Origin of the sequence: Ottowia beijingensis (assembly GCF_013423955.1) — a bacterium.
In the GTDB taxonomy this organism is placed as follows: domain Bacteria; phylum Pseudomonadota; class Gammaproteobacteria; order Burkholderiales; family Burkholderiaceae_C; genus Ottowia; species Ottowia beijingensis.
Map to the genome: position 1 here is coordinate 1 of NZ_JACCKX010000001.1, position 55279 is coordinate 55279.

Below are 55279 nucleotides of genomic sequence, written 5' to 3' on the forward strand. Positions count from 1 at the left end.
GTTGTACTTCGTTCAGTTACGTATTGCTGCTTACGGTTCACTACTCACGACGATGTTTTTTTGGTACCTTTTTTTCACCGGAAAGGACCCGTAAAGTGATAATGATTATCATCTACATATCACAACGTGCGTGGAGGCCATCAAACCACGTCAAATAATCAATTATGACGCAGGTATCGTATTAATTGATCTGCATCAACTTAACGTAAAAACAACTTCCAGACAATACAAATCAGCGACACTGAATACGGGGCAACCTCATGTCAACGAAGAACAGAACCCGCAGAACAACAACCCGCAACATCCGCTTTCCTAACCAAATGATTGAACAAATTAACATCGCTCTTGAGCAAAAAGGGTCCGGAATTTCTCAGCCTGGGTCATTGAAGCCTGCCGTCGGAGACTAACGTCAGAAAAGAGAGCATATACATCAATTAAAAGTGATGAAGAATGAACATCCCGCGTTCTTCCCTCCGAACAGGACGATATTGTAAATTCACTTAATTACGAGGGCATTGCAGTAATTGAGTTGCAGTTTTACCACTTTCCTGACAGTGACAGACTGCGTGTTGGCTCTGTCACAGACTAAATAGTTTGAATGATTAGCAGTTATGGTGATCAGTCAACCACCAGAAATAATCCTTCATATTATTATCGTGCTTCACCAACGCTGCCTCAATTGCTCTGAATGCTTCCAGAGACACCTTATGTTCTATACATGCAATTACAACATCAGGGTAACTCATAGAAATGGTGCTATTAAGCATATTTTTACACGAATCAGATCCACGGAGGGATCATCAGCAGATTGTTCTTTATTCATTTTGTCGCTCCATGCGCTTGCTCTTCATCTAGCGGTTAAAATATTACTTCAAATCTTTCTGTATGAAGATTTGAGCACGTTAACCTTACATACATCTGTCGGTTGTATTTCCCTCCAGAATGCCAGCAGGACCGCACTTTGTTACGCAACCAATACTATTAAGTGAAAACATTCCTAATATTTGACATAAATCATCAACAAAACACAAGGAGGTCAGACCAGATTGAAACGATAAAAACGATAATGCAAACTACGCGCCCTCGTATCACATGGAAGGTTTTACCAATGGCTCAGGTTGCCATTTTTAAAGAAATATTCGATCAAGTGCGAAAAGATTTAGACTGTGAATTGTTTTATTCTGAACTAAAACGTCACAACGTCTCACATTATATTTACTATCTAGCCACAGATAATATTCACATCGTGTTAGAAAACGATAACACCGTGTTAATAAAAGGACTTAAAAGGTTGTAAATGTTAAATTCTCAAGAAACACGCATCTTATAGAAACGTCCTATGATAGGTTGAAATCAAGAGAAATCACATTTCAGCAATACAGGGAAAATCTTGCTAAAGCAGGAGTTTTCCGATGGGTTACAAATATCCATGAACATAAAAGATATTACTATACCTTTGATAATTCATTACTATTTACTGAGAGCATTCAGAACACTACACAAATCTTTCCACGCTAAATCATAACGTCCGGTTTCTTCCGTGTCAGCACCGGGGCGTTGGCATAATGCAATACGTGTACGCGCTAAACCCTGTGTGCATCGTTTTAATTATTCCCGGACACTCCCGCAGAGAAGTTCCCCGTCAGGGCTGTGGACATAGTTAATCCGGGAATACAATGACGATTCATCGCACCTGACATACATTAATAAATATTAACAATATGAAATTTCAACTCATTGTTTAGGGTTTGTTTAATTTTCTACACATACGATTCTGCGAACTTCAAAAAGCATCGGGAATAACACCATGAAAAAAATGCTACTCGCTACTGCGCTGGCCCTGCTTATTACAGGATGTGCTCAACAGACGTTTACTGTTCAAAACAAACCGGCAGCAGTAGCACCAAAGGAAACCATCACCCATCATTTCTTCGTTTCTGGAATTGGGCAGAAGAAAACTGTCGATGCAGCCAAAATTTGTGGCGGCGCAGAAAATGTTGTTAAAACAGAAACCCAGCAAACATTCGTAAATGGATTGCTCGGTTTTATTACTTTAGGCATTTATACTCCGCTGGAAGCGCGTGTGTATTGCTCACAATAATTGCATGAGTTGCCCATCGATATGGGCAACTCTATCTGCACTGCTCATTAATATACTTCTGGGTTCCTTCCAGTTGTTTTGCATAGTGATCAGCCTCTCTCTGAGGGTGAAATAATCCCGTTCAGCGGTGTCTGCCAGTCGGGGAGGCTGCATTATCCACGCCGGAGGCGGTGGTGGCTTCACGCACTGACTGACAGACTGCTTTGATGTGCAACCGACGACGACCAGCGGCAACATCATCACGCAGAGCATCATTTTCAGCTTTAGCATCAGCTAACTCCTTCGTGTATTTTGCATCGAGCGCAGCAACATCACGCTGACGCATCTGCATGTCAGTAATTGCCGCGTTCGCCAGCTTCAGTTCTCTGGCATTTTTGTCGCGCTGGGCTTTGTAGGTAATGGCGTTATCACGGTAATGATTAACAGCCCATGACAGGCAGACGATGATGCAGATAACCAGAGCGGAGATAATCGCGGTGACTCTGCTCATACATCAATCTCTCTGACCGTTCCGCCCGCTTCTTTGAATTTTGCAATCAGGCTGTCAGCCTTATGCTCGAACTGACCATAACCAGCGCCCGGCAGTGAAGCCCAGATATTGCTGCAACGGTCGATTGCCTGACGGATATCACCACGATCAATCATAGGTAAAGCGCCACGCTCCTTAATCTGCTGCAATGCCACAGCGTCCTGACTTTTCGGAGAGAAGTCTTTCAGGCCAAGCTGCTTGCGGTAGGCATCCCACCAACGGGAAAGAAGCTGGTAGCGTCCGGCGCCTGTTGATTTGAGTTTTGGGTTTAGCGTGACAAGTTTGCGAGGGTGATCGGGTAATCAGTAAATAGCTCTCCGCCTACAATGACGTCATAACCATGATTTCTGGTTTTCTGACGTCCGTTATCAGTTCCCTCCGACCACGCCAGCATATCGAGGAACGCCTTACGTTGATTATTGATTTCTACCATCTTCTACTCCGGCTTTTTAGCAGCGAAGCGTTTGATAAGCGAACCAATCGAGTCAGTACCGATGTAGCCGATAAACACGCTCGTTATATAAGCGAGATTGCTACTTAGTCCGGCGAAGTCGAGAAGGTCACGAATGAACTAGGCGATAATGGCGCACATCGTTGCGTCGATTACTGTTTTGTAAACGCACCGCCATTATATCTGCCGCGAAGGTACGCCATTGCAAACGCAAGGATTGCCCCGATGCCTTGTTCCTTTGCCGCGAGAATGGCGGCCAACAGGTCATGTTTTCTGGCATCTTCATGTCTTACCCCCAATAAGGGGATTTGCTCTATTTAATTAGGAATAAGGTCGATTACTGATAGAACAAATCCAGGCTACTGTGTTTAGTAATCAGATTTGTTCGTGACCGATATGCACGGGCAAAACGGCAGGAGGTTGTTAGCGCAAAAAAAAATTCCAAAAAAATTCCAAAAAAAAAGCGACTAACAAACACAATCTGATGGCAAGGGCGGACGATTCTGCACCCATGAAAGCCCGCCGGGTGGCGGCCTGGGGCTCGTGCTGATGATGGTCAGGCTGCTGCGGCCTGTTCCCGCACACTGACCAGCACATGCTCATGCGCGCGCCGCCACACCTGTTCTGGCCCATGTCGGGATGCTCAGCGGAAATGGCGTCGGCGCTGGCCCCCAGCCGATCGAGCATCGGCTGGTTGCTGGCGTATGCGATGCTGCCGCCTTCCGGTGTTGCCGCCCATGCCTTCAACTGATCGAGGCTCGATTTCCACGATCTAGCTGTGTTCTTCGCGGCAGCCTGCGCCGCGCGGATGTTGGCCCGCTCCAGATACTCGTTCGCATCGACGGCCAGGGCATCGATCGCGTCCAAGAGCCCTGCGCGCATGTTGGCGCCCATGGTCATTACGCCGGGCGATTCCACCAGCAGCACCTGCGCAATCGCGCTGATGCCACGCAGGCGTGAGGCCATGGAGGCGGCTTCGTGACTGTGCAAGTCCAGGTCGTTGTCGAGCCCACAGTCATGGTTCAGCTTCCATTCGCTGTGTAGGTCGAGGACGCCGACTTTGGCTTTGGTTGCTGCGGTTACAGTCTCGGTAGCCATTGATTCACCTCATTCGTGATTGATGGTCAGGGGCCAGTTGGTGCGTCACCACCTACTGGCCCCGCCTTTTGCCCCGCTCGATCCGCCGCGGGGCTTGGCGGTTTCCTCATCCGGCAGCCTGGCCCGGTCGATGCGCTCGCGCACCCATGGCCCGCCGCCCAACTTGTCCAACTTCGTGCGCTGCTTCTCGCTCATGCGCACCGACACAATCACCGTCGGCGACGACGCATCCAGTGGCGCGCGACCGCCGCGCCTGGTTTTCTTGTCTGTGTCGCTCGGTTCCGTCATGCTTATATCGTATGACGATTGATGATCTAGTGTCAAGCTATATCGTCATACGATAGATTCAGAAGGACGCTATTGCGTATCTGTATTCGATCGAATACAATACAGCCTATGAATTCCATCCGTCTGTTGCCCGAGCTCAGCCGTTGCCTCAGCGGATTGAGGGATCACACGGTGCGCATACGCTTGGCGCGCCGGCTGGAGAAGGCGCAGGCTGGCAACCTCGGCGACGTGGCCCCGGTGGGTGATGGCGTGATGGAAATGCGCGAGCACTTCGGCGCTGGCTGGCGCATGTACTACGTCCAGCGCGGCGCCGTGGTGATCGTGATGCTGGGCGGTGGCGACAAGTCCACCCAGCGCAAGGACATTGAAACGGCCAAGGAGCGGGCCGGAACGCTCGAAGGAGAGTGATGATGGTCAAGGTAGCCGACCTACCCGAATTCGACATGGCGCAGCATCTGGACAGTGATGAGGCCATTGCTGATTACCTGACGCTGGTGATCGAGGAAAACGACTCGGCCGCACTGGCGCAGGCGCTCGGAACGATCGCCCGGGCGCGTGGCATGAGCGAGATCGCCAGGGCGTCTGGCCTAGGTCGTGAGGCGCTGTACAAGGCACTGCGGGCCGACAGTCAGCCGCGCTTCGACACCATTTCGCGCGTGTGCCAGGCGCTCGGGGTCAAGCTGGTGGCTCAGCCTGTCGCAGCGCACTGAGGCGGCGCTTTCAGTGGAAACACCCGGGCGGCTGGTTCGCCTGGCCATCCGAGGTTTGTCCAAAGTGTGACCAAAGCGCCAGCGCAGCTATTCGGCAGCCTCCCGCATCCTCGCCCGCATCGTCCGCACCACGCGCGAGAAGCTTTCCCGGTTCATCCGCCGCACCGTGCCATTGCGCATCCGGTACACCAGCTCGCGGCTCTCCATGTCGAAAGGCTGAAGCCCTCGACACCCAGGGGCAGCGCGTTGCGCACGAGGAAGAACCAGGCGCGCTTCGGTGGATCGTCGGTTCAGGTACTGACTCAGCCAGACGGCGACAGGCGAGTAATTGGTGCGGGTGGTCATGGTGGTGTGCTCCTTCAATGCTGGGCTGGTTCCAGCTCCTCAAGTTCCCATTGGCCGATCGTGCTGTCCAGTTGGTAGATGAGCGCGTGGGTTTCGCAGTAGGCGTCGTCAAGATGGCTGTCCAGCCGGTCAATGGCACGCCGCACGAACTGGGTGATCTGCACCGCGCGCGGGTGTGGTGAGCCGTCAGGCGTGCGGCGGTGCGCAACTCGTCCAGGCGCTCCAGGATCGCCTCAGAACCGACTTTGGCGATGCGAAGCTGGGCAGCCCCATCCGTCAGCTTCAAAACCGCCTGACGCGCCAGTACGACGGCCTGGTGAGCGCGCTCGCATCCCAGGGGATCGGTGCAGCTACTCATGGGCGCTTCCTCGCGGCTTTCTGGCCTTCCGGGGTGAGCCGGTACCTCATGTTGCGGGTGTTCCGCGGATCGCTGCGGCTGGCCTCGATGTGGCCGCGCGCGAGCAGCAGCGTCAGCGCCCAGTGGAAACTCGACCGGGTGGGCACGCCCACGGCCAACTGGCGGTAGGCCCACCACTCAGCCGGCGCCGTCGCCATCTTGCGCAGGACGTGATGCGTGGCCGATCCGACCTGCACGCTGCCGGGCGGCTTTGGGTTGAAGGCGGCCCTTCTCGCTTCCTGCGCCGTCGTCGCGCCGCCCGTCTGGGCAAGCTGGCGCAGCATCCAATCCATGCTCATGGGGTGCCTTTCAGAAAGGCATGACGTCGTCGGGCAGGTACCCGGCCGCTGCGGGTGCGCGCTGCGGTGGCGTGTCCTTGTCCTTGGCGACTGCCTGGCGCTTTCTGGTGACGTGGTACGGCGTGAGCACCGCATGCGCCTGCAGGTTCAGGCTGGGGCGCGCGTTGCCGGTGTTGTCCGTCCAGGTGCCTACGGTGAGCGCGCCTGAAACCGCAGTGCTGTCGCCATCGCCAAGCGCCATGAGCGCATCGCAGGCGGTGCGGCTGAACGCGATCACGTTGATGAACTGGCCTTCGCCCTGGCCATCGGCCGCGCGAATCTTGGCGGTGACGTAGGGCTGACCGGTCTTGCCGGTGCGCTGCTGGACCTGGCCGAACAGCTTGCCGGCGACGAGTGCATCGATCATGGGGTGGTTTCCTGGTTGGTGGTGGTCAGGGTTTCGCGGAACACGGCGGCCCAGGCTTTGGGCGAGCCTTCGGCCGTCCATTCGTAGCCGCGCCACATGGCAGCGGTCTGCATGGTCAGGTTGACGGACAGCGGCCACACGGCGCGCCAGGCGTCACGGTCCTGGCGGAACAGCAGCGGGATGCCGCCGTGCCGTTCGGCCTGGGCGGCGGCCTGTGCCCACCAGCCGGCGATCAGGGCGCGGCGCGGGCATGGCGCTTCACCTCCACGCACCAGCCGGGCAGGCCTTCCAGGTCGGAATCCCCATCGTGCTGGCGCACGCGGCGGCGCACGTCGCAGCCGGTCAGTTCGGCCAGCAGGGCGGCAATCTCGCGCTCGCCCACCTTGCCTTTGGTGCGGCTCATGGCGCCCATGGATCGATCTCCTGTGCGGGGTAGGCGCGCTCGAAGTGCTCCAGCAGGGCAGCGTGGTGCTCGGGCGGACTTCGGCGAGCTGGCGGCGCATCTCCTGGCGAGCGGCTGGCGAGTCGCCCCAGTGATCGCAAGCACGCATGGCGGCGGCTTGAAGTCGGCGCAAAACCGACCGGGGCGCACTCATTGCCCACCCCCTCTGCGCCTTCCTCTGCGCGCGCTTCCCCGTACCCCCTGCGAAGTCAGCGCAGTCAGCGCAGACACTTCGCCGGGTGCGTTGACTTCGAAGTCAGCGCAAGTCAGCGCAGTCAGCGCAATGGGCTGCGGCTCGGCAAACTCGCGGCCTTGCGGTGTAGCCCATACCTCTTTCTGGTGCCGGTTTTCGGCGCTGCGCATCACGCGCACCAGTTGCCCGGCCCGCTCGGCACGGCGCAGCAAGTCGAACACGTCGGCGGGCTTGATACCCTCGGATAGCCCGGCTCGTTGCAAAGCAGCTTCGCGGCATGGGTGCGGCTTGTCGTTGCCGTGGTGACGTGCTCGCCACGCTCGGTGAATTCGGCAATCAGCCTCAGCAGGGCTTTGGTGTTCACGCGGTCGCTGATACCCTGCACCACTGGCGAAAGCGTCTGCACGGCCTGCGGTAAGCCCCTGGCCATTCCAGCGCCAGCGGCGCGCGCATCTTGCCGTGGTTGCTCTTCTGGTGCTCCAGCGTCAACGAGCCATCCTCGGCGCGGCTCATGAAAATCCGGCTGCGGGATGAGTTGTGCCACGCCGTGGAACCGCTGTAACCCTCGCCGCCTTCGGCCTTGCGTGCCCGGCTGGTGTTCTTGTCGACGTGCGCCAGCAGCAGCACGGCGGCATCGGCTTCGCGGGCAATCGCGGCCAGCGAGCGCATGAAAGCCCTCACCTGACGGCGCTGGATTTCGTCGCCGCCGTAGGCGTCCGATGCGTTGTCGATGGTGACCAGCCCGGCGCCGGTTCTGCGCACCAGCTCGCGCAGCTCGGCATAGACCGGCGTCACGTCTCCAGGCCCGCGGCCTTCACTGGCGAACAACTCCGGGTTTTCGGTGCCGTCAACGATGTGCAGTGCGCCCAGCTCGGCAGGGGAGATGCCCCAGCACTGGCAGATGTGCGCCAGCCGGTGGCGCACGATGCCGGCCCCATCCTCAAGGCTGGCAAACACCACGGGCACGGCGTCGGTGCCAGCCCCGAAAAGCTCCCGTCCTGTCGACACGGCAGCAGCCAGCATCAGGGCAACCGTCGATTTGCCGGTGCCCCCGTGCGCACCTAGCAGCGTAACCACGTTCCGCGGGCAGTAGCCATCCCACACGAAACGCGGCGGCGGGCTGGGGTTGCTGTGCACGTCGAGCACGCTGACGGGCGTCAGCAGCGGCGCGGGCGGCTCAGGAACTGCGGCAGCTTCCAGCAGCGCGGCCAGCGCTTCCAAGCCGTCACGCTGCGCCAGGTCGCCCACGTCCGAATTGGCGGGCCAGCCCTCGGGCAGCGCGGCCACGGCGGCGCCCAGCTCGCGCGCAATGGTTTCGGCGTCCGGTTCCTTGCCCACGTCGGGCACCAGCACCAGCCGGGCGGATGCATCACGCTGGCGCAACTGCGCGGCCACGCGGGACACGTTGCCCCAGCCGAAACACACCACGGCGCGATGCCCGGTCGCCTGCCAGCAAGCCCATGCAGCCCCGATACCCTCGCACACGTACAGCGGCCCGTCGCCAGTGCCGACGATGTGCGATGCGCCGGTCATCGGCGCCCCGGCCAGGTTCATCTTGGGGCCATCGGGCGGAATCAGCTGCAGGCTTTGCAGCTCGCCGGCCGGGCCATGGGCGGGGACCACCAGCGCGCCGGCCATGCTGTGCCCACCGATGCGCAGCGGGTCACCCTGGGGCAACACGCGCAGCAGATCGAGCGGCACGCCCTGGGCGGCCTTGCGCACGATGTACGCATGCTGTGCTGTAGCTGGCTCGCAGCGCGCCCACACATCGGCAGGGTGCTACCTGGGCGCGGGGCTTTCGTGGGCGCCTGGGGCTTGCTGCGGGGCTTGGCTGGGCTTGGCGCGTGGGCTTGGCGTCATCGCGCCAGCCGTGTTCAGTGGCCATGCGGTACAGCGTGCCGGCGCCTACGCCCTTGCCGGGCTTGAAGCTGCGCCAGGTGTCGCGCGCGGCGCGGCTGTCGTAGCTGGCGGCCTGGGCGCTCCAACTGTCGAAGGCGTCGAAGTCCAGTCCAGCCGCCTGGGCGGCCATGCCGGCGCGCACCCATTCATCGCGCGGCAGGTCGGGCGGGATGTGTCCCAGCGCCTCCCGGGCGCGATTGAGTTCGTGGGCTGCGCTCACCTCGCCGCCTCCGCAATGGAGCGCGCTTTCGTTTCAATGGCGCGCCTCGCGCCCCGCATCGCCTTCTGGCTTTTGGCGCACTTCGGGCAAACCAGATAGACAAGGCTCGGATGGGCGGGGTTGTGCGGCTTGTAGCTGCACACCAGCCAGCCGGGGGCGGGAGCGCGCATCTGGAAACAGCCCCAGCAGCGGGCCGGACGGTCATCGGCATGCAGCGCGGCGCGGACGCGATTGATCTCGGTGATGTCGTTCATCGGGCCCCCGATCTGCCGCAGGAACGCGCGCGCCTGCTCAATACTGTCGAACTCGCGGGCAAAGACCCAGCGGCTGACCAGGATGGTGATGAGGCCGTCGTCATCGGCGCACCAGGTCATCGCGTGGCCGGTCAGGGCGAATTCGGCTTGAAGGGTGGCCAGGGCCTTGCGCGTAGCCGTGTCCACCATGGCAGACTGGCGGGGCTCGATTGAGCATTGCTGCTTGTTCACCACGCCCGGCCTGCCCGCCGGGCGTTTTCATGGGGCGTCCATGTCAGGACGCCTTGGCAAGCTGATCGAGCTTGCGCAGCACGTCGCGCGCCGCGTCCACGGTGTAGATGGAGCGCTTGCCGAGGCGCTTGGGCTTCGGAATCACGCCATCCTTGATGAAGCCGTAGAAGGCCGTACGCCCGAACGGCGTGAAGCCTGTGCGGCCTCGCTTGTCGCCGCGCGGCCGAAGGCTGAACATTTGATCTACGGCGACAAAGCCCTCTGTCGGCATCACAGCGGCGATCGGCTGGATCGGCTGCTGCGTGGGCTGTGGCCCTGCCTCGGGTGCGGTGGTCTTGGTTTCCATTGGGCGCTGTCCTAGTTCGGATGCGTTCAATGGTCACTCACAGCAATTTGGCAAAGCGGTTAAATTGCCAATTCATGGCGCGATGCTTGCGATCGAGACAGCGCTAAGTCGTTGATTTCCAATGACCTATACGAGTCAATACGATGCTGTTCGGACGGTGACAATGTGGAACTCGGAGACCTGGCTTATGTCCGCGCGTAGCGCCGCGTGAGTCCAGCCAAACGCGCTGCCTCCTGAGGTTGCCCCTGAAAACTGGAGTTCTTAACCCTTGTTGAAAATACCGACAAGGAGTTCAGAGATGAGTGACAAGCAGGTGCGTGCGCAGTACACGCGAGAGTTCAAGCAGGAGGCTGTTCGGCAGGTCCGCTCGGGTCAGGCGATTGCGGTGGTGGCCAAGGTACTGGGCATTCCCAAAGCGAGCCTGGGCAACTGGGTGCGGCTGTCAGCCAAGGGAGAATTGGACGGTGCGGGCGGTGGTGACAAGAGAATCCAAGTCTCGCCCGAGCAGATGGAGATAGCCCGGTTGCGTGCAGAGAATGCTCGCCTTCGCATGGAGCGCGACATCGCAAAAAGCCGCGGCGTACTTCGCGCAGGACACGCTGCGAGGTACGCCTGGATTCACCAAATGAGAAAGCTGTACCCGGTGAATGTGTCCTGCGGGGTGCTGGAGGTCAGCGCCAGCGGGTACTTCAACCGGCTGCGCCGGCGTGATTCTGGCCACGGTGGACCTGCCCGGCGTCACAGCGACGAAGCCCTGCTGGCGTACATGCGCGCCATCCACGCCGAGGTGAAGGGGAATACGGTTGGCCACGCATGCACAAGGAACTGCTGGCCCGGGGCATCCGGGTGGGCAAGGACCGGGTGCGCAAGCTCATGCAGCAGCACGGCATCAGGGCCAAGACCAAACGCAAGTTCGTGGTGACTACCGACAGCCGCCACAGCCTGCCGGTGGCGCCCGACTTGGTACAGCGGCGCTTCAACCCCGAGGCGCCCAACCAGCTGTGCAGTGGCGACATCACCTACATCCAAACCGACGAGGGCTGGCTGTACCTGGCTGCGGTCATCGACCTGTTCAACCGTCAGGTGGTGGGTTGGAGCCTGCAGCCGCACATGCAGGCCAGCCTGGTCAAGGACGCGCTGGCCATGGCGTGGTGGCGCCGCAGGCCACCTCCTGGACTGATATTCCACAGCGACCGGGGCAGCCAGTATTGCAGCCATGAGTTCCAGGATGCCTTGAAGGACTGGGGCATGCGTTCATCGATGAGCAGAAAGGGCAACTGCTGGGACAACGCACCGACCGAGAGCTTCTGGGGCCGGCTGAAAACAGCCAGCGTACATGGGTGCAAATTCGCTACCCGTGAGCAGGCCAGGCAGGCGGTGATGGACTGGATGGCCTTCTACAATCACCGCAGGCTGCATTCGTCGCTGGGCTACCTCAGCCCGATGCAGTACGAGCAGCGCTGGTACGAGGCACAGCGTAAAAAGGCCGCGTGAACCGTGGGTTAAGAGCTACACGAAACAGGGGCAAGGTCACAGTAAGACTAACCCATCAAGAATTAAAACAGGCGGGTCATACTGCGCCTGGATTGACTGCAGTCCGGCAAGGTTCAGAGCCTGCGCCAAACGGGAGAATGCATGCCATGAAAAATTCGGTTAACACACTGCGCAGCGTCAATATGAACCTGCTGCCGATATTGGCTGAGTTGCTACGGACAGCTAATGTAACCAGAGCTGCGGGCAGGCTGCACCTCACTCAATCCACGGTCAGTGGATCACTTCGTCAGCTGCGCGAGATATTCGGCGACGAGCTACTGATGCAGCATGGCCGGGAAATGGTTCTTACTGAAAGAGCCAAGCGACTGGTACCAGAGGTAGAGCGCATCATGGAGTTGACTGGCCGTCTGTTCCAAACGGAGCAATTCGATCCTTACACGGCTGCATCGCGCTTTCGCATTGCAACAGCAGACTATGTTTCGGCACTCGTGACGTCGAGGCTAGGGCTGTCCTGCAGACGCTAGCCCCGAACATTACCCTTACCCTCACGCCTACGCCGGGCACATCCGCCAAAGAACTGCAACTCGGATCACTTGACCTGATTATCTGCCCCAATCTTCCATCCATTGGCAAGCCTGCGGCATAAGCCGCAGCGATCAGGATTTTCAGTATGAAATTTCATGCAAGACGACTTGGTGGCAATCCAGTGGCGCGCGCATTCAGGCAGTGCAAAGGCAATGAGTCAGCTCGAGTACCTCGAACGTCCACACGCCGTCTATTGTCGTACAGACGGACACGAGACCATTGAGCAGGAAACTCTGAACCGCCTAGGCTTGCGACAACGTACTCAGTTCCAGGTTCCCTATTTCACGTTGCTCCTCAGTTGGTTGTCAATACAGACATCATCAGCTTGGTGCCCCGATCGCTCGCGCTCCACTACGTGAAAATCTTCGATATTGACATCTTCAAACCGCCCTTCGAGTTGCCGACCATGGATCTGGTCATGATCTGGGCAAGAAGCCGAGAAGCCTTTCCAGACCTGAATTGGTTACGAAACCTGGTGCGCCAGGCTTCATCTGAGGCTGAGTGCGCCTGAATACAGGGCGGTCTCAAATCTGAAGTGCAACACCGCTGGTTGATATTCAATGAATGGTAGCGGAGTTCCTCTCGGCGATAGCCGCCATGAATCGCTGTAAGGCCTGATAGGGAGAATCCCATCCGAGCGTCTGCCGAGGACGGTTGTTCATCAGATCGGCCATGGAATCCAGCGCCTCCTGGTCATGCACGCTCAGGTCTGTGCCCTTGGGCATGAACTGGCGCAGCAGCCCATTGGTATTCTCGCAACTGCCCTTTTGCCAAGGGCTGTGCGGATCACAAAAGTACACGCGCATACCAAGGGCTTCGGCGAGCTCCTTATGCCGGGCCATCTCCTTGCCCTGGTCATAGGTGAGCGTCTGGCGCATCGGGTCTGCAATCTGGCGCAGCTTGTTGGTGAACGCAGCCAGTGCACTCTCAGCCGATGCGTCAGGCATCTTGCACAGCAGCACCAGGCGCGTTGAGCGCTCGACCAGCACACCCACCGCCGACTTGTTGCCAGCGCCCTTGATCAAATCCCCTCCCAATGCCCCGGCATCACGCGATCATTGACCTCGGGTGGGCGAACATGGATAGAGACCATGTCTGGAATCTGACCGCGCCGATGAGAGCTGCTGAACGCGGGCGGCGTGTACTCTTGCCCTGGCGCAGCAGTGCGATGAGCTGGCGGCGCAACTCGCCGCGTGGGTATGCATAGATGGCGGTGTAGATGCTCTCGTGCGAGGCATGCTTGCTTGGCTCTTGGGGATACATGCGCTGGAGTGTGTGTGTAATCTGCTGGGGCGACCACAGCCAGCACAGCATGGTGGTGACAAGCATCCACAACGCCCCGGAGCTGTGCAGTTTGGGGCATGGCCTGACCTGAATGCGACGCTGCTGGCACAGGCGCTGCGCAGGCGCGCTGGCGTAACTGCCATTGCAGGCGTTGCGCCGCAACTCACGGCTGATGGTGCTTGGGCTGCGGCCTTGAAGGCGGGCTATGGCCCTGATGCTCCAGCCCTGCTGGCGCAGCGATGCCAACGTCACCCTATCTTCTGGCTGCAAGTGTTCGTATCTCTTTCTCATCTGCATACATTACCCTCGGTGAGGGTGTTGCACTTCAGATTTGAGACCGCCCAGCCTGACCTGCCCCTCCCTGCCGTACCAGTCTGAGGTTAGCGAGGTCCGTCAACCAGGAGAATGACGGACATGAAGAAGAGCAGGTTTACGGAGGAGCAGATCATCGGGTTCATCCGCCAGGCAGAGGCGGGGATGCCGGTGAAGGAGTTGTGCCGCAAGGGCGGCTTCAGCGACGCCACGTTCTACAAGTGGCGCGCCAAGTACGGTGGCATGGATGTGCCCGACGCCAAGCGGCTGCGTGAGCTCGAATCCGAGAATGCCAAGCTGAAGAAGCTGCTGGCGGAGGCCCACCTGGACATCCACGCGCTCAAGGGCGTCTTCGGGGTAAAGCGCTAGCCCCACAGGCGAAGCGCACGGCAATCGCCGCCATGGTGGAGCAGTTCCACCTGTCTGAGCGCCGTGCCTGCCGCCTCGTGGGGCTCTCCCGTGACAGCTACCGCCATCCGCCCCAGGAAACCGAGATGAACCAGCCTGAGCGCCAAGATCATCGAGATCGCCCATGTGCGCCGGCGCTTCGGCTATCGGCGCATCCACGACCTGCTGCGTCCGGAATTCGCCGGCGTCAACCACAAGCGGGTGCTGCGGCTGTACCAGCAGGCGAACCTGTCGGTGCGCAAGCGCCGCAAGGCCAAGCGTCCGGCCTCGGAGCGCATGCCGTTGCAGCTGGCCCGCGCCGTCAACGAGGTCTGGAGCATGGACTTCGTGAGCGACAGCCTGGCCAGCGGCCGCCGCATCAAGTTCCTTACCGTGGCAGATGACTTCAGCCATGAGTGCGTGCAGATCGGCGCCGACTTTGGGATCTCGGGCGAGTACGTTACACGGCTGCTGGACGAGACCGCGCGGTTCCGCGGCTACCCGCGTGCCGTGCGCACGGACAACGGCCCGGAGCTCACCAGCAGGGCCTTCATGGCCTGGGCTCAAGGTCACGGCATCCGGCACATCCTGATTGAGCCCGGGCGGCCGATGCAGAACGGCTACATCGAGAGCTTCAACGGCAAGTTCCGCGACGAATGCCTGAACGAGCACTGGTTCCAAACGCTGCCTCAAGCCCGAGCTGTCGTTGCAGCCTGGCGCCAGGATTTCAACGAGGTGCGCCCCCACAGCAGCCTTGGTCGCATTCCCCCGCACGCTTTGCGGAGCAGCATCGCCAGCAAGCTGTCGATGCTGCCGAAGACCAGTTACCCAGCAGCCAAATCGATTAACCTTTCAACCCCGGACTTCCTACGTTCGATTGGTACGGAGGAAGGGGGCAGGTCAAGCCAAATGGTTGCCAAAGCGGCGACAAGGGCCCCGGGGCCGCATAAAAGCAGGCCCATCTGCAGGGAAAATGGCGTCCTCTACGCCATCTGAAAACTGCGGCCTTGTAGCACTCGCGAATTCGAGTTGTTCAGGACATCCCTAACTGATGACGCTCGGGGTTCCAAACTACTATCGGGATGACCGATACGTGGCATCCGAATTCTCCGTTTTACTGGCATCGGTAGTACTCCTAGAGTTGGCAGTCTTCTTTCGCACTATGACCAAACTCAGGAGAAACCAAGAATGGAGACCCAGCTCATCATCGACAACCAGGCCTTGCCTGCGTCCGGCAACGCCACCTACGTCAGACTCCATCCAACCACAGGCAGCGCAGTCACCCGCGCAGCAGCGGCCAGCGTAGGCGATGCAGTAGCGGCTGTGGAATCGGCACACCGTGCATTCCAGTCCTGGTCGCAGAGCGGCCCTACGGAGCGCCGAAGAATCCTGTTGAAAGCGGCCGACATTCTGGAATCGAAAACACCGCAATTCATCGAAACCATGGCAAAGGAGATTGGCGCCTCGGAGCTTTGGTCCGGGTTCAATGTGATGCTGGCAGCCAACCTGTTTCGCGAGGCTGCAGCGCTGGCCACACAAATCCAAGGCGAGACTATCCCGACCGACAAGCCTGGCGCGCTCTCGATGACCGTACGTCAACCGGTAGGCGTGATCCTGAGCATCGCGCCATGGAATGGCCCCGTGGTTCTGGCTGCGCGCGCCATCGCGTACCCGATCATTTGCGGAAATTCCGTGGTTTTCCGCGCTTCAGAGACCAGCCCTAGAACCCACCTGTTGATCGCAGAGGCACTGGTGGAAGCTGGGCTGCCGCCAGGTGTACTGAATGTCCTCACGAACGACCCAAGCGACGCAGCCGAGGTGGTTGATGCGTTGATCTCTCATAAGGCAGTGCGTCGCATCAACTTCACAGGATCCACCCGCATTGGTCGCATCATCGCAGAGAAAGCTGGCCGCCATCTGAAACGGTGCCTCCTTGAACTAGGCGGAAAGTCACCCCTTGTCGTTTTGGACGACGCGGACATCGACGAAGCAGTCAAGGCGGCCGTGTTCGGCGCGTTCCTCTACCAAGGACAGATCTGCATGTCTACCGAGCGCATCGTAGTTGACGAGAGAATTGCGGATGAGTTTGTAAAAAATTCGCCGCACGGGCTCGTGAACTTCGGGTTGGTGACCCTGCCACTGGGGAGGCCTGCATCATTGGCCCGATGATCGTAAGGGAATCCGGCGCACGACTCAACCGCATGATTGACGATGCCTTGGCCAAGGGCGCCAAGATCGCTGCTGGCGGCCGAGCCGATGGAGCCGTGATGCCCGCCACGATCATCGACTTCGTCACGCCCGGCATGCAGATTTACGACGAAGAGACCTTTGGCCCCATCACGACTGTCGTCCGAGCGCGAAATACCGAGGATGCGGTGCGCATCGCGAACGACACAGCCTACGGACTATCTTCTGGGGTATTCGGTCGGGACGTCACTCGTGCGTTGGCAGTAGCGATGCGCATTGAATCTGGCAGCTGCCACATCAACGGAGCCACCGTTCAAAACGAGCTCAAGCTCCCTATGGCGGCACTAAAGACAGTGGCTATGGCCGATTCGACGGACGCGCCGTCATTGATGAGCTCACCGAACTGAAGTGGCTCACGATTGAGCCATCGAAACAGCAATACCCCTTCTGAATCGAAACGCACTGAAATTCATGACAAATTTGAAGAAAACACGGTTGACTGCCGACGACATCAGCGGCGCATGGACCATCATGCCAACACCTGCAACTCCAGACGCTTCCGACTGGCGCGTTCAACACACGGTCGATCTGGACGAAACGGCCCGCATCGTCGAGGCACTAATCAGTGCGGGCGTGGACGGCATCATCAGCAATGGCACGTTTGGTGAATGTGCCACCCTGACATGGGACGAAAAACGCGACTTTATCGCTACTGTAGTCGAGACTGCACGTGGCCGCGTGCCGTTCTTCTGCGGCACAACAGCCTTACATACCCGCGAGGTCATCCGCCAGACTCGGGAAGCCATGGACATTGGCGCAAGCGGAACCATGTTGGGCGTTCCGATGTGGTGCAAGATGGAAGTTCCAACTGCAGTACAGTTCTATCGCGACGTCTCAGAGGCAGTACCCGAGGCAGCCATCGCCATTTATGCGAACCCGGAGGCTTTCAAGTTCGATTTTCCGCGGCCGTTCTGGGCGCAGGTGTCGAACATTCCTCAAGTAGTTGCCGCCAAGTACCTTGGAATTGGCATGCTCGATCTCGACCTGAAACTGGCGCCGAGCATCCGCTTCCTTCCGCACGAGGACGATTACTACGCAGCTGCGCGGATCGATCCTGAGCGCATGACCGCCTTCTGGTCTAGTGGCCCATGTGTGGCCCCGCTACGGCGATGCGCCTGCGTGACGTCGTGGCCGAAGCAAAACGAACCGGGAATTGGACCGACGCCAAAGGGATCTCTGATGCCATGCGGCAAGCAGATTTGTCGCTCTTTCCTCGCGGAGATTTTTCGGAGTTCTCCAAGTACAACATTGGCTTGAGAAGGCCCGCATGGACGCTGCAGGCTGGCTCAAGGCCGGCCCATGCCGTCCGCCGTATCACATAGTCCCAGAAGAATACTTGGCTGGCGCTCGGAAATCCGGTGAAGCCTGGGCCGCGCTGCATGCGCGCTACGCAAAGCAGGCCTGAAACGGCGCGGTGAGCGCCATGAACAAGAAAGCTCACGAGCAGATAACCGCACATGGAAATGTGCAGGTTCGTTTCTATTTTGACTTTCTCAGTCCTTATGCTTATTTGGCGCAACATCGCCTGAAGAATCTATCTGCCAGTCATGGCTGGCAGATAGATTTTCGGAGCATAGACCTGAGTCATGCCAAGAGGGCCATTGGCAATGTAGGGCCTGCCAACCGCGACATGCCAGTGAAACTAACTTATCTTGCCAAGGATTTGTCGCGTTGGGCTGACCTTTACGGCATTCCATTGACGTTCCCGCCAAACTACAACAGTAGCAGCCTGAATGTTGGCTTGTACTACGAACCATGTAAGGGTTGCGAGGCCGAATATGTAGGTACAGCCTACGGTCTCGTCTGGGGTCTCGGACTAGCACCGGATGACCCAAAAACCCTCGCGTCAGTAGCCCACCACATGAACTGGGATTCTGATGATTTCATCGAGTTCACCCAAAGCGAACCAGGACTGCAGGCGTACCGTAAGTCCACCGAGGACGCTATCGCGCAACACGTTTTTGGAGTACCCACCATGGCCGTGGGAAATGAGATGTGGTGGGGCAACGATCGCCTGTTCCTACTTGAAGAACACTTAATGAAGGAGACATCAAAATGACACATTTGACAATGACCCGCCGTCATGCATTGACCAGCATTGGGATGCTCGCCGCAGGCACCATACCGACTCTCGCCCACGCCGAACCACCGGTCGGCATGGCCACCATCGTAGTCGGTCTCGCTGCAGGTGGCGCCACTGATGCGGCCGCCCGCAGGTTAGCTGAGGGCATCCGCGGCAACTATGCGAAGACTGTTGTCGTAGAAAACCGCACTGGTGCAGGCGCACGCTTAGCCATCCAACATGTAAAGGCAGCCGCCCCCAACGGCAGCACGCTGCTGCTGACGCCAGCTTCCATGATGGCGATCTACCCCCACACCTATAAGGATCTTGCCTACGACCCAGTAAAGGACTTGGTTTCTGTTGCCCTCGTGTCGACTTCTGAACTCGGCTATGGCGTCGGCTCTGCAGTGCCAGAGTCTGTAAAAACCATGGCGGATTACCAGGCATGGATCAAGACTTCGGAGGCTGCTGCAACATTCGGGCACGGCGCCACCGGATCTGGACCACACTTCCTCGGAGAACTGCTGGGCCGACTGTCGGGCGTGAAAATGACGCAGACAGGCTATCGCGGCTCGCAACCAGCGCTACTGGATCTGCTAGGCGGACACATTCCCGCAGTGGCAGCGCCCCTTGGCGAATTCCTGCCCCACATGAAGAGCGGAAAATCCGAATGCTGGCCGTCACCGGCAAGGCGCGGTCACGCTTTCTGCCGGATGCACCGACGTTCAAGGAACTGGGCATTGCACTCAGCGACATGACTGAGTGGTTTGGCGTCTTTGCACCAGCAGGCACCCCGGACAAGCTGGTGCAACAAGCGAATGCTGCAATCAAGGCCGCTCTGACTAACACCGAGCTCGTAAATGCCTATGGGCAAATGGGCATGGAGGCAATCTGGAGCTCCTCGGCAGACTTGGCTGCGCGCCTGAACTCAGACCTCCAGCGCTGGCGCGGCGTGGTGAAGCAAATTGGATTCACCGCCCAATCATGAGAGGAGACTTCAGCAGAATGCTCAACCGACGTTCGATAATTCATTCAATCGGCGCTATCGTCGCACTTGGTTCCACATCCCGCGCAATGGCGCAAGGGACAAGTGTGCTGAAGGTGATCAACGGGTTCCCGGCGGGTGGCGTTGTCGACACGGTCAGCCGACGTGTTGGTGAAGGCATGGTCAATGCGGGTTACGCAAATTCAGTGGTCGTTGACAACCGGTCAGGCGCTGGAGGGCGCATCGCCTGCACGGCTATCAAGACCGCCGCGCCCGACGGCCACACTCTGCTGCTGACACCCGACACGGTGTTGTCGCTTTACCCGTTCATATACAACAAGCTCGACTACGATCCTTTCAGAGACTTCCTCCCAATCTCCGTTGGGGCATTGACCACAGATGCTCTGGCAGTTGGACCCATGGTGCCGGATCAGGTCAAGACACTGAGAGACTACATGGCCTGGGCGAAGGCCAACCCACAGCAGGCAAGTTTCGGCTCTCCGGGCACGGGCTCCCCTTGCATTTGCTCGGATCATTGCTGAGCAGAGAAGCAGGAGTCCCACTTACCCATGTGGCTTACCGTGGGGCGGCGCCTGGTGTAGCCGATTTGGTCGGAGGGCAGATCAGCGCCATGATCGCCCCAACGGGAAATTTCTTGAGCTTTCAGCGATCGGGTAAGTTGCGGCTTCTAGCCACATCAGGCGTGCGACGCACACCGTTCACACCAGAAACCCCCACCTTCGCCGAACAGAAATTTGGTGACGGCTATCCTGCCGAGGAGCAGTGGTTCGGCTTCTTCGCCCCGGCGTCTACACCTGATGACCTGATAGCGAAGGCAAACAAGAGCATCATCCAGTCCCTAGGAAGCAGGAATGTAGCCGAATCACTTGCCAGCTTCGGCCTTGTCGCAAAGGGTTCCAGCGCTGCCGAGATGAGCGAAAGCCTTCGAAAACAGCACGACGTCTGGGGTCGGTTGGTCAAAAACTCGGATTTACGGCGGAATCGTGACAAGACCTATTCGCAAATTATTTGCGCAGCTCGAGATGCGAAAGAGCGGTATTCCGTTCATCAACACGCGGGACGGCTTCCTGGCATACATCAAGTGCCAGCAGCATTGGGCCAAGGTAATTGCTGAAGCCAAGCTTGAAAAGCTGGACTAACCCTTGCTTTAACGGCACTCGAGCCCGGAATGAGGAGCGTACAACTCGCCTTCCGGGCTTTTTATGGGTCTTGCTGCGCAAGCTACTGATTCCCGAGTGGAGTCGTCCTAACTGTCGCATCCCGGACGATCATATGGTCGCTTGTTAAACAGATGCGGGTGCGACTGATACCACTGTTTCATGGCCTGCATGGGCGTACTGCTCTTGAGCGCTGATTGCGGCAATTGGTGGTTGTACAGCGCCACATAGCGCAACAAGGTTTGCTCCATGTCCTCGCGGCTGTTGAACCTGTGGGTCTTCAGGACGTCTGCAATACGCCCATTGAACCGCTCCACCATACCGTTGGTTCTCGGTGTTCTGGGCTTGGTCAGCCGGTGCTCTATGCCCAGCTCCTGGCACAGTTGATCGAACTCATGGTTGCCGCTGGGTTCGCGTTCCCGGCTGGCAAACAGGCGGTCTGTGAACTCCTTGCCGTTGTCGGTCAGCAGCTTGGTGATCCTGAGTGGACAGGCCTTGTGCAATGCCTTCAGGAAGGCTTGCGCACTGGCGGCCGTCTTGTTGGTCTTGAGCTGCACAAACACCCAGCGCGTAGCCCGATCAATGGCCACGAACAGATAGCGCCTGCTGCTCGTCCTGCATCTGGGGCAGGTACTTCACATCCATGTGCACATAGCCAGCTCGTAGCTCTTGAAGGCCTTGTGTGCTACCGCAGCCTCCTGGGGTTTGAGGGCGTTGAGGTTGCCCGCGCCATGGCGGCGCAGACAGCGGTCCAAGCCAGAGCGTGAGACATGGGGGCAAATGAACTCGCGCGTGACCGCCAGCAGGTCATCCAGGGGCAGCAGCAGGGTACGCCTGAGGTGGAGCACCACGGTCTCTTGCGCAGGCGTGAGCACGGTCTGCAGGTGATGGGCCGTATGCGAGCGGTCTGCAAAAACATCGCGCTTCTTCCATTTGTAAACCGTCTGCTCAGTGATCCCGAAGCGCAGGGCCAGGACGTTGGCTGGCTCGTTGCTGGCTGCGATCTCGGCACGCACCGCGGGCGTGGTGCGGGCGTTCTTGTGCAGGGCAATCAACATGGCTTTACTCCTGGGTAGATTGCAAGGACTCTATCAACTCTTGCAGGACCGCTCTGGCCATGAAGAGAGGATAAGAACTCCACTTTTCAGGGGCAACCTCAGCTGGAGGTCAGCGCGAGCGGGTACTTCAACTGGCTGCGCCGGCGTGAGTCTGGCCACGGTGGACCTGCCCGGCGTCACAGCGACGAAGCCCTGCTGGCGTACATGCGCGCCATCCACGCCGAGGTGAAGGGGAATACGGCTGGCCACGCATGCACAAGGAACTGCTGGCCCGGGGCATCCGAGTGGGCAAAGACCGGGTGCGCAAGCTCATGCAGCAGCACGGCATCAGGGCCAAGACCAAACGCAAGTTCGTGGTGACCACCGATAGCCGCCACAGCCTGCCGGTGGCGCCCGACTTGGTACAGCGGCGCTTCAACCCCGAGGCGCCCAACCAGCTCTGGAGTGGCGACATCACCTACATCCAAACCGACGAGGGCTGGCTGTACCTGGCTGCGGTCATCGACCTGTTCAACCGTCAGGTGGTGGGCTGGAGCCTGCAGCCGCACATGCAGGCCAGCCTGGTCAAGGACGCGCTGGCCATGGCGTGGTGGCGCCGCAGGCCGCCTCCTGGGCTGATATTCCACAGCGACCGGGGCAGCCAGTATTGCAGCCATGAGTTCCAGGATGCCTTGAAGGGCTGGGGCATGCGTTCATCGATGAGCAGAAAGGGTAACTGTTGGGACAACGCACCGACCGAGAGCTTCTGGGGCCGGCTGAAAACAGCCAGCGTACATGGGTGCAAATTCGCTACCCGTGAGCAGGCCAGGCAGGCGGTGATGGACTGGATGGCCTTCTACAATCACCGCAGGCTGCATTCGTCGCTGGGCTACCTCAGCCCGATGCAGTACGAGCAGCGCTGGTACGAGGCACAGCGTAAAAAGGCCGCGTGAACCGTGGGTTAAGAGCTACACGAAACAGGGGCAAGGTCATCCCTCACGTCCTTCTCGCAGCAGTCGTAGAGGATCATCGTTTTGACGAGCAAGTCCTGGTTGCGCTTGCCAGCGATCCAGCCACGGCGCTTCAGCTCCCTGCCAATGTCCCTCAGCTTCTCTTCTCTGGTCCGGGCGTTCGGCCGGCCGCGCTTGGCGTTTTTGCGTTGAGCCTGGCGGTGCACAGCGGGGCTCAGGTACTTGGTCGCATCGAACTGCACGATCCGATCCACCGCTGCGACGAGATCGTGCACGGCCAGAAGGAGGCCCAGCGGAGCCGTGATTTCCTCGTCGCCGTGCGTGAGAAAAAGTATCCCCAGTGGGCGCGCCCCGAGGTCACCCAGCGCACCAGCCCCGTAGAGACTCTTCTTGGAGAGTTGCCGATAAGCGCTCGTCAGGCGCGGCACCGTGGTAACGATTCTGTGCTGCGCGATCAACTTCTCTACCCGCTGCAAGCATCTGTAATGGTGCAGGCGCATGGCGTAGGGGATTCGATCAACCGCGCGCGCGAGAAACGCTTGTTCCTCTGCCCACCGCGCAATCATCTCGCTCGGCTTGATGCCCGCTGCCGCAATCATGCGTGAACCCCTCGCCGAATCGGCGTGACCTTCTCGTTCTTCCCCTGTGCCACGGCCTTCAGGCGCTTCTCCCAGGACTTGAGCGCCCTCACCTTCTCGGACCAATAGCTGTGCCGGTCGTAGTTCCGGTCCTGCACGCCGCCCAGGCCATGGCTGAGCAACTGGCCGCGCACGTCCTTGCTCACGCCCAGGGCGGCCAACTGGGTTTCGCAGGTCCTGCGGATGTCTCGAAGGGAGAACGACGAGCGCGCCTCTTCGGCTTTGACCATGGCCTTCGACATTTCCGTGACCGCCGCCGAAAGCGTGTCGACACTGACCGGGATCGCCTTGCCGTGCCCGTCATCCATGTTGGTGAACAGCGGGCCGCTCGGGTGCAGCGCCAGCGCCTCGGCAACGATTTCCTGCGTATTCCACGCGATGGCGGACACGATTCCATGCTGATGGCGGACAGTGTTCCAGCGTGATGGCGGACAGTGTTCCACGCTGAAGGCGGACAGCATTCCAAACTGATGGCGGACACCTGCGGGGTGTTCTGAGTGACCCGAACGCGGCATACGCTGCCCGGTTTTTTGACCGGAACCAGCGATGCCCACACCCAGGGTCACCATGAGCAAACTACGACACACACTGCAACTGCTGCACCGCGGGGCCTTGAGCACCCGTCAAATCGGTGCCGCCCTCGGCATCTCCAAATCCACTGTCAGCGAGATAGCCAGCTACGCGCGCGTGGCCGGCGTGGACTGGGCACTGGCCCAGAGCCTGAACGACGACGAACTCCAGGCCCGGCTCTACAAGCCACCCGTGGCGCGCGAGTCCCGGCACCTTGAACCCGACCACGCCCACATCCACCGCGAACTGCGCCGACCTGGCGTGACGCTGCAGTTGCTTTGGGAGGAATACCAGCAACAGCACAGCGGGCAGGCGTACAAGTACAGCGCCTTCTGCGAGAAGTACAAGGCCTGGGCCCGGCGCCTGCAGCGCTCCATGCGCCAGACCCACACGGGCGGTGACAAGCTCTTTGTGGACTACGCCGGCCAGACCGTTCCCGTGGTGGATGCCGACACTGGCGAGATACGCCAGGCCCAGGTCTTCGTGGCCGTGCTGGGCGCATCGAACTACACCTACGCCTGCGCCACCGCCAGCCAGAAGGCCACCGACTGGGTGGCCAGCATCATTAGCGCGCTGGAGTTCATCGGCGGCGTGCCCCGCCTGCTGGTGCCTGACCAGCCGCGCGCCCTCATGGCCCGACCCGACCGTTACGAGCCCACCGCGCACCGCCTGCTCGAAGAGCTCTGTGCGCACTACAGCCTGGCCGTGATGCCCGCGCGCCCGGCCAAGCCACGCGACAAACCCAAGGTGGAGGTCGCTGTGCAGGTGGTCGAGCGCTGGATTCTGGCCAGGCTGCGCCACCAGACCTTCTTCAGCCTGGCCGAGCTCAACCGGGCGATTGCCGCCTTGCTGGTGGACTTGAACCAGCGCGCGTTCAAGAAGCTGCCGGGCAACCGCACCAGCGCCTTCGCCGAACTCGACCGGCCAGCCCTGCGCCCCCTGCCGCCGGTGCGCATGCCCATCGCGCGCTTCAAACCCGCCCGCGTCAACATCGATTACCACGTTGAGCTCGATGGCCACTACTACTCGGTGCCCCACGCCCTGGTGGGTGAGCCGGTGGAGTTGCGCATCACGGCCGGCACGCTCGAAGTCCTGCACGGCAGCAAACGCGTGGCCGCCCACGCCCTCAATCCCCGACGGGGTGCACACACCACCACGCCCGAGCACATGCCGGCCTCGCACCGGGCGCACCTGCAGTGGACGCCGGCCAAGCTCATCGCCTGGGGTGAGCGCGTGGGCGCGGCCACCGCCGCCGTGGTGCGCTGGCAGATGGAGCACCGCCAGCATCCCGAGCAGGGTTACCGCTCCTGTCTGGGCCTCATGCGCCTGGGCCGTGAGTACGGGGCTGACCGGCTGGAGGCCGCCTGTGCGCGGGCGCAGTCGATTCGCTCACCGTCCTACAAGAGCATCGCCTCCATCCTGGGCTGCGGCCTGGACCAGCGGCCGCTGGATGCGCCGATGGCCGCACAGGCGAGCCTGCCGCTGCACGAGAACGTGCGCGGGCCGGGCTACTACCACTGAACTCCAACGTGCAAGCAAACCTAACAAGGAAGAACCATGCTCAACGAACAGACCTTGAACCAACTGCGCGCCCTGCGCCTGGACGGCATGGTGGCCGCCCTCAGCGACGCGGCCACCCACATCACGGCCAGCGAGCTGCCCTTTGAACAACGCCTGGCGCTGCTGGTGCAGCGCGAGGTGGACTGGCGTGACAGCAAGCGCCTGGAGCGCCTGTTGAAGGCGGCCCGCCTGAAGGTCTCCAGTGCCTGCCTGGAGGACATCGACTGGCGCGCCAGCCGGGGCCTGAGCCGAGAGGTCATCACCAGCCTGGCCGGCGGGGACTGGCTGCGCCATGGCCACAACGTGCTGCTCACCGGCGCCACCGGGTGCGGCAAGACGTGGCTCGCCTGCGCACTGGGGCAGCAGGCCGCGCGCCTGGGCTTCTCGGTGCTCTACACCCGCGCGCCACGGCTGCTGCAGGAGCTGCACGTGGCCCACGGCGATGGCAGCCTGGGCAAACGGCTGGCGCAACTGGCGCGGCTGGACCTGCTCATCCTGGACGACTTCGGCATCGCGCCGATTGCCGCGCACGAGCGAAACGACCTGCTGGAATTGCTGGACGACCGGGTGGGCACGCGCTCGACGCTCATCACCAGCCAGTTGCCGGTGACGGCCTGGCACGCCTGGCTGGACGAGCCCACGCTGGCCGACGCCATCCTGGACCGCATCGTGCACGGCTCGCACAAGATAGCCCTCAAGGGCGAGTCGATGCGCAAGCTCACCAAGGCCGTCTGAGCCGGCCGCGCCGACCGCCATTCCACGCTGATGGCGGACACTTCGGCTACGATTTGAGCGTCACTCAGGACACCCGCGCAACGTGTCCGCCATCGCCTGGAACGCTGTCCGCGATGGGAATGGAATCACTGTCCGCCATCAGTGGAATGCGCAATTTCCCGAGCGCGGCCGACCAGCGGGAGCACGTGCACCCTCGCCTGCTTGCGCGCGCCCTTGCCATCGAGCAGCACGATTTCCCCGGATCGGCCGTCACGTCCACGTCGGCAGAGGTGACGCGCAGCAGTTGGGTTGGACGCTGGCCACCCAACATCAGGTCCAGCTCCAGCGCCAGGCGCGTCATCGTGCTCAACCCCGACAGCCTGGCCATGTAGGCCTGCAATTCGGCCTCGCTCAGCACCCGTTGCCCGGCCTTGTTGTAGTGGGCCATGGACGGCATGGCCGCCACCGGGTTGCTTTCGATGCGGAACCCGCACAGCGACTGCGGTGCGTCGGGGTCGAAGTCGGCGCGAATGGCCGCCGCGTAGGCGGCATGCAGGTAGCTGCGCGCCTTGCCGGCTGTGCGCCCCTTCTTGGCGTCGACCAGCCGCGCCAGCACCGGGCGCAGTTCGGCCGGCTTGATTTCTGCCGCCTTGCGGTCTGCCAGCTCGGGGAATGGCTCCAGAACGTGCAGGCGCAGGATGCTTTCCGCGTCCTTCCAATCGACCTTCTCCGCGCGCTCAAGGCCGCTGGTGTACCCGGCAAGCAGCGCCCGCAGTGTCCCGCGGGTGGCTTCGGTCCGGGCCTGGCGCTCAGCCTCATCGGCGGCCATGCGTTCCCGCTCGATCGCCCGCTGCTCAGCTTCAAGGTGTGCCCGCAGGTCGGTCACACCGGCCCGGAGCAGCGCGGTCAGCTTGTTCGCCTCGTCGCGCGCAGCCGCCAGCGTCAGGCCCCGCGCCCCGATTGCTGGTACTCGCCCAGCGGCAGGCTTTGCCGCCCCGCAGCGCCCGAGGCGCGGAAGTAGAACAGCTTCTTGCCGTTGGGCTGGATGCGGACGCAAAGCCGCCCCGCCGCGCGCGCCACCGTCAGATAGCCAGTTGTCGACCAGCCGTGTGCCGCCATCGCTGCCCGTCAGTGTCTTGGGCTTCGCGCCCTGAATCGTTCGGTCGGAGAGTGCCACCTTGATCCCGCTCCCTGTAGTCCGTCTGTCGCCCCGGCGCCGATCTCGTTGCCGTATGGTTGCCGTTTGTCGGCGGCTGAATGCGGATCAGCGCGAACAAATGCAAACTCATTCTAGACGCAAACTACTGTCACACATAGGGAATTTCCATCAACGGCAACCGAAGGCGGACTATCGTGAATACAGCGCGGTCGGACTGTTAATCCGCAGGTCCCTGGTTCGAGCCCAGGTCGGGGAGCCATATAAGGCAAGGAAAGCCCGCTATGCAAACGCTAGCGGGCTTTTTCTTTGGGGGCGTCATCTGGCCAGCAAGACTGCGGCGTTCTCAGGGTATCGAAGTTTCAGCCAGCTTGACCGACCAACACCCAATGCGCTCGGGCTCAGGCGGCTTGAGTGTTGCCCGCACTGGGGCATAAAGAAAGGGGCTACAGCTTCAATAGCTGTAGCCCCTTGTGTGGGTTGGTCGGCGTGGCGGGATTCGAACTCGCGACCCCTTGCACCCCATGCAAGTGCGCTACCAGGCTGCGCTACACGCCGACAAGCCTGCCATTATAGCGTGTGCAGATCGTGCCACTGCGAGATGGTGAGCAGATCGCGGATTTCCTTCAGCTCGCGCTCGACTTCGCGGATCTGCTCGGGCATCAGCTGCAGTTCGTCGAACGCGACGCTGTCGCCGAACTCGCTGGGAATCGGCTCTTCAGCGTCGAACTCGTCGACGCCATGCAGCATGACCTCGCCGGCGCGTGCGCGATCACGCTCATGCTGCGCCAGTTCCTGCAGCTTGCTGCGCGCACCGTTGATCGTGAACCCCTGGTCGTACAGCAGTTCGCGAATGCGGCGGATCATGAGCACTTCGTGGTGCTGGTAGTAGCGCCGGTTGCCCCGCCGCTTCATGGGACGCAGCTGCGTGAATTCCTGCTCCCAGTAACGCAGCACGTGTGGCTTGACGCCGCACAGATCGCCCACCTCACCAATGGTGAAGTAGCGTTTGGCGGGGATCGGGGAGATTCTTCTCCATTGAAAATCACGAACTTGCGCAGCGAACTTTCTAGATTAGCGCAAGTTGGAAAGTCCGGCCACACCGCATGTGGCATCAGGCCTGGTCAACCCCTGAACAGGGGTATGCAAAGCTGCGCGTGCGACGACTTCAAGCAAGGTCGGGCGCCGCACCGGTGCTGCATCTGCCTGCAGCTGATCCTTCAGCTTCTGGCTGGCGTGGAAGGTCACGACCCGGCGCGCCGCGATGGGGATCAGTTCCCCGGTGCGCGGGTTGCGACCTGGGCGGGGCGCTTTCACGCGCATCTGGAAGTTGCCGAAGCCCGACAGCTTGACCTCGCCACCGGCCACCAGCTCCGCACTGATGACGTCGAAGAAGGCGTCGACCATGTCCTTGGATTCGCGCTTGTTCAGGCCGATCTGCTCGAACAACATCTCGGCCAATTGCGCCTTGGTGAGTGCCGAGGTTTCGAGGCTGTCCACCGCCAGGGCCAGAAAATCAGTGGGCTGCGCTGTCATGCATGTCTCCCGGGTTGATCGACTGCGCTCAGCCGCGCAGCCGCGCGCCCAGGTCGGCTTGCAGGCGCTCGACCACGGCTTTGACGACGCCGTCGATGCGCTCGTCGGTCAATGTGTCTTGGTCGCTGGCCAGCACCAGGCGCACTGCCAGGCTTTTCTCGGCCGCGGCCATGTGGGCAGCGGCTTCGCCGCCGGGTTTGGGGCGGTAGATGTCGAACAGCGTGGCGCCACGCAGCAGGCCCTCGCTGGGCGCAGCGTGCACCGCCTGCATCAACTGCTGGTGCGTCACGCCTTCCGGCACCACGACGGCGATGTCGCGCTCGGTCGATTGGCGGCGCGATACGGGTTCGGCGTGTGGCAACTGGCGCGCCATCACGGCGTCCAGCGCCAGCTCGAACAGCACCGGCGCCTGCGGCAGCTCCCATTGCTGGCGCCAGCGCGGGTGCAGTTCGCCGACGAAGCCGATGGCTTGGCCGTCCAGCAGAACGCGGGCACTGCGGCCGGGGTGCAGCGGGGTGCTCGGCGCGCTCGAACACCGCCTGACGCGGGCTGAGCAGCGCCTCGACGTCGCCCTTGACGTCGAAGAAGTCGACGGGGCCTGCTTGCCCTGCCAGCCCTGCCGGCTGGCCGGCCCGTAGGCCACGCCGGCCACGCGCATGGGCTGCGCGATGCCGCGCACGGTGCTGTCGCTGGCGGGCACCGCCGCATCGCGCGTGAACACGCGTCCAACCTCGAACACGCGCACGCGGTCGGCGCGGCGGTCGGTGTTGTGCTTCACCACCTGCAGCAAGGAGCCCATGAGCGACGAGCGCATCACGCTCATCTGGCTGGCGATGGGGTTGAGCAGGCGCACCGGATCAGGGTTGCCGGCCAGGTCGCGCTCCCAGGCTTCATCCACGAAGCTGAAGTTGATCGTCTCCAGATAACCCAGGCCGGCCAGCGCACGGCGAACGGCGAACGCGCCGCGCCGCGATTCGGACCGCACGCGCGGCACGATGGGCGCCAGCGGCGCGGCTTCGGGCAGGTTCTGGTAACCCACCAGGCGCGCCACCTCTTCGATCAGGTCTTCCTCGATGCGCAGATCGAAGCGGTAGGCGGGCGGGGTCACGGTGACCGTGCCCTCGCCTTCGCTCACGGGCAGGCCCAGGCGGCGGAACACGTCGGCGCACTGCGCCTGCGTGAGCGGCATGCCGATGACCTTGGCCGCGCGCGCCACGCGCAGCGTGACGGGCGCGGGCTGCGGCATGGCCGGTTGCTGGTCGTCGATGGGGCCGCACACGGTGGCGGGCGTGCCGCAGATGTCGACGATGAGCTGGCTGATGCGCTCGATGTGCGCCACCGTCAGATCAGGATCGACGCCGCGCTCGAAGCGGTGGCCCGCGTCGGTGGAGAAGTTGAAACGGCGCGAACGGCCGGCCACCGCGTCAGGCCACCAGAAGGCGGCTTCGACGTAGACGTGCTTCGTGTCGTCCGACACCGCCGTGGCGTCGCCGCCCATGATGCCGGCCAGCGATTCGACCTCGCGGTCGTCGGCGATCACGCCCACCGTCTCGTCGACGGTGACGGTGTTGCCGTTCAGCAGCTTGAGCTGTTCGCCCGCCCGGCCCCAGCGCACGTCCAGCGCGCCGTGGATCTTGTCGAGGTCGAAGATGTGCGACGGGCGGCCGTACTCGAACATCACGTAGTTCGAGATGTCGACCAGCGCCGTCACGCTGCGCTGGCCGCAGCGGGCCAGGCGGTCGACCATCCAGGCCGGCGTGGCCGCCTGCGTGTTGACGTTCTCGATCACGCGGCCGGAGAAGCGGCCGCACAGGTCGGGCGCGCTGACCTTGACGGGCAGCACCCTGGACGAACCCATCGCCACCGGCGCGATGGCGGGCGTGGTCAGCGGCGTGTTCGTCAGCGCCGACAGCTCGCGCGCCACGCCGTAGACGCTGAGCACGTGGCCCAGGTTGGGCGTGAGCTTGAGGGTGAACACGGCATCGTCCAGCCGCAGCGTGTCGCGGATGTTCTGGCCCACGGGGGTATCGGCGGGCAGCTCCAGCAGGCCGCCATGGTCGTCCGACAGTTGCAGCTCGCGGGCCGAGCACAGCATGCCCTGGCTTTCCACGCCGCGCAGCTTGCCCAGCTTGATGGCGAAAGGTTTGCCATCTTCGCCCGGCGGCAACTCGGCCCCCACCAGCGCGCACGGCACCTTGATGCCGGCGCGGGCGTTGGGCGCGCCGCACACGATGTTCAGCAAGCTGCCCTGCCCCACGTCGACTTGGCACACGCGCAGGCGGTCGGCGTTGGGGTGCTGCTCGGCCTGCTTGATCTCGCCGACCACCACCTGGGTGAACGGCGGCGCCACCGGGCGCACCTCTTCCACCTCGAACCCGCCCATGGTCAGCACGTCGGCGAGTTGTTCGGTGGTCAGGGGCGGGTTGCAGAACTCGCGCAACCAGGATTCAGGAAATTGCATGGCAAAGGGTCAGATTACTTTTTGATAGCTGCTTGCGCTTGTCCACAAACGATTTCAAATAGTTTTTATACTGAAATCCATATGTGGCAAGCGCAAGCAGCTCCTGAATTCATATCAACGGAACTGCGACAGAAAGCGCACGTCGCCTTCGAAGAACAGGCGCAGGTCGTTCACGCCGTAGCGCAGCATGGCCAGGCGGTCGATGCCGGAGCCGAAGGCGAAGCCGATGAAGCGCTCCGGGTCGAGCCCCATGTTGCGAACCACCTGCGGATGCACCTGGCCCGAGCCGGAAACTTCAAGCCACTTGCCGGCCAGCGGCCCGGTCTGGAACCGGATATCGATCTCGGCGCTGGGCTCGGTGAACGGGAAGTAGCTGGGCCTGAAACGCAGCACCAGGTCGTCGGTCTCGAAGAAGGCCTTGCAGAAATTCAGGTAGGTGACCTTCAGGTCCTTGAAGCTCACGTTCTCGCCCAGCCACAGGCCCTCGACCTGGTGGAACATGGGCGAGTGCGTGGCGTCGTTGTCGACGCGGTAGGTGCGGCCGGGCACGATGACGCGCACCTCGGGGATCTCGCCCGCCGCCAGGGCCGCCGCGTGCCGCTTGGCGTGCGCGGTGGCGTAGCGGATCTGCATCGGGCTGGTGTGCGTGCGCAGGCAGTACGGATGGCCCTCGTCGTCGTTCATGTCGACGTAGAAGGTGTCCTGCATCGAGCGCGCCGGGTGGTTGGGCGGGTTGTTCAGCGCGGTGAAGTTGAACCAGTCGTTCTCGATCTCCGGGCCGTCGCCCACGTCGAAGCCCATGCTGCCGAAGATCTGCTCGATGCGCTCCCACGCCAGGCTGACGGGGTGCAGGCCGCCCTGCCCGCGCGCGCGGCCGGGCAGGGTCACGTCCAGCGCCTCGGCCTGCAGCTGGCGCTCCAGCTCGGCATCGGCCAGGGCCTGGCGGCGCGCGTTCAGGGCCGCCTCGATGGCCTGCTTGGCCTGGTTGATGGTGGCGCCGCGGGTCTTCTTCTCGTCGACCGACAGCTGCGCCATGCCCTTCATAAGTTCGGTCACCCGGCCTGCCTTGCCGAGGAACTGCGCCTTGGCGTTCTCCAGATCGGCCGGCGTGGTGGCACGGGCAAAGCTGTCACTGGCGCTTTGAACCAGGTCGCGAAGGTCTTCGGAGGCGGTGGCGGTACTCATCGGTGCAGCGGCGGGAACGTCTTTTGAAAATGAAAAAGGGATTGAAGCCTAATCGGCCTCAACCCCTTGAACCGCCTGCGCAACCAGCTATTGAAAACGTAGTATGCGGGCGGCGCCGGAATCAGGCCAGCTTGGCCTTGGCCTGCTCCACGATGCCGGCAAAAGCGGCCTTGTCGTGCACGGCGATGTCGGCCAGAACCTTGCGGTCCAGCGTGATCCCGGCCTTGTTCATGCCGTTGATGAACTGGCTGTAGGTGATGCCGCATTCACGCGCGGCGGCGTTGATACGGGCGATCCACAGGCGACGGAAGTCGCGCTTCTTGTTGCGGCGGTCACGGTAGGCGTACTGGCTCGCCTTCATCACCGCCTGTTTGGCGACGCGATAGACGTTCTTGCGGCGGCCACGGAAACCCTTGGCCAGGGCCAGCACTTTCTTGTGACGAGCACGGGCGGTTACACCACGTTTGACGCGAGGCATGTGTTTTCTCCTTGTCCGTCAGTTGATCAGAGGCCGGCAAAGGGCAGCATCTGCGCCATGTGACCCATGTTGGTCTCATGCACATTCACCGCACCACGCAGCTGGCGCTTGTTCTTGGTGGTTTTCTTGGTCAGGATGTGACGCTTGAAGGCTTGACCGCGCTTGACGGTGCCACCCGGACGGACGCGAAAACGCTTCTTCGCGCTGCTCTTGGTCTTCATTTTGGGCATTTCAAATGCTCCTTTTGCTTGTGCTCGCGAGGCGTGCGCAAAACTGCTTTGCACCCTTGTTGGCCCCGAGCCACTTCTTGGGCGGCCGCGCCTTGCAGCGCGCCGCCGTTGGCAGGCCTTGCAACCTGCCGGTTCGCCGGGCGAACCCGGCAAATCTCTTCAAACTGTCTTTGAAACCCGCCAGCCGCTCAGGCGGCCGCCGGTTGCTGCTCCGATGCCGCCGGCTTGCCGGCTGCACCCCTGCGGGCTTCTTGCGCGCCGGGGCGATCATCATGATCATCTGGCGGCCTTCCAGCTTGGGAAACTGCTCGACGATGATGCTGTCGGCCAGTTCGTCGCGGATGCGGTTCAGCAGCGCCATGCCCAGTTCCTGGTGCGTGATCTCGCGGCCGCGAAAGCGCAGCGTGACCTTCACCTTGTCGCCATCGCCCAGAAAGCGGCGGATGTTGCGCATCTTGATGTTGTAGTCGCCATCGTCGGTACCGGGGCGGAACTTGACTTCCTTGATCTCGATGACCGTCTGCTTGGCCTTGGCCTCGGCGGCCTTCTTCTGCTCCTGGTACTTGAACTTTCCATAGTCCATCAGGCGGCAGACAGGCGGGGTGGCCGTGGCGACGATCTCGACCAGGTCCACATCCAGTTCACCGGCCATGCGCAACGCCTCCTGCAGGGGCACGATGCCCAGGGGTTCGTTGTCGGGGCCGTTGAGGCGAACCTCGGGAGCCATGATTTCACGGTTCAGACGATGCGCGCGCTCCTCCCGGTGGCGGCGGTCACGAAAATTGGTAGCGATGGCAAGAATCCTTTATCAAAAAATGCTACGAAAAACGCAGCTACTCCCGCACAATCCACGCGGACCAGAGCTGGTTTTCACGTAAAAATCAGGCTTTGGAAGCGATGTCCTGCGCGATGCGTTTGGCAAACGCATCGAGGGACATCACACCGAGGTCTTGGTTGCCCCGGACGCGCACTGCGACGGCGCCAGCTTCCTTCTCCTTGTCGCCGACGACGAGGATATACGGCAGCTTTTGCAACGAATGCTCGCGTATTTTATACGTGATCTTCTCGTTGCGCAGGTCGGTTTCCACCCTAAGCCCTTGATTTCGCAGCGTTTTGGCCACGCTTTGCACGTAATCGACCTGCGCGTCGGTGATGCCCGTGACCACCACCTGCACCGGCGACAGCCACACCGGCAGTGCGCCAGCGTGCTCCTCGATCAGGATGCCGATGAAGCGCTCCAGGCTGCCGACGATGGCGCGGTGCAGCATCACCGGGCGGTGGCGCGCGCCATCTTCACCCACGTATTCGGCGTCCAGGCGCTCGGCCATGGAGAAGTCGACCTGGATGGTGCCGCACTGCCACTGACGGCCAATGGCGTCCTTCAGCGTGTACTCGATCTTGGGGCCGTAGAAGGCGCCCTCGCCCGGCGAGATCTCGTAAGCGCAGTTGGACGCCCGCAGGCTCTCCATCAGCGCGTGCTCGGCCTTGTCCCAGCTCTCGTCCGAGCCAATGCGCTGCTCGGGCCGGGTGGCCACCTTGTAGATGATGTCGCTGAAGCCGAAGTCCTTGTAGACCTTCTGCAGCAGGGCCGTGTAGGCGGTGCACTCGGGCAGGATCTGGTCCTCGGTGCAGAAAATGTGGCCGTCGTCCTGCGTGAAGGCGCGCACGCGCATGATGCCGTGCAGGCCGCCCGTGGGCTCGTTGCGGTGGCAGGCGCCGAACTCGCCATAGCGCAGCGGCAGGTCGCGGTAGCTCTTCACGCCCTGCTTGAAGATCATGATGTGGCCGGGGCAGTTCATCGGCTTGAGCGCGTAGTCGCGCTTCTCGCTCTCGGTGATGAACATGTTCTCACGGTACTTGTCCCAGTGGCCGGTCTTCTCCCACAGGGTCTTGTCGAGCAGTTGCGGACCCTTCACCTCGTGGTAGCCGTTGTCGCGGTACACGCGGCGCATGTACTGCTCCACCTCCTGCCACAGCGTCCAGCCCTTGGGGTGCCAGAACACGGTGCCGGGCGAATGCTCGTCGATGTGGAACAGGTCCAGTTCCTTGCCGAGCTTGCGGTGGTCGCGCTTTTCGGCCTCCTCCAGCATCGTCAGGTACTGCTTGAGCTCTTCCTTGCTGGCCCAGGCGGTGCCGTAGATGCGCTGCAGCATCTCGTTGCGGTGGTCGCCACGCCAGTAGGCGCCGGCCACCTTCATCAGCTTGAAATGCTTGAGCTTGCCGGTGCTGGGCACGTGCGGGCCGCGGCACAGGTCCTCGAAGGCGCCCTCGCGGTACAGCGACACATCTTCGTTGGTCGGGATGCTGGCGATCAGCTCGGCCTTGTAGGCCTCGCCCATGCCCTTGAAGTATTCGACGGCGGCATCGCGCGGCAACACGCGGCGCACCACCGGCTCGTCCTTGGCGGCCAGTTCGCTCATCTTCTTCTCGATGGCGGCCAGGTCGTCGGGCGTGAAGGGGCGCTTGTAGCTGAAGTCGTAATAAAAGCCGTTCTCGATCACCGGGCCGATGGTGACCTGCGCGTCCGGGAACAGCTCCTTCACCGCATAGGCCAGCAGGTGGGCGGTGGAGTGGCGGATCATCTCCAGCCCCTCCGGGTCCTTGGCGGTGATGATCGACAGCCGGGCATCCTGCGCGATCGGGTAGCTGGTGTCGACCAGCCTGTCGTCCACCTTGCCGCCCAGGGCGGCCTTGGCCAGGCCGCTGCCGATGGATTGCGCCACTTCGGCCACCGTCACCGGACCATCGAACTGGCGCTGCGAGCCGTCGGGAAGCGTGATCTGAACCATGAAGAAACCTTTGAATGCGTGAAAACCTGAAAAAGCGATGGTTGCGGGCGGCAAGAAAAAGCGCGGCCTGAAAGCCGCGCTTTGGAATCCTCTTGTGCAGCGCCCCTGACAGGATGCGCCTGAACCCGACCCGCGAACGGCCTAGACCTTGCCCCTTGCCAACGTAGTTCGCGGTGTCATAACCGGGTTGCCTTTCTCGCTCTTATCCAGATGGGTGAAATGGGTGCGCGCTGCGCGCGATCAAGCTGGGCATTTTACCCGTTTTGACGCACTGCAGCACGCCGGCGGCCCGCGACTGTGAAGCGCGGGTAAAGAGCGCGTCCGAAAGCGTTCGCCGGTCGGCGCTGTAGCGGGCGGCGCCGTTGAAAGCGTGAGGCGGGCGGCCCGGTGGGTTTGGCCGCTCACCTTTCTTCTGGAGTCTGCAGTCATGAAAGCAAGCACTGATCGACCGACGCTGGCCCGCCTCACCCTTGCCGCCGGTGCGCTCGCCGCGGCGGCGGCCCTCGCGGGGTGCGTCGTGGCGCCCGTGCCTGGCACCGTCTACAGCGACCCCTACGGTTACCCGAGCACCCCGGCCACCGTCTACGCGCCCATGGCGCCGCCGGCCCCGTATTACGAGGTGCAGCCGGCCCTGCCCTACCCCGGTGCGATCTGGATCAACGGCTACTGGAACTGGAGCGGCAACCGGCACCACTGGGTGCCCGGCCGCTATGAGCGCCCGCGCCCCGGCTATCGCTGGCAGCCTCACCGCTGGGACCGCTCGCCGCGCGGCGGCTGGTACCTGCAGGGCGGCGGCTGGGTGCGCTGAGCGGGTGAACGCCACCGCGCGGATGCATCAGCGAATATGTGTCAAACAGGGCTCCAGCGCCCGTCTGTCAAGCGCAAGCAGCTATTGATAAAATAGCGCTCTTGCTGCGGCTACGTCAGGCGCTTTCCACCACCTGCCCCGCCACGTTGTCCACCATCACGGGCGTGTCGAAGTAGGTGACCACCGGGTCGGTGTGGTACTTGCTGCGGATGAACTCGCGCCAGGCGGCGTCGTACACGCGCTCGGCGTCGGCGCGCGTCTGCCACAGGTAAACGCCGCCGGCCGTCAGGCCGTCTTCGGACAGGATGTAGTGCTTGCGCACCAGGCCTTGCATGGCCAGGTAGCGCGGCGCGGTGCTGGCGAACACGGCGCGCGCCTGCTCGACGGTCATGCGCTCGGGCAGCTTGAATTGGACCAGGGCGGTGATCATGGGCGTTCTCCTTGGGTGATGCGCGCAGTGTGCCCCAAGCCACCCCGCGCGCACAAAAAAGCCGCGGCGAACCGCGGCTTTCAAGTCTCCTCGATGACCGGCGGGGCCGGTCAACCTTCTTCTGTGTGGATCAATGGAACTGCTCTTCCTCGGTCGAGCCGGTCAGCGCCTTCACGCTGGAGGAGCCGCCCTGGATGACGGTGGTCACGTCGTCGAAGTAACCGGCGCCCACTTCCTGCTGGTGCGACACGAAGGTGTAGCCCTGCTCGCGCGCGGCGAATTCCGGCTCCTGGATCATTTCGACGTAGTGCTTCATGCCCTCGCCGCGCGCGTAGGCGTGGGCGAACTTGAAGGTGTTGTACCAGTTGCTGTGGATACCGGCCAGCGTGATGAACTGGTACTTGTAGCCCAGCGCGGACAGCTCGTCCTGGAACTTGGCGATGGTGGCGTCGTCCAGGTTCTTCTTCCAGTTGAAGGACGGCGAGCAGTTGTACGACAGCAGCTTGCCCGGGTGCTTGGCCAGCACGGCCTGCGCGAATTCGCGGGCGAAGCCCAGGTCGGGCGTGCCGGTTTCGCACCACACCAGGTCGGCGTAGGGGCGTAGGCCACGCCGCGGCTGATGGCCTGCTCCAGGCCGTTCTTCACGCGGTAGAAGCCCTCTTGCGTGCGCTCGCCGGTCAGGAACGGCTTGTCGTTGGCGTCGTGATCAGAGGTGATCAGGTTGGCGGCCTCGGCGTCGGTGCGGGCCAGGATGATGGTGGGCACGCCCATCACGTCGGCGGCAAAGCGCGCGGCGATCAGCTTCTCGCAAGCCTCTTGCGTGGGCACCAGCACCTTGCCACCCATGTGGCCGCACTTCTTCACGGCGGCCAGCTGGTCTTCGAAGTGCACGCCGGCGGCACCGGCGGCCACCATGTTCTTCATCAGTTCGAAGGCGTTCAGCACGCCGCCGAAGCCGGCTTCGGCATCCGCCACGATGGGCAGGAAGTAGTCGATGAAGTCCTTGTCGCCAGGGCCGACGCCGCGGCCCCACTGGATTTCATCGGCGCGCTTGAAGGTGTTGTTGATGCGGCGCACCATGGTCGGCACCGAGTCGTAGGCGTACAGCGACTGGTCGGGGTACATGGTCTCGGAGGTGTTGCCGTCGGCGGCCACCTGCCAGCCCGACAGGTACACGGCCTCCAGGCCCGCCTTGGCCTGCTGCATGGCCTGGCCAGCGGTGATGGCGCCGAAGGCGTTGACGTAGCCCTTCTTGGCTTCGCCGTTGACCAGGCCCCACAGCTTCTCGGCGCCGCGCTTGGCCAGCGTGTACTCGATCGGCAGGCTGCCGCGCAGGCGCACCACGTCGGCGGCGCTGTAGCCGCGCTTGATGCCCTTCCAGCGGGGGTTGGTGGCCCAGTCTTTTTCCAGGGCGGCGATCTGCTGTTCGCGGCTGAGTTGCTCGTTGGTGTTCGGCATTGAAAAGCTCCAGTAGAGAAGGTTGAGGTGAACTCGGTCGGTGGCAGCCTTTGGGCTTCACCGGTGACGCAATCATAACTCTTATATAAGACTTAGCAAGATTCTTATGTCTTATAGAAGACAAATTTTTCTTCATTGAAAATCAATGGCTTAAGGCATTCATTTCGCAATGCAGAAATTTATCTTTCGTATTGAGAAAAATGTGGCGCTGCAACATCCGGACATCTCACGATGCAGATTGACAATTTCTTGATATGAAAAATTGCGCGGCGCCTCGATCAAGACCTTCCACCACCAGCGCCGCGCTGCCGCGAGGCCTGCGGGCGTAACCGATTGCGGCATGATGCGATGCTGATCGCCCAGGGTGCAATGCTTCGTATTTGCTTGATGGGCAACCAGTCTCCGACAGCGTTGTGGGAGCGGGCTGGCCCGCGATCAAGCGCTGGTGGCGACGAGGCGCCTTATCGCGGGCAAGCCCGCTCCCACACAGCGAATGCGGTCCGCGCGGCATCTGCAACTTCTGGATGATCGATCAGAAAATGATAGCTTCTTGCGCCCATTGAAAGCCGGTTTCCACTTCAAATCGATCTGAAACGACGGATCAACAGGCGCAAGAAGCTATCATTATTGAACCTCCCTGAGCACCTCATGCCACCGCCCTTCACCCCCAGCCGGCCGCTGGCCTACGCCTGCCTGGCGCTGTCGATGGCGCTGGTGGGCAGCTACGTGGCGCTGTCCGCCGCTGGCGGCGATCTTTCCGGTGCTGCTGCTGGCCTGGCTGCGCTTCGGCATCGGGGGCGTGGCCATGCTGCACTGGCTGAAGAAGCCGCCCGACGAGCCGCCGCTGACGCCGCGCACCCGCCGCCTGCTGTTTCTCGAATCCTTCCTCGGCAACTTCCTGTTCACGCTGTGCATGATCACCGGCGTGAAGCTCACCACCGCGGTGTCGGCCGGCGTCATCCTGGCCGCCATTCCGGCGGCGGTGGCGGTGCTCAGCTGGCTGTTCCTGCGCGAGCGCGTGGCGGCGCGCGTGTGGGCCGGCGTGGCCTGCGCGGTGCTCGGCATCGCGCTCGTGGCGCTATCGAAGCAGGAGCTGCCGGCGCCCTCCTTCTGCACTCGCGCCCTCCAACACTGCCCACCTGGCCTGGCTGGGCAACCTGCTGCTGATCGGCGCGGTGCTGTGCGAGGCCAGCTACGCCGTCATCGGCAAGTCGCTCACGGCCAGCCTGTCGCCGCGCCGCATCAGCGCGCTGATCAACGGCTGGGGCTTCGTGCTGAGCACGCCCTTCGGCCTGTGGCTGGCCTGGCGCTTCGACTTCGGCGCCGTGCCGGCGTCGATGTGGGTGCTGCTGGTGTTCTACGCACTGGCCGCCTGCATGTGGACGGTGTGGCTGTGGATGACCGGGCTGAAAAGCGTGCCCGCCGCGCAGGCCGGCGTGTTCACCGTGCTGCTGCCCATCAGCGCCGCGGCCGTCGGCGTGCTGGTGCTGGGCGAGCGCCTGAGCACGCTGCAGCTGCTGGCCTACGGCGTGGCGCTGACCGGCGTGCTGCTGGCCACGCTGCCGTCGCGCGCGGCGTGGCGCGTGGGCCGGCGCTGATTGCTATCAACTGCATAGCTTCTCGCGCTTTTCCCGCAAGGCCTGCAAGCAAGAAGCACTGATGACCCCGGCGGCCGCCCGATCACGTCATCCACCATGCACCGGCCGCGCCCCGCGCCGCCGCCAGTCAGCCGCCTGCCGCACCGGCGCGCCAGCCCTCGCCCAAAGCGCCGCCCCGCGCTGAAAAAGCAACATCACAGAGGGAAAAAGCGCGTTTCCCCTTGGAAGCGTGCTACTTATCCAGTAGCATCCCGTTCAGCCGGCGGATGCGCATGCACAGGCTGGCCAGATAACACGACTTTTCCAACAAAGAGGATCAGCAACCATGGCAACTGCAAAGAAAGCTCCGGCGAAGAAAGCCGCCCCGGCCAAGAAGGCTGCACCGGCGAAAAAGCCGCCGCGCCCGCCAAGAAGGCCGCCGCCCCGGCCAAGAAGCGCACCCCCAGCGCCGCCTTCATGAAGGCCATGACGCCCAGCGCCGAGCTGGCCGCCGTGATCGGCGCCAAGCCGGTGCCGCGCACCGAGGTGACCAAGAAGGTGTGGGAATACATCAAGGCCAACAAGCTGCAGGACAGCGTGAACAAGCGCAACATCAACGCCGACGCCAAGCTGAAGCCCATCTTCGGCAAGGCCCAGGTGACGATGTTCGAGATGACCAAGCTCATCAACAACCACCTGTCCTGATCCAGCCGAACCGCGCAGGCAGCAAAAAACCGGCTTTCTCAGCCGGTTTTTTATTGGTCAAATCAGCCTGTACCGCCCGCCGGTATTGCGCGAGCAGCTATCTTTTCAGAAGCAAACTCACTTCGCGCCAGCCTTGTTCTCGATCGCGTCCAGCGTGGTGCGCGTGGTGATCACCTGCTCGCTCAGCACCACCTCGATCAACGTGCCCTGCCGGCGCGCCAGCGCCTCGCGCAGCGCCGGCTCGAACTGTTCGGTGCGCTCCACGCGCACGCCGGCGTAGCCGTAGCTTTCGGCCAGCTTCACGAAATCGGGGTTCACCAGTTCGGTGCCAGCGCGCCGGTGCGGGTACTCGCGCGCCTGGTGCATGCGGATGGTGCCGTACACGCCGTTGTTCAGCACCACGACGATGGTGCGGGCGCCGTACTGATGGGCCGTGGCCAGCTCCTGCCCGTTCATCAGAAAGTCGCCGTCGCCGGCGATGGTGACCACCGTGCGCCCGGTGGTGATGGCGCAGGCGATGCCCGCCGGCACGCCGTAGCCCATGGCGCCGTTGGTGGGCGCAAGTTGCGTCTTGTGGCCCTTGGCGATGCCGTGGTAGTGAAAGTAGCGGTGCGCCCAGCTGGCAAAGTTGCCGGCGCCGTTGGTGAGGGCGGCGTCCTCGGGCAGCAGCTGCTGCAGCGTGCAGATGATGGCGTGCATGTCCACCGGGCCGGGCAGCGGCTGCGGCTGCATGTTGGCGACGTGGTCGGCATGCACGGCTTGGGTCCAGTCGCGCCAGGGCTGCTCGTCTGGCGCTTGCAGCGCCGCCAGCGCGGCGGCGGTGGCCGGCAGGCTGGCGCACAGGGCCAGGTCGGGCTGGTACACGCGGCCCAGCTCCTCGGCGCTGGTGTGCACGTGGATCAGCTGCTGCGTCGGCCGCGGCACGCACAGCAGGCGATAGCCGCTGGTGGTCATCTCGCCCAGGCGCGGGCCGATGGCGAGGATCAGGTCGGCATCGGTGATGCGCTGGCCCAGCCTGGGGTTGATGGCGATGCCCACGTCGCCGGCGTACAGCGGGTGGTGGTTGTCGAAGGTGTCCTGAAAGCGCATGGCGTTGCCCACCGGCAGTTGCCAGGCTTCGGCAAACGCCTGCAAGTCGCGCGCGGCCTCGGGCGTCCAGCCGCCACCGCCCACGATGACCATCGGCCGCTTCGCTTTCAGCAGCATCTCGCGCAGGCGCTGCATGGATTCGGGCGCGGGCTGGTAGGCGGGCGGCTGCCAGCGCGGCATGGGCTGCAGGGTGTCGGGCACGGGCTGGGTCAGCATGTCCTCGGGCAACACCAGCACCACCGGGCCGGGGCGGCCGTTCAGCGCGGTGGCAAAGGCGCGCGCCACGTATTCGGGCAGGCGCTCGGCGCTGTCGATGCGCTCGACGCGCTTGGCCATGCCGAAGGCGCCGAAGAAGGCGCTGTAACCCACCTCTTGGAACGCCTCGCGGTCGCGCTGGTCGCTGGCCACATCGCCGACGAACAGCACCATAGGCGTCGAATCCTGGCTGGCCGTGTGCACGCCGATGCTGGCGTTGGTCGCCCCCGGCCCGCGCGTGACAAAGCACACGCCCGGCCGCCGCGTGAGCTTGCCGTGCGCCTCGGCCATGAAGGCGGCACCGCCCTCCTGCCGGCAGATGACGAAGTCGATCGCGTCGCGGTGCTGGTGAAAGCCGTCCAGCACCGCCAGATAGCTTTCGCCCGGCACGCCGAACGCGTGGGTGACGCCCTGGGCCAGAAGGCATTCGACGAGAAGGTGGCCTGCGATGCGAGTCATGCGCTGATTCTTTCAAAAAACCGATGGCCGCGGAGCAGGCCGTGCCAGCGAACGTCGCGCTCGGACCTGCGCCGAGCGCTGGCGTTGTCCCCTTCCCGCAGAGAGAAGGGAAGCGCCCTCAGGCGCTCAGGGGTTGTACCCGAATTCGTGCGCTTGCCCACCCCCAGAGCTGCCACCACCGACAGCGCCAGGAACACCGCCGCCAGCAGCAGCGTGGCCGTGTACAGGGCGCGGTCCATGAAGAAGCCGTAGATCAGCGGCGCGATGGCAAAGCCCGTGTCCAGGCCCGAATAGACGGTGCCGTACACGCGCCCGGTGGCGCCCTTGGGCGTGGCCTTCTTGATCATCATGTCGCGGCTCGGCCCGCCGATGCCGACGGCGAAACCGGTGGCTGCCAGCATCGCCATCGAGCCGAAACCGCCCAGCCAGCCGGTAGCCGCCACCACGATCAGCACCGCGCCCGCGCCCATCGACCCCGCCACCACGCGGTCGGTGGCGGCCGGCACGCGCGCCGCCACGAAGCCGCCCACGAACATGCCCAGCGCGCCCGCCAGCATGTAGGCCGTGATCATCGTCGTGGCCGATTCGAAGCTGACCCCGTGCATCGCCTGCATGATGGGCGAGGCGAAGTTCTGCACCACCGCCAGCGTCATGGTCGACAGCAGGAAGAACGCAAAGCACCACCACACCACCGGCAGCCGCAGAAAGGCCACGTCGCTGCCCTTGGGCGCGTCGGCCGCGCGGCGCACCACCTCGGTCTTCAGGTGCGCGCGCTTGGCCACCAGCACCGCCAGGATGCACGCGTACATCAGCGCCGCCGCCAGATAGCCCGAGCGCCAGCCCTGCCAGGCGGTGAAGAACAGCAGAAACACCGGCGTCAGCGCCCAGCCCAGGTTGCCCGACAGGCCGTGCGCGCTGAAGGCGTAGCCCAGCCGGTGAGTCGACACGCGCTGGTTCAGGATCGAGAAATCCACCGGGTGAAACGGCGCGTTGCCCAGCCCGGCGAACATGGCCACCAGCATCAGGCCCCAGTAACCCTGCGCGAAGTAGCCCGCCAGACAGGCGCAGATGAAGCTGACGAACGACGCGAACAGCACCGGCCGCGCCCCCACCTTGTCGACCAGAAACCCCGCCGACGCCTGCCCCGTGCCCGAGATGACGAAGAACACCGTCATCAGAAAGCCGAGCTGCGAGAACGACAGCCCGAACTCCTGCGCGAACACCGGAAACAGCGGCGGCAGCAGCAGATGGGCAAAGTGCGAACTGGCGTGAGCCAGGCCCACCAGCCCGATCACCGCCGCGTCGTCGCGCAACGGAACGGGGGCAGGCATCTGGCCGGAAGCGGCGGCGGTGGTCGACATGGGGAGCGATGGTACGCGCTGGATCGGCAGGACGCCGTCACGGGGTCATGGCCGGGCGTGGATGGCGTGATGCGAGGATCAGGCCTCATTTCATCTCGACCCGCAGGTCGTCGATGAAGTAACGGGCCACCGTCAGGTCACCGCGCGCGGAGCGATAAACCAGCTTCCAGCCAATGGTCGAACGGCCGCTGACGTCGAACGCCAGCTGCGCTTGCCGCCATCCTTTGACTTCAGACAGATGCTGGCCGCAGAACGCCATCCGGTGCTGCCATTCGCCTCCATCGAAACGATAGAACACGCTCAGATCCGTGTCGCAGTTGAACTGTTCACGCGGTTGATGGTTGGATGTGGACAGCCTGAAGAAGCTCAGCGTTCCCGTCTGCCTGCCCTGGACTGCAAAGTCTTCCAGCCGGCGAAACGATGCGCTCAGGATCGCTTCACGCGGGCGCGGACTCCACCACGGCATACCGAGCCCGCGCTGGGAGCGAGCCCGACAAACTCCACCGCACGCTGGCCGGAGCGGCTGCAGCCGGTGACACCGGCCACCCTGGTGTGCGCCGCCCCGGACGACCACAGCGGTGTGCCTTGTTCAAAGGACGTGTCCAGCAACAGGCCGTCACGCGCCGGTGGCTGATCCACGGCACTGAACGAGCGGGCGTCAGCCGGCCCTGCATGCGAACACAGCTCCGCCAGCCGGGCCTCGAGCTGCCCGGCACTCGCCTTCTGCACCCGCGTGTCGTCGACATCCAGCATGCCCACCACGCCGGCCACCATCGCGGCACAGCCATACAGCAACGCCGCCCACTCGAACGACGGTGTGCTGTATCTGGCGCACAACGTGCGCGGCCGGTCCAGCAGCCGCGACCGGCCACGCACGAAAACGGCGAGCGTCAGGAGCACACCCAGATAGATCAGGCCGCCATGCCAAACCAGCGCGGGTCGCACGCCCCCGACGCCCATGAACACCACCACCAGCGCGGCGACAACCGGCGCAAGGAGCGCGGCGTCTACCCACGGGGTTCTTCGGGTTGACCCGTCGACGGACATCTCGTGGATCTCGTGCACGGAATCGCTTCAAGCCCAAGCGTTCATATTGTCGCCGCGCAGCCGTGATGCCGCAGCGAAAACACGGTCACAGCAGCTTGCGGATCCACCCCATCATCCGATCGAAGCGCGCGCCGTAGGGCGGGTACAGCAGCTGCCCCATGGCCCAGCGCGACTGCACGAACACCGCCTTCTGGTGCGTGAAGCGCAGAAAACCCGTTTCGCCATGGTACGCACCCAGGCCGCTGTCGCCCACGCCGCCGAAGGGCAGGCCGTCGTGCGTGATGTGCATCAGCGTGTCGTTCACCGTCACGCCGCCGCTCACGGTGCGCTGCAGCACCTGGTCGCGCGCCGCGGTGTCGGTGCCGAACCAGTACAGCGCCAGCGGGCGCGGCTGGGCGTTGATGTGGGCGACGGCCTGGTCCGGCGTGTCGCAGGGCAGCACCGGCAGGATGGGTCCGAAGATTTCTTCCTGCAGCAGGCGCATCGACGGCTGCGCGCCGAACACCAGCACCGGGCGCAGCTGGCGCGCCCTGCCCTCGCCCGCCGGCGGCCCCACGTCCTCGACCTGCGCGCCGCCTGCGCGGGCCTCGTCCAGCAAGGCTTGCAGGCGCGCCTGGTGGCGCTCGGTGACGATGGCGGCGTAGTCGGGGTTGCCTTCCAGGCGCGGAAACAGCCGTGCCACGGCGGCGCGGTAGGCGGCGCTGAACTCGGCCTCGCGCCCGCGCGGCAGCAGCAGGTAGTCGGGCGCGATGCAGGTCTGGCCGCCGTTGAGCAGCTTGCCGTGGGCGATCTTCAGCGCTGCGCCTTCAAAATCAGTACACGACGCATCGACGATGCAGGGCGACTTGCCGCCCAGTTCCAGCGTGGTCGGCGTCAGGTTGCGCGCCGCGGCCTCGGCCACCTTGCGGCCGACGGCGGTGGAGCCGGTGAAGAACAGGTGGTCGAACGGCAGCGCTGCGAACTCGGCCGCCACGTCCGCCCCGCCCTGCACCACGGTGAATTCGTCGGGCGCGAAGTGCCTGGCCACCAGCTCGGCCAGCAGCGCCGACGTGCGCGGCGTGATCTCGCTGGGTTTCAGCATCACCCGGTTGCCCGCCGCCAGCGCCGTGGCCGCGGGGCCCAGGGTGAGCTGCAGCGGGTAGTTCCACGGCCCGATGACGCCCACCACGCCCAGCGGCTGGCGCTGGATGTGGCCGCGCCCCGGCATCAGATAAAGCGGCGTGCGCACGCGCTGCGGCCGCGACCAGCGCGCCAGGTGGCGCCGCAAATCGCCCAGCATGGCGCGCAGCACGAACAGGTCAGCGATCTCGGTCAGGCGCCCGCCGCGGATCCCGAAGTCGGCCTGCACGGCATTCGTCAGCGCGGTGGTGTGCTCATCCAGCAGGCGTGCCACGCGGGCAAGCCGGTCGTGGCGCTCGGCCACCGATGGCGGCGTGGCGTGGCGCGAGCGCTGGTGCTGCGCGTCGAACAGGGTTTGAGGATTCAATGTGTCTGGCTCCGGTGGGCAAGGCGTGCCGCTGGCGCCAGTGTGCCAAAAGCTGCGGGCGGCACCGTTCAGCCGGGCCGCCCGCAGCGTCATGGAATCAGAAATACAGGGAGTATGGGTCTTCAGCGCTTACGTATCAAGCGCTGTCAGACATCACATCAGGGAGTATAAATCCGTCGTCCCTGCTCGTTCCGTGTCAGCCGGTAGGCTGGGTAGAGCGCAGCGAAACCCAGCAGAGGTTGCGCTGGCCGCTGGGTTACGCTGCGCTAACCCAGCCTACTGACTGCAAGGCGTTTGCCGTGTCATCCCTTTTTACTTCAGAACGTCAACCGTCGTCATCCCGGCGAAAGCCGGGATCCATGCTCTCCGCACGTGCGTTGTCTGGATTCCGGCTTTCGCCAGAATGACGAAATCGAGGTCGTTTCGATCTGAAAGTGGAGTCAGCCCGCCACCGCCTCCGGCCCGGCGTTGAACTGGAACACCCCGGGTCCTTGATCGGATCGACGCTGACGTTGATGGTCGACTTGGGCGGGAACTGGCCTTCCAGCAGCGCCTTCGACAGCGGGTTCTCGATGCGCTGCTGGATCGCCCGCTTGAGCGGCCGCGCGCCGAACACCGGGTCGAAGCCGACCTTGGCCAGTTCGTCGATGGCCTGGTCGCTCACGTTCAGGTGCAGGTCCATCTTGGCCAGGCGCTCGGTCAGCACCTTGAGCTGGATCTTGGCGATGGCGCCGATCTGGCTCGCGTCCAGGCCGTGGAAGACCACGATCTCGTCGATGCGGTTCAGGAACTCGGGGCGGAAGTGGTTCTTCAGCTCGCCGAACACCGCGTCCTTGATGTCGTCATACGGCTGCCCCGCCATGCTCTGGATCATGGGCGAGCCGATGTTGCTGGTCATGATGATGACGGTGTTCTTGAAGTCCACCGTGCGGCCCTGGCCGTCGGTCAAGCGGCCATCGTCCAGCACCTGCAGCAGCACGTTGAACACGTCCGGGTGGGCCTTCTCGATCTCGTCGAACAGGATCACGCTGTAGGGCTTGCGGCGCACGGCTTCGGTCAGGTAACCGCCTTCGTCGTAACCCACGTAGCCGGGCGGCGCGCCAATCAGGCGGGCCACGCTGTGCTTCTCCATGAACTCGCTCATGTCGATGCGAATCAGGTGCTCTTCGCTGTCGAACAAGAAGGCCGCCAACGCCTTAGTCAGCTCGGTCTTGCCGACGCCGGTGGGGCCGAGGAACAGGAAGCTGCCCAGCGGCCGGTTCGGGTCGCTCAGGCCCGAGCGCGAGCGGCGGATGGCGTTGGACACGGCCGAAATGGCTTCTTCCTGCCCCACCACGCGCTGGTGCAGCGCGTCTTCCATGCGCAACAGCTTGTCGCGCTCGCCCTGCATCATCTTGCTGACGGGGATGCCGGTGGCGCGCGAGACGACCTCGGCGATCTCCTCGGCGCCGACCTGGGTGCGCAGCAGTTGCGGCGCGGCGTGCTCGCGCTGGCTTTCCTTGGCCTGGGCTTCGTCCAGCTGCTTCTGCAGTTGCGGCAGCTTGCCGTACTGCAGCTCGGCCACCTGGTTGAAGTCGCCCTTGCGGGTGGCTTCCTGCATCTGGAACTTGATCTGCTCGATCTCCTTGCGGATCTGCTCGCTGCCCTGGGCGCTGGCCTTTTCGGCCTTCCAGATTTCGTCCAGGTCGGCGTATTCCTTCTCCAGCGCGGCCAGGTCTTCCTCGATCAGCTGCAGGCGCCGGTGCGAGGCCTCGTCGGTCTCCTTCTTCATCGCCTCGCGCTCGATCTTGAGCTGGATCATGCGGCGATCCAGCCGGTCCATCACCTCGGGCTTGGAGTCGATCTCGATCTTGATCTTGGCCGCCGCCTCGTCGATCAGGTCGATCGCCTTGTCGGGCAGGAAGCGGTCGGTGATGTAGCGTGCACTCAGCTCGGCCGCGGCCACGATGGCCGGGTCGGTGATGTCGACGCCATGGTGCGCCTCATAACGCTCCTGCAGGCCGCGGAGGATGGCGATGGTGTCTTCCACGCTGGGCTCGCCCACCAGCACCTTCTGGAAGCGCCGCTCCAGCGCCGCGTCCTTCTCGATGTACTTGCGGTATTCGTCCAGCGTGGTGGCGCCGATGCAGTGCAGCTCGCCACGCGCCAGCGCGGGCTTCAGCATGTTGCCGGCGTCGATGGCGCCTTCAGCCTTGCCGGCGCCGACCATGGTGTGCAGCTCGTCGATGAACAGAATGATGCGCCCTTCTTCCTGCGCCACTTCCTTCAGCACCGCCTTCAGGCGCTCTTCAAATTCACCACGGTACTTGGCGCCCGCCAGCAGGCCCGCCATGTCGAGCACCAGCACCTGCTTGTCCTTCAGCGTGTCGGGCACCTCGCCGGCCACGATGCGCTGGGCCAGGCCTTCGACGATGGCGGTCTTGCCCACGCCCGGCTCGCCGATCAGCACCGGGTTGTTCTTGCTGCGCCGCTGCAGCACCTGGATGGCGCGGCGGATCTCGTCGTCCCGCCCGATCACCGGGTCCAGCTTGCCCAGGCGCGCGCGCTCGGTCAGGTCGAGCGTGTATTTTTGAGCGCCTCGCGCTGGCTCTCGCCGTCGGCGCTGTCCATGGTCTGGCCGCCGCGCACGGCGTCGATGGCGGCTTCCAGGCTCTTGCGGCTCAGGCCGCTTTCCTGGGCGATGCGGCCAGCCTCGCCCTTGGCGTCGGCCAGCGCCAGCAGGAACATCTCGCTGGGCACGAACTGGTCGCCGCGCTTGATGCTTTCCTTCTCGGTGGCCTGCAGCAGGCGGATCAGGTCGGGGCCGGGCTGCACCTGCTCTTGGCCCGTCACGGTGGGCAGGCGCTTGACGGCGGCCTCGGCGTCCTGGCTCAGCTTGGCCACGTTGACGCCGGCGCGCTGCAGCAGCGCCTTGGGGCCATCTTGCTGGCGCAGCATGGCCGCCAGCAGGTGCACGGGTTCGATGTAGGCGTGGTCGTTGCCCAGGGCCAGCGATTGCGCGTCGGCCAGGGCTTCCTGGAACTTGGTGGTGAGTTTGTCGAGTCGCATGAAGAAAAAACCTCCGAATTGCTCCCCCAGATGGGGTGTGTCCACAGGGAATCAAGGGCTTTTCAGTGCCCGCCGCCAACGCCGACTGCGCGCCTGGAGCCTGCATCATAAAGACCTTCAGGCGGCATGCAGCGGGCGCGATAAGCTATCAATTCAGAAGCATAAACTAATCACCCGATGCGGGTTTGGCCGCGCCGCACGGCCCATGCCGGTTGCGAAAGTCGGCCGGTAACTCCGGCCAGCGCTCGGCGAACAGCCCGCGCCCGGCCCAGCGCGCCTGCGCCTCGGCGCGCCAGTATTTGCCCAGGCGCGTGCCATAGCCATCGGTCCAGGCCCAGCCCTCTTCAACCATGCGCTCGCCCAGGTCCACATCGCCCTGCAAGCGCACCACGGTGGCGATGGCGCGGCCGTAGCGGTCGTACGCCCACACGGTGACGCGCACGCGCTGGTTCAGGGCCAGCGCCTGCAGCGCCTGGCGCGACTCGGTGCCATGGGTCTGGCAGATCTCGGGCGCATCGACACCATCGATGCGCAGCCGCTGGCGCTTGCCGCCGACCAGTGGCTGCACCCAGACCGAATCACCGTCGACCACGTAGGTCACGCGCGCGTTCCACGGCACGCCGGTGGCCGGGCGCTGGCCGTCCTGCGCCTGCACCGCCGGCTGGGCCAGCAGGCCTGCTAGCATCGCCGCCGCCAGCCGAGCAGCGTACGGCACGCGCCAGCGCCTCACGCGTTGGCCGCCTGGATGCCCCAGCGCGCCAGCGCCGCGTCGTCGCTCACGCGGGCGTCCACCCAGCGCGCGCCGTCGGGCGTCTGCTCCTTCTTCCAGAACGGCGCCTGGGTCTTCAGGTAGTCCATCAGAAACTCGCAGGCCTGGAAGCTTTCGCCCCGGTGCGCGCTGGTCACCGCCACCAGCACGATCTGGTCCTGCGGCCGCAGCAGGCCGATGCGGTGGATCACGCGCACGCCGAACAGGCTGAAGCGGCGGTGCGCCTCGTCGATCATGGCCTCGATGGCCTTCTCGGTCATGCCGGGGTAGTGCTCCAGCTCCATCGAGGCCACGCTGGCCACGTCGGGCGCGCCGGTGGCGGCCAGCTCGGCGGGGTGGCGGTCGCGCACCGTGCCCACGAAGGCGCAGACGGCGCCCACGCGCGCATCGCCGGCGCGCAAGGCGGCCACCTCGGCGCTCAAGTCGAAGTCCTGTGGCTGAATCGAAACACGTGGCTGGCTCATGCCGGCATTTTGCCCCGTGCGCCCCTACACTGGCGCGATGCCCATGCACGCCCTGCCCCACTGCTTGCCGCCGCGCGCGGTGGGCACGGCTGCGTGCATTGCCTGCAAATCGAAGAAACCCCAGCGCATCTGACCGGCGCTGCGGTGCCGTCGTCGGATGAGCGACGGCAAGACCCGGCGGCAGCATCTTCGGCACCCACTCCCCGCGCACATCCGACCACGGCCCAACCCAACGGTCTTGGCCTGTTCTGAAAGGATGTTCGCGTGAACTCAAGCTCCAGCACTGTTCCCTCGCCCGATTTCTCGGGCCTGTGGATTCCCCTCGTCACCCCGTTTCGCGACGGGGCCGTGGACCACGCCGCACTGGCGCGGCTGACGGCGCACCTGGCCCGCACTGGCATCCGCGGCGTCGTCGTCTGCGGCTCCACTGGCGAGGCGGCGGCGCTCTCGAAGGAAGAGCAACTGGCCTGCCTGCGCACGGTGGCGGCGCATGCCGGCGGGCTGCCGCTCATCATGGGATTGAGCGGCTACCACCTGCCCGACACGCGCGCCTGCGTGCAGCGCCTGGCCGCGCACGATGTGCCGCCGCTCGGTGGCCTGCTGGTGCCGGCACCACATTACGTGCGACCTGGACAGAACGGCCTGCGCGCCTGGTTCACCGAACTTGCCGACACCAGCGCGGTGCCGCTCGTCGTCTACGACATCCCCTACCGCACTGGCGCTACCCTGGCGCGCGAGACGCTGCTGGCGCTGGCCGCCCACCCCAACATCCGCGCCGTCAAGGACTGCGGCGGCGACCCCGGCAAGACACTGGCTCTGATCCGCGACGGCCGCCTGCAGGTGCTGGCCGGCGAGGATGCGCAACTGTTCGCCACCGTGGCGCAAGGCGGCGCGGGCGCCATCGCCGCGTCGGCGCATGTGCACACGCGGCGCTTCGTGGCGGTGCTTGACGCGATCGCCGTGGGCGACCTGGCGCGGGCGCGCCACGCCTGGCATCCGCTAGTGCCGCTGATCAAGGCGCTGTTCGCCGAGGCCAACCCCGGCCCACTGAAGGCGCTGCTGGCGGCCCAGGGCTGGTGCGCCAACGAACTGCGCGCGCCCCTGACGGCGGCATCCGGATCGCACGCGCGGCACTTGCGCGGCCTCAGCGGTGCCTTGGCCGCAGCAGACTGATCTTGTCCGCTCCATACTGTGGGCGAATCCAATAAACCAAAGAGGCGACCCATGGATCTGCAACTCAAGGACAAGGTGGTGCTGATCACCGGCGCCAGCAAGGGCATCGGCCTGGCCTGCGCGCGGGCCTTCGTGGCCGAGGGTGCGCGCGTGGCGCTGGCGGCGCGTGGTGCCGATGTGTTGCAGGCGGCCGCGGCCGAGCTGCGCGCGACGGGCGCCGAGGTGCTGGCGGTGCCGGCCGATCTCGGCGACGCCACGCAGGCTGAACAACTGGCGCACGCGGTGACGGAGCAGTTCGGCCCCATCGACGTGCTGGTCAACTCGGCCGGCGCCGCGCGCCGCACGCTCCCGCAGGAACTGACCGTGGCCGACTGGCACGCCGCGATGGACGCCAAGTTCTTCACCTACCTGCACGCCATGCAGGCCGTGCTGCCGGCCATGCGGGCGCGCGGCAGCGGCGTGGTCGTCAACGTGATCGGCGCCGGGGGCAAGGTGGCCTCGCCCACGCACCTGGCCGGCGGCGCGGCCAACGCGGCGCTGATGCTGGCCACCGCCGGCCTGGCGCACGCGCACGCCGCGGCCGGGCTGCGCATCAACGCCGTCAACCCCGGCCCGGTGCTGACCGCGCGGCTGCAGCAAGGGCTGGAGGCCGAGGCCAGGCTGGCCGGCATCACGCCCGAGCAGGCGCGCGAACGCGCCACGCAGCGCGCCGCCATGGGCCGCATCGCCACGCCCGAGGAGATTGCCGACGTGGTGGTGTTCCTGGCCTCGGCGCGCGCGAGCTACGTCAACGGCGCCATCGTGGCCATGGATGGGGCGACGACACCGATCGTCGTCTGAACCGGGAACTCAGGCGCGCGGCCTGAGCAGCAGGATCGACAGGCCCGAGGCGACGAACGCCAGCCCGGCGCCGATGTTGAGCGCGCTGCCGACGCGCGGGCGCCGCGCCATCCAGCGCGACAGGCGCGCGGCGAAGGCGCCGAGCATGGTGAAGATCAGTGCCGTGAGCACCGCGAAGATCGCACCATAGACAAGCATCTGCACCGCCACCGGCCCCGTGCCGTGCTGACGAACTGCGGGATGAAGGCCAGCACGAACAGCCCCGGCTTGGGGTTGAGCACGTTGGACAGCACGCCGGTGATGAACACCCGGTGCAGCGGCCGGCGCAGCGCCGGGCTGAAGGTGATCAGGTCGCGCGAACGCAGTGCCTTGATGCCGAGCCACAGCAGGTAGGCCGCGCCCACGCCCTTGACCACCCAGAACGCCCACGGCGACGCCTGCAGCACCAGCGACAGGCCCAGCGTGGCGGCCAGCGTGTGCACCATGATGCCGATGCCCGCGCCGACCGACGACAGCGCCGCCGCCAGCGGCCCTGGCTCAGGCCACGGCCGATGGCGAGGATGTTGTCGGGGCCGGGCGCGACCACCACCACCAGCACGGCGGCGACGTAGGCCAACAGAACGTCGGGGAAACATGCCGCGCCCGGGCGCCGTCGCGTCAACCGCCGGTGACCGGCGGGAAGAACGCCACCTCGGCACCGTCGTGCAGCGCGGCGGATTCGTCGGCCATTGCCTGGTCGAGCGCCAGCCGCACCAGCTTGTCGCGCGCCAGTGCCTCGCCATGTGCGCCGCCGCGGGCGATCAGTTCATCGCGCAGCGCGGCCAGCGTGGGCGCGTCGGTGGCCACGCGCTCGCTGCCCACGTTCAGCGCCTCGCGGATCGAGGCGAAATAGCGCACCGTCACCTGCTTCATGCCAGCAGCTCCGCCAGCGGGATGAAGCGCACCATGTCGCCGCGCGCGATGGTGCTGCCGGCCGGGTGGTCGATCAGGCCGTCGGCCCAGTGCGCCGAGGTCAGCACGCCCGAACTCTGGTTGGCGAACAGGTCCAGCCCGCCTTGCGCGTTGCGGCGCGCGCGCAGGAATTCGCGCCGTTTGTCGGGGCGCGGCAGGTCGAAGTCGGCGCGCAGGCTCATCGCCGGCACGTCGATCTTCGTCGCGCCCTGCAGCTTCAGCAGGAAGGGCCGCACCAGCAGCAGGAAGGTGACGAAGCTCGACACCGGGTTGCCGGGCAGGCCCATGAAGTGGGCCTGCCCGCTGCCCGCGCGCCGCACATGGCCGTAAGCGAAGGGTTTGCCGGGCTTCATGCCGATCTGCCACAGGTCCAGAGTGCCAAGCTGTTCGACGGCGGGCTTGATGTGGTCTTCCTCGCCCACGCTTACGCCGCCGCTGGTCAGGATCAGGTCGTGCCCTTCGGCGGCTGACTGCAGCGCGGCCAGCGTGGCGGCACGGTTGTCGGGCACGATGCCGAGGTCGCTGACCTCGCAGCCCAGGCGCAGCAGCAGCGCGCTCAGAAAGAAGCGGTTGCTGTTGTAGATGGCGCCGGGCTTCATGGCCTCGGGCGGCACGTCGCCGGGCATCACCAGTTCGTCGCCGGTGGAGAACAGGGCCACGCGCGGACGCGTCGCCACCTGCAATGAAGCCAGGCCGATGCCGGCCGCCAGACCAATGCTGGCGGGCGCCAGTCGCTCTCCTTTTGCAGTATCACGGCGCCGCGCGTGACATCTTCACCCGCCGCGCGCACCCACTGGCCAGGCGCGGGCACGGCATTGATGCGCACGCGGCCGCCGTCCAGCGCCTCGGTGTCTTCCTGCATTACCACCGCGTCCGCGCCAGCAGGCATGGGCGCACCCGTGAAGATGCGCGCCGCACTGCCCGGCGCCAGCGGCGCGCCAGCGTGGCCCGCGGCGATGCGTTGCGACACGGGCAGTTCGACGCCTGCGGTGACATCGGCCGCCCGCACCGCATAGCCGTCCATCGACGAGTTGTCTTTGGGCGGCACCTGCAGGGCCGACACCACATCCTGCGCCAGCACGCGGCCATCGGCGTTGAAGGTGTTGACGGATTCCGTGCCGCCCAGTGGCGCGGCGTGCGCCAGCAGGCGCTGCAGCGCTTCGTCGAGCGGCATCAGGGGCGCGGCGCGGAGCATCAGACATGGGACGGCAGGTGCCTTTCAGGGTCGTAGTCGAAACGGTGGCCATTGTCGAGCAGCCACTGCGCAATCGCCTCGGCGTCGTTCAGATCC

The 55279-nt window shown here is 63.6% G+C and carries 52 protein-coding genes, 1 tRNA gene and 18 pseudogenes (1 of these 71 cut by a window edge); 22 read left to right on the plus strand and 49 right to left on the minus strand.

Annotated features, from left to right (window positions below; genetic code table 11):
• Nucleotides 1-602 precede the first annotated feature (602 nt).
• Nucleotides 603-823, minus strand: a pseudogene (locus H0I39_RS21190) (hypothetical protein).
• Between the two features lie 285 nt (nt 824-1108).
• Between H0I39_RS21190 and H0I39_RS23800 the strand changes: the two are divergent.
• The 3 genes and pseudogenes from H0I39_RS23800 to bor all read left to right on the plus strand — a co-directional run bounded on the left by H0I39_RS23800 (nt 1109) and on the right by bor (nt 2101).
• Nucleotides 1109-1297 carry a DUF1398 family protein gene (locus tag H0I39_RS23800; RefSeq protein WP_257645520.1) on the plus strand — a complete coding sequence of 63 codons (189 nt, stop codon included), beginning with the start codon at nt 1109-1111 and terminating at the stop codon, nt 1295-1297.
• A 5-nt stretch (nt 1298-1302) separates the two neighbouring features.
• Nucleotides 1303-1518: pseudogene (locus H0I39_RS23805) on the plus strand (DUF1398 family protein); the annotation flags it as partial.
• Nucleotides 1519-1807: 289 nt separating this feature from the next.
• A complete protein-coding gene (bor, locus tag H0I39_RS00015; protein ID WP_000738492.1) occupies nt 1808-2101 on the plus strand; it encodes a serum resistance lipoprotein Bor in 294 nt (97 codons plus the stop codon).
• 31 nt (nt 2102-2132) lie between these two features.
• Here bor and rzpD read toward each other — a convergent pair.
• The 7 genes and pseudogenes from rzpD to H0I39_RS00040 form a co-directional block, all read right to left on the minus strand.
• A pseudogene (rzpD, locus tag H0I39_RS23810) lies at nt 2133-2591 on the minus strand (prophage endopeptidase RzpD).
• Nucleotides 2588-2866: pseudogene (locus tag H0I39_RS24525) on the minus strand (glycoside hydrolase family protein); the annotation flags it as partial. The pseudogenes H0I39_RS24525 and rzpD, both read right to left, overlap by 4 nt.
• Before the next feature lie 32 nt (nt 2867-2898).
• Nucleotides 2899-3063 carry a hypothetical protein gene (locus tag H0I39_RS24670; protein WP_506329671.1) on the minus strand — a complete coding sequence of 55 codons (165 nt, stop codon included), beginning with the start codon at nt 3061-3063 and terminating at the stop codon, nt 2899-2901.
• A 3-nt stretch (nt 3064-3066) separates the two neighbouring features.
• The gene (locus tag H0I39_RS23815) at nt 3067-3198 is read right to left on the minus strand and encodes a phage holin family protein (protein WP_373368325.1); all 132 of its coding nucleotides are present in this window, start codon (nt 3196-3198) and stop codon (nt 3067-3069) included.
• Between the two features lie 35 nt (nt 3199-3233).
• Nucleotides 3234-3380: a phage holin family protein gene (locus H0I39_RS23820; protein ID WP_373368238.1), complete on the minus strand. Its 147-nt coding sequence runs from the start codon at nt 3378-3380 to the stop codon at nt 3234-3236.
• A gap of 124 nt (nt 3381-3504) precedes the next feature.
• Complete coding sequence (locus tag H0I39_RS00035; protein WP_180549140.1) at nt 3505-4179, minus strand: hypothetical protein; 675 nt, start codon at nt 4177-4179, stop codon at nt 3505-3507.
• Nucleotides 4180-4224: 45 nt separating this feature from the next.
• Entirely contained in the window at nt 4225-4467 is a 243-nt protein-coding gene (locus H0I39_RS00040; RefSeq protein ID WP_180549141.1) for a hypothetical protein, read from the minus strand.
• Nucleotides 4468-4575: 108 nt separating this feature from the next.
• Here H0I39_RS00040 and H0I39_RS00045 point away from each other — a divergent pair, with 108 nt between their 5' ends.
• Together H0I39_RS00045 and H0I39_RS00050 are read left to right on the plus strand one after the other, a co-directional pair.
• Complete coding sequence (locus tag H0I39_RS00045) at nt 4576-4875, plus strand: type II toxin-antitoxin system RelE/ParE family toxin (protein WP_180549142.1); 300 nt, start codon at nt 4576-4578, stop codon at nt 4873-4875.
• Between the two features lie 2 nt (nt 4876-4877).
• The gene (locus H0I39_RS00050; RefSeq protein ID WP_180549143.1) at nt 4878-5177 is read left to right on the plus strand and encodes an addiction module antidote protein; all 300 of its coding nucleotides are present in this window, start codon (nt 4878-4880) and stop codon (nt 5175-5177) included.
• Between the two features lie 87 nt (nt 5178-5264).
• On the opposite strand, the gene H0I39_RS00055 is transcribed toward H0I39_RS00050, so the two are convergent.
• The 11 genes from H0I39_RS00055 to H0I39_RS00105 form a co-directional block, all read right to left on the minus strand.
• On the minus strand, nt 5265-5522 hold the full coding sequence (locus H0I39_RS00055) for a hypothetical protein (RefSeq protein ID WP_180549144.1): 258 nt from the start codon (nt 5520-5522) through the stop codon (nt 5265-5267).
• A 14-nt stretch (nt 5523-5536) separates the two neighbouring features.
• A complete protein-coding gene (locus H0I39_RS00060) occupies nt 5537-5686 on the minus strand; it encodes a hypothetical protein (protein WP_180549145.1) in 150 nt (49 codons plus the stop codon).
• Between the two features lie 190 nt (nt 5687-5876).
• Entirely contained in the window at nt 5877-6218 is a 342-nt protein-coding gene (locus H0I39_RS00065) for a hypothetical protein (protein ID WP_180549146.1), read from the minus strand.
• A gap of 10 nt (nt 6219-6228) precedes the next feature.
• A complete protein-coding gene (locus tag H0I39_RS00070; RefSeq protein ID WP_180549147.1) occupies nt 6229-6624 on the minus strand; it encodes a single-stranded DNA-binding protein in 396 nt (131 codons plus the stop codon).
• Entirely contained in the window at nt 6621-6896 is a 276-nt protein-coding gene (locus tag H0I39_RS00075) for a hypothetical protein (protein ID WP_180549148.1), read from the minus strand. Before H0I39_RS00075 ends, H0I39_RS00070 begins: the two co-directional genes overlap by 4 nt.
• Nucleotides 6857-7036, minus strand: a complete 180-nt coding sequence (locus H0I39_RS00080; RefSeq protein WP_180549149.1) for a hypothetical protein — start codon at nt 7034-7036, stop codon at nt 6857-6859. The genes H0I39_RS00075 and H0I39_RS00080 overlap by 40 nt, the downstream gene beginning before the upstream one ends.
• 392 nt (nt 7037-7428) lie before the next feature.
• Nucleotides 7429-7623, minus strand: a complete 195-nt coding sequence (locus tag H0I39_RS00085) for a hypothetical protein (protein WP_180549150.1) — start codon at nt 7621-7623, stop codon at nt 7429-7431.
• Nucleotides 7620-8981 carry an AAA family ATPase gene (locus H0I39_RS00090; RefSeq protein ID WP_180549151.1) on the minus strand — a complete coding sequence of 454 codons (1362 nt, stop codon included), beginning with the start codon at nt 8979-8981 and terminating at the stop codon, nt 7620-7622. Before H0I39_RS00090 ends, H0I39_RS00085 begins: the two co-directional genes overlap by 4 nt.
• On the minus strand, nt 8923-9378 hold the full coding sequence (locus H0I39_RS00095) for a PriCT-2 domain-containing protein (RefSeq protein ID WP_180549152.1): 456 nt from the start codon (nt 9376-9378) through the stop codon (nt 8923-8925). Before H0I39_RS00095 ends, H0I39_RS00090 begins: the two co-directional genes overlap by 59 nt.
• Nucleotides 9375-9863, minus strand: coding sequence for a hypothetical protein (locus H0I39_RS00100; protein ID WP_180549153.1), 489 nt, complete (start codon nt 9861-9863; stop codon nt 9375-9377). The genes H0I39_RS00095 and H0I39_RS00100 overlap by 4 nt, the downstream gene beginning before the upstream one ends.
• 43 nt (nt 9864-9906) lie before the next feature.
• The gene (locus H0I39_RS00105) at nt 9907-10209 is read right to left on the minus strand and encodes a MerR family transcriptional regulator (RefSeq protein WP_180549154.1); all 303 of its coding nucleotides are present in this window, start codon (nt 10207-10209) and stop codon (nt 9907-9909) included.
• Nucleotides 10210-10507: 298 nt separating this feature from the next.
• Between H0I39_RS00105 and H0I39_RS00110 the strand changes: the two genes are divergently transcribed.
• The 3 genes from H0I39_RS00110 (at nt 10508) to H0I39_RS00120 (ending at nt 12799) form a co-directional block, all read left to right on the plus strand.
• Nucleotides 10508-11703 (plus strand): IS3 family transposase gene (locus tag H0I39_RS00110; protein ID WP_180549155.1). Its coding sequence is split into 2 segments (ribosomal slippage): nt 10508-11000 and nt 11000-11703, totalling 1197 coding nucleotides; the frame shifts between segments, so codons are not numbered across the junction.
• 146 nt (nt 11704-11849) lie between these two features.
• Nucleotides 11850-12227, plus strand: a complete 378-nt coding sequence (locus H0I39_RS00115; RefSeq protein WP_180549156.1) for a LysR family transcriptional regulator — start codon at nt 11850-11852, stop codon at nt 12225-12227.
• Nucleotides 12228-12643: 416 nt separating this feature from the next.
• Entirely contained in the window at nt 12644-12799 is a 156-nt protein-coding gene (locus H0I39_RS00120; RefSeq protein WP_180549157.1) for a type 2 periplasmic-binding domain-containing protein, read from the plus strand.
• A gap of 46 nt (nt 12800-12845) precedes the next feature.
• Here the strand turns inward: H0I39_RS00120 and H0I39_RS00125 are convergent.
• Nucleotides 12846-13863 (minus strand): annotated as a pseudogene (locus H0I39_RS00125) (IS30 family transposase).
• Nucleotides 13864-13986: 123 nt separating this feature from the next.
• Here H0I39_RS00125 and H0I39_RS00130 point away from each other — a divergent pair.
• The 6 genes and pseudogenes from H0I39_RS00130 (at nt 13987) to H0I39_RS00155 (ending at nt 20700) form a co-directional block, all read left to right on the plus strand.
• Nucleotides 13987-15119: pseudogene (locus H0I39_RS00130) on the plus strand (IS3 family transposase).
• A gap of 340 nt (nt 15120-15459) precedes the next feature.
• Nucleotides 15460-16909, plus strand: a pseudogene (locus H0I39_RS00135) (aldehyde dehydrogenase).
• Between the two features lie 20 nt (nt 16910-16929).
• Complete coding sequence (locus tag H0I39_RS00140) at nt 16930-17775, plus strand: dihydrodipicolinate synthase family protein (protein ID WP_257645522.1); 846 nt, start codon at nt 16930-16932, stop codon at nt 17773-17775.
• A 166-nt stretch (nt 17776-17941) separates the two neighbouring features.
• On the plus strand, nt 17942-18577 hold the full coding sequence (locus H0I39_RS00145) for a 2-hydroxychromene-2-carboxylate isomerase (protein ID WP_257645523.1): 636 nt from the start codon (nt 17942-17944) through the stop codon (nt 18575-18577).
• Between the two features lie 98 nt (nt 18578-18675).
• A pseudogene (locus H0I39_RS00150) lies at nt 18676-19568 on the plus strand (tripartite tricarboxylate transporter substrate-binding protein).
• A 176-nt stretch (nt 19569-19744) separates the two neighbouring features.
• A pseudogene (locus tag H0I39_RS00155) lies at nt 19745-20700 on the plus strand (tripartite tricarboxylate transporter substrate-binding protein).
• A gap of 132 nt (nt 20701-20832) precedes the next feature.
• Here the strand turns inward: H0I39_RS00155 and H0I39_RS00160 are convergent.
• Nucleotides 20833-21801, minus strand: a pseudogene (locus H0I39_RS00160) (IS481 family transposase).
• Between the two features lie 102 nt (nt 21802-21903).
• Here H0I39_RS00160 and H0I39_RS00165 point away from each other — a divergent pair.
• A pseudogene (locus H0I39_RS00165) lies at nt 21904-22733 on the plus strand (IS3 family transposase); the annotation flags it as partial.
• Nucleotides 22734-22741: 8 nt separating this feature from the next.
• Here H0I39_RS00165 and H0I39_RS00170 read toward each other — a convergent pair.
• Both H0I39_RS00170 and H0I39_RS00175 read right to left on the minus strand, forming a co-directional pair.
• Nucleotides 22742-23350, minus strand: coding sequence for a hypothetical protein (locus H0I39_RS00170; RefSeq protein ID WP_180549158.1), 609 nt, complete (start codon nt 23348-23350; stop codon nt 22742-22744).
• Nucleotides 23347-23778 (minus strand): site-specific integrase, encoded by a 432-nt coding sequence (locus tag H0I39_RS00175; RefSeq protein ID WP_180549159.1) that lies wholly within the window; start codon nt 23776-23778, stop codon nt 23347-23349. Before H0I39_RS00175 ends, H0I39_RS00170 begins: the two co-directional genes overlap by 4 nt.
• Before the next feature lie 157 nt (nt 23779-23935).
• Here H0I39_RS00175 and istA point away from each other — a divergent pair, with 157 nt between their 5' ends.
• Nucleotides 23936-25480, plus strand: a complete 1545-nt coding sequence (istA, locus tag H0I39_RS00180; RefSeq protein ID WP_086250723.1) for an IS21 family transposase — start codon at nt 23936-23938, stop codon at nt 25478-25480.
• Nucleotides 25481-25516: 36 nt separating this feature from the next.
• Nucleotides 25517-26254: an IS21-like element helper ATPase IstB gene (istB, locus tag H0I39_RS00185; RefSeq protein WP_011805003.1), complete on the plus strand. Its 738-nt coding sequence runs from the start codon at nt 25517-25519 to the stop codon at nt 26252-26254.
• 64 nt (nt 26255-26318) lie between these two features.
• Here the strand turns inward: istB and H0I39_RS00190 are convergent, their stop codons facing one another.
• From H0I39_RS00190 to thrS, 11 genes and pseudogenes are all read right to left on the minus strand, one after another.
• Nucleotides 26319-27119, minus strand: coding sequence for a hypothetical protein (locus H0I39_RS00190; RefSeq protein WP_180549160.1), 801 nt, complete (start codon nt 27117-27119; stop codon nt 26319-26321).
• Nucleotides 27120-27175: 56 nt separating this feature from the next.
• Nucleotides 27176-27352: a DUF4102 domain-containing protein gene (locus H0I39_RS00195; RefSeq protein WP_180549161.1), complete on the minus strand. Its 177-nt coding sequence runs from the start codon at nt 27350-27352 to the stop codon at nt 27176-27178.
• A 518-nt stretch (nt 27353-27870) separates the two neighbouring features.
• Nucleotides 27871-27947: transfer RNA gene (locus tag H0I39_RS00200), tRNA-Pro, on the minus strand.
• 12 nt (nt 27948-27959) lie between these two features.
• Nucleotides 27960-28376 carry a MerR family transcriptional regulator gene (locus H0I39_RS00205; protein WP_373368239.1) on the minus strand — a complete coding sequence of 139 codons (417 nt, stop codon included), beginning with the start codon at nt 28374-28376 and terminating at the stop codon, nt 27960-27962.
• A 210-nt stretch (nt 28377-28586) separates the two neighbouring features.
• Nucleotides 28587-28925 (minus strand): annotated as a pseudogene (locus H0I39_RS00210) (integration host factor subunit alpha); the annotation flags it as partial.
• Nucleotides 28926-28953: 28 nt separating this feature from the next.
• On the minus strand, nt 28954-31386 hold the full coding sequence (pheT, locus tag H0I39_RS00215; RefSeq protein ID WP_257645525.1) for a phenylalanine--tRNA ligase subunit beta: 2433 nt from the start codon (nt 31384-31386) through the stop codon (nt 28954-28956).
• Nucleotides 31387-31500: 114 nt separating this feature from the next.
• The gene (gene pheS, locus H0I39_RS00220) at nt 31501-32571 is read right to left on the minus strand and encodes a phenylalanine--tRNA ligase subunit alpha (RefSeq protein WP_180549163.1); all 1071 of its coding nucleotides are present in this window, start codon (nt 32569-32571) and stop codon (nt 31501-31503) included.
• A 121-nt stretch (nt 32572-32692) separates the two neighbouring features.
• Nucleotides 32693-33049 carry a 50S ribosomal protein L20 gene (rplT, locus tag H0I39_RS00225; RefSeq protein ID WP_180549164.1) on the minus strand — a complete coding sequence of 119 codons (357 nt, stop codon included), beginning with the start codon at nt 33047-33049 and terminating at the stop codon, nt 32693-32695.
• Nucleotides 33050-33075: 26 nt separating this feature from the next.
• Nucleotides 33076-33279 (minus strand): 50S ribosomal protein L35, encoded by a 204-nt coding sequence (gene rpmI / locus H0I39_RS00230; RefSeq protein ID WP_028601240.1) that lies wholly within the window; start codon nt 33277-33279, stop codon nt 33076-33078.
• A gap of 238 nt (nt 33280-33517) precedes the next feature.
• A pseudogene (gene infC, locus H0I39_RS00235) lies at nt 33518-34081 on the minus strand (translation initiation factor IF-3); the annotation flags it as partial.
• Between the two features lie 79 nt (nt 34082-34160).
• Nucleotides 34161-36068 carry a threonine--tRNA ligase gene (gene thrS / locus H0I39_RS00240; RefSeq protein ID WP_180549165.1) on the minus strand — a complete coding sequence of 636 codons (1908 nt, stop codon included), beginning with the start codon at nt 36066-36068 and terminating at the stop codon, nt 34161-34163.
• A 427-nt stretch (nt 36069-36495) separates the two neighbouring features.
• On the opposite strand from thrS, the gene H0I39_RS00245 reads away from it, so the two are divergent.
• On the plus strand, nt 36496-36876 hold the full coding sequence (locus tag H0I39_RS00245) for a YXWGXW repeat-containing protein (RefSeq protein WP_180549166.1): 381 nt from the start codon (nt 36496-36498) through the stop codon (nt 36874-36876).
• A gap of 115 nt (nt 36877-36991) precedes the next feature.
• Here the strand turns inward: H0I39_RS00245 and H0I39_RS00250 are convergent, their stop codons facing one another.
• Both H0I39_RS00250 and aceA read right to left on the minus strand, forming a co-directional pair.
• Complete coding sequence (locus tag H0I39_RS00250; RefSeq protein ID WP_180549167.1) at nt 36992-37306, minus strand: YdhR family protein; 315 nt, start codon at nt 37304-37306, stop codon at nt 36992-36994.
• 130 nt (nt 37307-37436) lie between these two features.
• A pseudogene (gene aceA / locus H0I39_RS00255) lies at nt 37437-38764 on the minus strand (isocitrate lyase).
• Between the two features lie 705 nt (nt 38765-39469).
• Here aceA and H0I39_RS00260 point away from each other — a divergent pair.
• Nucleotides 39470-40362: pseudogene (locus tag H0I39_RS00260) on the plus strand (DMT family transporter).
• Nucleotides 40363-40687: 325 nt separating this feature from the next.
• Nucleotides 40688-41046 (plus strand): annotated as a pseudogene (locus H0I39_RS00265) (SWIB/MDM2 domain-containing protein).
• Nucleotides 41047-41163: 117 nt separating this feature from the next.
• On the opposite strand, the gene H0I39_RS00270 reads toward H0I39_RS00265, so the two are convergent.
• The 8 genes and pseudogenes from H0I39_RS00270 to H0I39_RS00305 form a co-directional block, all read right to left on the minus strand.
• Nucleotides 41164-42849 carry a thiamine pyrophosphate-binding protein gene (locus tag H0I39_RS00270; RefSeq protein WP_180549168.1) on the minus strand — a complete coding sequence of 562 codons (1686 nt, stop codon included), beginning with the start codon at nt 42847-42849 and terminating at the stop codon, nt 41164-41166.
• On the minus strand, nt 42846-44210 hold the full coding sequence (locus H0I39_RS00275) for an MFS transporter (protein ID WP_180549169.1): 1365 nt from the start codon (nt 44208-44210) through the stop codon (nt 42846-42848). The genes H0I39_RS00270 and H0I39_RS00275 overlap by 4 nt, the downstream gene beginning before the upstream one ends.
• A gap of 85 nt (nt 44211-44295) precedes the next feature.
• Nucleotides 44296-44676 carry a hypothetical protein gene (locus tag H0I39_RS00280; protein WP_180549170.1) on the minus strand — a complete coding sequence of 127 codons (381 nt, stop codon included), beginning with the start codon at nt 44674-44676 and terminating at the stop codon, nt 44296-44298.
• Nucleotides 44637-45275 (minus strand): hypothetical protein, encoded by a 639-nt coding sequence (locus H0I39_RS00285; protein WP_180549171.1) that lies wholly within the window; start codon nt 45273-45275, stop codon nt 44637-44639. The genes H0I39_RS00280 and H0I39_RS00285 overlap by 40 nt, the downstream gene beginning before the upstream one ends.
• Before the next feature lie 67 nt (nt 45276-45342).
• The gene (locus H0I39_RS00290; protein WP_373368240.1) at nt 45343-46743 is read right to left on the minus strand and encodes a coniferyl aldehyde dehydrogenase; all 1401 of its coding nucleotides are present in this window, start codon (nt 46741-46743) and stop codon (nt 45343-45345) included.
• 481 nt (nt 46744-47224) lie between these two features.
• A pseudogene (clpB, locus tag H0I39_RS00295) lies at nt 47225-49791 on the minus strand (ATP-dependent chaperone ClpB); the annotation flags it as partial.
• A gap of 166 nt (nt 49792-49957) precedes the next feature.
• Nucleotides 49958-50506 (minus strand): thermonuclease family protein, encoded by a 549-nt coding sequence (locus H0I39_RS00300; protein WP_180549173.1) that lies wholly within the window; start codon nt 50504-50506, stop codon nt 49958-49960.
• Nucleotides 50507-50517: 11 nt separating this feature from the next.
• Nucleotides 50518-51024 carry a molybdenum cofactor biosynthesis protein MoaE gene (locus H0I39_RS00305; RefSeq protein ID WP_180549174.1) on the minus strand — a complete coding sequence of 169 codons (507 nt, stop codon included), beginning with the start codon at nt 51022-51024 and terminating at the stop codon, nt 50518-50520.
• Nucleotides 51025-51288: 264 nt separating this feature from the next.
• On the opposite strand from H0I39_RS00305, the gene dapA reads away from it, so the two are divergent.
• Both dapA and H0I39_RS00315 read left to right on the plus strand, forming a co-directional pair.
• Complete coding sequence (dapA, locus tag H0I39_RS00310; RefSeq protein ID WP_180549175.1) at nt 51289-52197, plus strand: 4-hydroxy-tetrahydrodipicolinate synthase; 909 nt, start codon at nt 51289-51291, stop codon at nt 52195-52197.
• Nucleotides 52198-52248: 51 nt separating this feature from the next.
• Nucleotides 52249-53037 (plus strand): SDR family oxidoreductase, encoded by a 789-nt coding sequence (locus tag H0I39_RS00315; RefSeq protein WP_180549176.1) that lies wholly within the window; start codon nt 52249-52251, stop codon nt 53035-53037.
• A gap of 9 nt (nt 53038-53046) precedes the next feature.
• On the opposite strand, the gene H0I39_RS21220 is transcribed toward H0I39_RS00315, so the two are convergent.
• The 5 genes and pseudogenes from H0I39_RS21220 to mobB form a co-directional block, all read right to left on the minus strand.
• A complete protein-coding gene (locus H0I39_RS21220; RefSeq protein WP_257645526.1) occupies nt 53047-53208 on the minus strand; it encodes a hypothetical protein in 162 nt (53 codons plus the stop codon).
• Nucleotides 53193-53522: a LysE family translocator gene (locus tag H0I39_RS21225; RefSeq protein WP_257645527.1), complete on the minus strand. Its 330-nt coding sequence runs from the start codon at nt 53520-53522 to the stop codon at nt 53193-53195. The genes H0I39_RS21220 and H0I39_RS21225 overlap by 16 nt, the downstream gene beginning before the upstream one ends.
• A gap of 172 nt (nt 53523-53694) precedes the next feature.
• Nucleotides 53695-53949, minus strand: a complete 255-nt coding sequence (locus tag H0I39_RS00325) for a MoaD/ThiS family protein (RefSeq protein ID WP_180549177.1) — start codon at nt 53947-53949, stop codon at nt 53695-53697.
• Nucleotides 53946-55190 (minus strand): annotated as a pseudogene (locus tag H0I39_RS00330) (molybdopterin molybdotransferase MoeA). The gene H0I39_RS00325 and the pseudogene H0I39_RS00330 overlap by 4 nt, the downstream one beginning before the upstream one ends.
• Nucleotides 55183-55279: the end of a molybdopterin-guanine dinucleotide biosynthesis protein B gene (mobB, locus tag H0I39_RS00335; RefSeq protein ID WP_180549178.1), read on the minus strand. The gene runs 449 nt beyond the window's last position; 97 of the gene's 546 nt are visible here — the last part of the coding sequence; its start codon lies beyond the right edge, outside the window; it ends in the stop codon at nt 55183-55185. The pseudogene H0I39_RS00330 and the gene mobB overlap by 8 nt, the downstream one beginning before the upstream one ends.

Bases quoted from the DNA above. Each gene is read 5' to 3' on its own strand.
- H0I39_RS23800 (WP_257645520.1), top strand. From the start codon at position 1,109: ATGGCTCAGGTTGCCATTTTTAAAGAAATATTCGATCAAGTGCGAAAA.
- bor (WP_000738492.1), top strand. From the start codon at position 1,808: ATGAAAAAAATGCTACTCGCTACTGCGCTGGCCCTGCTTATTACAGGA.
- H0I39_RS24670 (WP_506329671.1), bottom strand. From the start codon at position 3,063: ATGGTAGAAATCAATAATCAACGTAAGGCGTTCCTCGATATGCTGGCG.
- H0I39_RS00035 (WP_180549140.1), bottom strand. From the start codon at position 4,179: ATGGCTACCGAGACTGTAACCGCAGCAACCAAAGCCAAAGTCGGCGTC.
- H0I39_RS00040 (WP_180549141.1), bottom strand. From the start codon at position 4,467: ATGACGGAACCGAGCGACACAGACAAGAAAACCAGGCGCGGCGGTCGC.
- H0I39_RS00045 (WP_180549142.1), top strand. From the start codon at position 4,576: ATGAATTCCATCCGTCTGTTGCCCGAGCTCAGCCGTTGCCTCAGCGGA.
- H0I39_RS00050 (WP_180549143.1), top strand. From the start codon at position 4,878: ATGGTCAAGGTAGCCGACCTACCCGAATTCGACATGGCGCAGCATCTG.
- H0I39_RS00055 (WP_180549144.1), bottom strand. From the start codon at position 5,522: ATGACCACCCGCACCAATTACTCGCCTGTCGCCGTCTGGCTGAGTCAG.
- H0I39_RS00065 (WP_180549146.1), bottom strand. From the start codon at position 6,218: ATGAGCATGGATTGGATGCTGCGCCAGCTTGCCCAGACGGGCGGCGCG.
- H0I39_RS00070 (WP_180549147.1), bottom strand. From the start codon at position 6,624: ATGATCGATGCACTCGTCGCCGGCAAGCTGTTCGGCCAGGTCCAGCAG.
- H0I39_RS00080 (WP_180549149.1), bottom strand. From the start codon at position 7,036: ATGGGCGCCATGAGCCGCACCAAAGGCAAGGTGGGCGAGCGCGAGATT.
- H0I39_RS00105 (WP_180549154.1), bottom strand. From the start codon at position 10,209: ATGGAAACCAAGACCACCGCACCCGAGGCAGGGCCACAGCCCACGCAG.
- H0I39_RS00115 (WP_180549156.1), top strand. From the start codon at position 11,850: ATGAAAAATTCGGTTAACACACTGCGCAGCGTCAATATGAACCTGCTG.
- H0I39_RS00140 (WP_257645522.1), top strand. From the start codon at position 16,930: ATGACAAATTTGAAGAAAACACGGTTGACTGCCGACGACATCAGCGGC.
- H0I39_RS00145 (WP_257645523.1), top strand. From the start codon at position 17,942: ATGAACAAGAAAGCTCACGAGCAGATAACCGCACATGGAAATGTGCAG.
- H0I39_RS00170 (WP_180549158.1), bottom strand. From the start codon at position 23,350: ATGATTGCGGCAGCGGGCATCAAGCCGAGCGAGATGATTGCGCGGTGG.
- istA (WP_086250723.1), top strand. From the start codon at position 23,936: ATGCCCACACCCAGGGTCACCATGAGCAAACTACGACACACACTGCAA.
- istB (WP_011805003.1), top strand. From the start codon at position 25,517: ATGCTCAACGAACAGACCTTGAACCAACTGCGCGCCCTGCGCCTGGAC.
- H0I39_RS00195 (WP_180549161.1), bottom strand. From the start codon at position 27,352: ATGGCGGCACACGGCTGGTCGACAACTGGCTATCTGACGGTGGCGCGC.
- pheT (WP_257645525.1), bottom strand. From the start codon at position 31,386: ATGCAATTTCCTGAATCCTGGTTGCGCGAGTTCTGCAACCCGCCCCTG.
- pheS (WP_180549163.1), bottom strand. From the start codon at position 32,571: ATGAGTACCGCCACCGCCTCCGAAGACCTTCGCGACCTGGTTCAAAGC.
- rplT (WP_180549164.1), bottom strand. From the start codon at position 33,049: ATGCCTCGCGTCAAACGTGGTGTAACCGCCCGTGCTCGTCACAAGAAA.
- rpmI (WP_028601240.1), bottom strand. From the start codon at position 33,279: ATGCCCAAAATGAAGACCAAGAGCAGCGCGAAGAAGCGTTTTCGCGTC.
- thrS (WP_180549165.1), bottom strand. From the start codon at position 36,068: ATGGTTCAGATCACGCTTCCCGACGGCTCGCAGCGCCAGTTCGATGGT.
- H0I39_RS00245 (WP_180549166.1), top strand. From the start codon at position 36,496: ATGAAAGCAAGCACTGATCGACCGACGCTGGCCCGCCTCACCCTTGCC.
- H0I39_RS00250 (WP_180549167.1), bottom strand. From the start codon at position 37,306: ATGATCACCGCCCTGGTCCAATTCAAGCTGCCCGAGCGCATGACCGTC.
- H0I39_RS00270 (WP_180549168.1), bottom strand. From the start codon at position 42,849: ATGACTCGCATCGCAGGCCACCTTCTCGTCGAATGCCTTCTGGCCCAG.
- H0I39_RS00275 (WP_180549169.1), bottom strand. From the start codon at position 44,210: ATGTCGACCACCGCCGCCGCTTCCGGCCAGATGCCTGCCCCCGTTCCG.
- H0I39_RS00280 (WP_180549170.1), bottom strand. From the start codon at position 44,676: ATGCCGTGGTGGAGTCCGCGCCCGCGTGAAGCGATCCTGAGCGCATCG.
- H0I39_RS00305 (WP_180549174.1), bottom strand. From the start codon at position 51,024: ATGAGCCAGCCACGTGTTTCGATTCAGCCACAGGACTTCGACTTGAGC.
- H0I39_RS00315 (WP_180549176.1), top strand. From the start codon at position 52,249: ATGGATCTGCAACTCAAGGACAAGGTGGTGCTGATCACCGGCGCCAGC.
- H0I39_RS21225 (WP_257645527.1), bottom strand. From the start codon at position 53,522: ATGGTGCACACGCTGGCCGCCACGCTGGGCCTGTCGCTGGTGCTGCAG.
- H0I39_RS00325 (WP_180549177.1), bottom strand. From the start codon at position 53,949: ATGAAGCAGGTGACGGTGCGCTATTTCGCCTCGATCCGCGAGGCGCTG.